Origin of the sequence: Pectobacterium betavasculorum (assembly GCF_000749845.1) — a bacterium.
GTDB classification, from domain to species: domain Bacteria; phylum Pseudomonadota; class Gammaproteobacteria; order Enterobacterales; family Enterobacteriaceae; genus Pectobacterium; species Pectobacterium betavasculorum.
The window spans coordinates 1,614,800-1,672,470 of sequence record NZ_JQHM01000001.1; the positions used below are offsets into that span (position 1 = coordinate 1,614,800).

Annotated in this window: 55 protein-coding genes, 2 tRNA genes and 4 pseudogenes (2 of these 61 running past the window's edge); 20 read left to right on the plus strand and 41 right to left on the minus strand. The window is 46.4% G+C overall.

Translation table 11 applies throughout. The features are described 5' to 3' along the window. From fliH to fliR, 11 genes are all read left to right on the plus strand, one after another. Positions 1-658, plus strand: the 3' portion of a protein-coding gene (gene fliH, locus KP22_RS07400; RefSeq protein ID WP_039298732.1) for a flagellar assembly protein FliH. The gene continues 65 nt to the left of window position 1, outside the view; the window shows 658 of its 723 coding nt (coding positions 66-723); the start codon falls outside the window, past its left edge; its stop codon occupies positions 656-658. Continuing rightward, positions 658-2,028: a flagellar protein export ATPase FliI gene (fliI, locus tag KP22_RS07405; RefSeq protein ID WP_039323319.1), complete on the plus strand. Its 1,371-nt coding sequence runs from the start codon at positions 658-660 to the stop codon at positions 2,026-2,028. Before fliH ends, fliI begins: the two co-directional genes overlap by 1 nt. Before the next feature lie 8 nt (positions 2,029-2,036). Continuing rightward, positions 2,037-2,483, plus strand: a complete 447-nt coding sequence (gene fliJ / locus KP22_RS07410) for a flagellar export protein FliJ (RefSeq protein ID WP_039298727.1) — start codon at positions 2,037-2,039, stop codon at positions 2,481-2,483. Further along, the gene (locus KP22_RS07415; RefSeq protein ID WP_039323321.1) at positions 2,480-3,763 is read left to right on the plus strand and encodes a flagellar hook-length control protein FliK; all 1,284 of its coding nucleotides are present in this window, start codon (positions 2,480-2,482) and stop codon (positions 3,761-3,763) included. The genes fliJ and KP22_RS07415 overlap by 4 nt, the downstream gene beginning before the upstream one ends. Before the next feature lie 154 nt (positions 3,764-3,917). Further along, positions 3,918-4,394 (plus strand): flagellar basal body-associated protein FliL, encoded by a 477-nt coding sequence (gene fliL / locus KP22_RS07420; protein WP_039323323.1) that lies wholly within the window; start codon positions 3,918-3,920, stop codon positions 4,392-4,394. A gap of 5 nt (positions 4,395-4,399) precedes the next feature. Beyond that, entirely contained in the window at positions 4,400-5,413 is a 1,014-nt protein-coding gene (gene fliM / locus KP22_RS07425; protein ID WP_039298721.1) for a flagellar motor switch protein FliM, read from the plus strand. Then, positions 5,406-5,819 (plus strand): flagellar motor switch protein FliN, encoded by a 414-nt coding sequence (gene fliN, locus KP22_RS07430; RefSeq protein ID WP_039298718.1) that lies wholly within the window; start codon positions 5,406-5,408, stop codon positions 5,817-5,819. The genes fliM and fliN overlap by 8 nt, the downstream gene beginning before the upstream one ends. Then, positions 5,819-6,241 carry a flagellar biosynthetic protein FliO gene (gene fliO, locus KP22_RS07435; protein WP_039298715.1) on the plus strand — a complete coding sequence of 141 codons (423 nt, stop codon included), beginning with the start codon at positions 5,819-5,821 and terminating at the stop codon, positions 6,239-6,241. Before fliN ends, fliO begins: the two co-directional genes overlap by 1 nt. Positions 6,242-6,318: 77 nt before the next feature. Then, the gene (fliP, locus tag KP22_RS07440) at positions 6,319-7,014 is read left to right on the plus strand and encodes a flagellar type III secretion system pore protein FliP (protein ID WP_193554760.1); all 696 of its coding nucleotides are present in this window, start codon (positions 6,319-6,321) and stop codon (positions 7,012-7,014) included. A gap of 20 nt (positions 7,015-7,034) precedes the next feature. Further along, a complete protein-coding gene (fliQ, locus tag KP22_RS07445; protein WP_039298709.1) occupies positions 7,035-7,304 on the plus strand; it encodes a flagellar biosynthesis protein FliQ in 270 nt (89 codons plus the stop codon). Between the two features lie 2 nt (positions 7,305-7,306). Beyond that, complete coding sequence (gene fliR / locus KP22_RS07450; protein ID WP_039298707.1) at positions 7,307-8,092, plus strand: flagellar biosynthetic protein FliR; 786 nt, start codon at positions 7,307-7,309, stop codon at positions 8,090-8,092. Between the two features lie 131 nt (positions 8,093-8,223). Here the strand turns inward: fliR and KP22_RS07455 are convergent, their stop codons facing one another. From KP22_RS07455 to flgB, 14 genes are all read right to left on the minus strand, one after another. Beyond that, complete coding sequence (locus KP22_RS07455) at positions 8,224-8,469, minus strand: YmjA family protein (RefSeq protein WP_039298706.1); 246 nt, start codon at positions 8,467-8,469, stop codon at positions 8,224-8,226. 302 nt (positions 8,470-8,771) lie between these two features. Then, on the minus strand, positions 8,772-9,254 hold the full coding sequence (locus KP22_RS07460; RefSeq protein WP_039298703.1) for a cold-shock protein: 483 nt from the start codon (positions 9,252-9,254) through the stop codon (positions 8,772-8,774). 312 nt (positions 9,255-9,566) lie between these two features. Then, positions 9,567-10,106, minus strand: coding sequence for a DUF2058 domain-containing protein (locus KP22_RS07465; RefSeq protein WP_039323326.1), 540 nt, complete (start codon positions 10,104-10,106; stop codon positions 9,567-9,569). 293 nt (positions 10,107-10,399) lie between these two features. Further along, on the minus strand, positions 10,400-11,353 hold the full coding sequence (flgL, locus tag KP22_RS07470) for a flagellar hook-associated protein FlgL (protein WP_039323328.1): 954 nt from the start codon (positions 11,351-11,353) through the stop codon (positions 10,400-10,402). Positions 11,354-11,384: 31 nt separating this feature from the next. Continuing rightward, on the minus strand, positions 11,385-13,091 hold the full coding sequence (gene flgK / locus KP22_RS07475) for a flagellar hook-associated protein FlgK (RefSeq protein WP_039323329.1): 1,707 nt from the start codon (positions 13,089-13,091) through the stop codon (positions 11,385-11,387). A 126-nt stretch (positions 13,092-13,217) separates the two neighbouring features. Then, entirely contained in the window at positions 13,218-14,180 is a 963-nt protein-coding gene (gene flgJ / locus KP22_RS07480; protein ID WP_039323330.1) for a flagellar assembly peptidoglycan hydrolase FlgJ, read from the minus strand. Continuing rightward, entirely contained in the window at positions 14,180-15,289 is a 1,110-nt protein-coding gene (locus KP22_RS07485; protein ID WP_039298692.1) for a flagellar basal body P-ring protein FlgI, read from the minus strand. Before KP22_RS07485 ends, flgJ begins: the two co-directional genes overlap by 1 nt. A 16-nt stretch (positions 15,290-15,305) precedes the next feature. Then, a complete protein-coding gene (locus KP22_RS07490; RefSeq protein ID WP_039298690.1) occupies positions 15,306-16,019 on the minus strand; it encodes a flagellar basal body L-ring protein FlgH in 714 nt (237 codons plus the stop codon). Positions 16,020-16,199: 180 nt separating this feature from the next. After that, positions 16,200-16,982, minus strand: coding sequence for a flagellar basal-body rod protein FlgG (flgG, locus tag KP22_RS07495; protein ID WP_011093286.1), 783 nt, complete (start codon positions 16,980-16,982; stop codon positions 16,200-16,202). A gap of 27 nt (positions 16,983-17,009) precedes the next feature. Beyond that, complete coding sequence (locus KP22_RS07500; protein ID WP_011093285.1) at positions 17,010-17,765, minus strand: flagellar basal body rod protein FlgF; 756 nt, start codon at positions 17,763-17,765, stop codon at positions 17,010-17,012. 21 nt (positions 17,766-17,786) lie between these two features. Next, positions 17,787-18,980, minus strand: coding sequence for a flagellar hook protein FlgE (flgE, locus tag KP22_RS07505; RefSeq protein ID WP_039298688.1), 1,194 nt, complete (start codon positions 18,978-18,980; stop codon positions 17,787-17,789). Positions 18,981-19,055: 75 nt separating this feature from the next. Further along, positions 19,056-19,730 carry a flagellar hook assembly protein FlgD gene (flgD, locus tag KP22_RS07510; protein WP_039298686.1) on the minus strand — a complete coding sequence of 225 codons (675 nt, stop codon included), beginning with the start codon at positions 19,728-19,730 and terminating at the stop codon, positions 19,056-19,058. 15 nt (positions 19,731-19,745) lie between these two features. After that, complete coding sequence (gene flgC / locus KP22_RS07515) at positions 19,746-20,150, minus strand: flagellar basal body rod protein FlgC (RefSeq protein ID WP_015840801.1); 405 nt, start codon at positions 20,148-20,150, stop codon at positions 19,746-19,748. A gap of 28 nt (positions 20,151-20,178) precedes the next feature. After that, positions 20,179-20,595 (minus strand): flagellar basal body rod protein FlgB, encoded by a 417-nt coding sequence (flgB, locus tag KP22_RS07520; protein WP_039298683.1) that lies wholly within the window; start codon positions 20,593-20,595, stop codon positions 20,179-20,181. A gap of 164 nt (positions 20,596-20,759) precedes the next feature. On the opposite strand from flgB, the gene flgA reads away from it, so the two are divergent. From flgA to KP22_RS07535, 3 genes are all read left to right on the plus strand, one after another. Continuing rightward, complete coding sequence (gene flgA, locus KP22_RS07525; RefSeq protein WP_039298681.1) at positions 20,760-21,428, plus strand: flagellar basal body P-ring formation chaperone FlgA; 669 nt, start codon at positions 20,760-20,762, stop codon at positions 21,426-21,428. 141 nt (positions 21,429-21,569) lie between these two features. Further along, entirely contained in the window at positions 21,570-21,866 is a 297-nt protein-coding gene (gene flgM, locus KP22_RS07530) for a flagellar biosynthesis anti-sigma factor FlgM (protein WP_039298679.1), read from the plus strand. A gap of 5 nt (positions 21,867-21,871) precedes the next feature. Next, a complete protein-coding gene (locus KP22_RS07535; RefSeq protein ID WP_039323331.1) occupies positions 21,872-22,309 on the plus strand; it encodes a flagella synthesis protein FlgN in 438 nt (145 codons plus the stop codon). 55 nt (positions 22,310-22,364) lie between these two features. Here KP22_RS07535 and KP22_RS07540 read toward each other — a convergent pair whose 3' ends face one another. The 16 genes and pseudogenes from KP22_RS07540 to KP22_RS22995 form a co-directional block, all read right to left on the minus strand. Next, positions 22,365-22,784: a flagellar protein FlhE gene (locus KP22_RS07540; protein ID WP_039323333.1), complete on the minus strand. Its 420-nt coding sequence runs from the start codon at positions 22,782-22,784 to the stop codon at positions 22,365-22,367. Beyond that, entirely contained in the window at positions 22,781-24,865 is a 2,085-nt protein-coding gene (gene flhA / locus KP22_RS07545) for a flagellar biosynthesis protein FlhA (protein WP_039323334.1), read from the minus strand. The genes KP22_RS07540 and flhA overlap by 4 nt, the downstream gene beginning before the upstream one ends. After that, complete coding sequence (gene flhB / locus KP22_RS07550) at positions 24,858-26,009, minus strand: flagellar biosynthesis protein FlhB (protein ID WP_039298667.1); 1,152 nt, start codon at positions 26,007-26,009, stop codon at positions 24,858-24,860. Before flhB ends, flhA begins: the two co-directional genes overlap by 8 nt. Before the next feature lie 241 nt (positions 26,010-26,250). After that, the gene (gene cheZ, locus KP22_RS07555; RefSeq protein ID WP_039298664.1) at positions 26,251-26,895 is read right to left on the minus strand and encodes a protein phosphatase CheZ; all 645 of its coding nucleotides are present in this window, start codon (positions 26,893-26,895) and stop codon (positions 26,251-26,253) included. Between the two features lie 9 nt (positions 26,896-26,904). Further along, entirely contained in the window at positions 26,905-27,294 is a 390-nt protein-coding gene (cheY, locus tag KP22_RS07560; protein WP_039298662.1) for a chemotaxis response regulator CheY, read from the minus strand. 38 nt (positions 27,295-27,332) lie between these two features. Beyond that, positions 27,333-28,385: a protein-glutamate methylesterase/protein-glutamine glutaminase gene (locus KP22_RS07565; protein ID WP_039298659.1), complete on the minus strand. Its 1,053-nt coding sequence runs from the start codon at positions 28,383-28,385 to the stop codon at positions 27,333-27,335. Then, positions 28,385-29,257 (minus strand): protein-glutamate O-methyltransferase CheR, encoded by an 873-nt coding sequence (gene cheR / locus KP22_RS07570; protein WP_011093271.1) that lies wholly within the window; start codon positions 29,255-29,257, stop codon positions 28,385-28,387. The genes KP22_RS07565 and cheR overlap by 1 nt, the downstream gene beginning before the upstream one ends. A 523-nt stretch (positions 29,258-29,780) precedes the next feature. Continuing rightward, complete coding sequence (locus tag KP22_RS07575) at positions 29,781-31,466, minus strand: methyl-accepting chemotaxis protein (protein WP_039298655.1); 1,686 nt, start codon at positions 31,464-31,466, stop codon at positions 29,781-29,783. A 135-nt stretch (positions 31,467-31,601) separates the two neighbouring features. Beyond that, a complete protein-coding gene (cheW, locus tag KP22_RS07580) occupies positions 31,602-32,099 on the minus strand; it encodes a chemotaxis protein CheW (RefSeq protein ID WP_039298652.1) in 498 nt (165 codons plus the stop codon). A gap of 31 nt (positions 32,100-32,130) precedes the next feature. Continuing rightward, positions 32,131-34,134 carry a chemotaxis protein CheA gene (cheA, locus tag KP22_RS07585; RefSeq protein ID WP_209428689.1) on the minus strand — a complete coding sequence of 668 codons (2,004 nt, stop codon included), beginning with the start codon at positions 34,132-34,134 and terminating at the stop codon, positions 32,131-32,133. Between the two features lie 39 nt (positions 34,135-34,173). Continuing rightward, complete coding sequence (gene motB / locus KP22_RS07590) at positions 34,174-35,229, minus strand: flagellar motor protein MotB (RefSeq protein ID WP_039298648.1); 1,056 nt, start codon at positions 35,227-35,229, stop codon at positions 34,174-34,176. Beyond that, on the minus strand, positions 35,226-36,113 hold the full coding sequence (gene motA, locus KP22_RS07595; protein ID WP_039323337.1) for a flagellar motor stator protein MotA: 888 nt from the start codon (positions 36,111-36,113) through the stop codon (positions 35,226-35,228). The genes motB and motA overlap by 4 nt, the downstream gene beginning before the upstream one ends. Positions 36,114-36,246: 133 nt before the next feature. Beyond that, entirely contained in the window at positions 36,247-36,825 is a 579-nt protein-coding gene (gene flhC / locus KP22_RS07600) for a flagellar transcriptional regulator FlhC (protein ID WP_039298642.1), read from the minus strand. A 3-nt stretch (positions 36,826-36,828) separates the two neighbouring features. After that, positions 36,829-37,179: a flagellar transcriptional regulator FlhD gene (flhD, locus tag KP22_RS07605; protein ID WP_039298641.1), complete on the minus strand. Its 351-nt coding sequence runs from the start codon at positions 37,177-37,179 to the stop codon at positions 36,829-36,831. An 854-nt stretch (positions 37,180-38,033) separates the two neighbouring features. Beyond that, positions 38,034-38,185, minus strand: a pseudogene (locus KP22_RS22710) (EamA/RhaT family transporter); the annotation flags it as partial. Positions 38,186-38,302: 117 nt separating this feature from the next. Beyond that, a pseudogene (locus KP22_RS22995) lies at positions 38,303-38,828 on the minus strand (DMT family transporter); the annotation flags it as partial. A gap of 344 nt (positions 38,829-39,172) precedes the next feature. On the opposite strand from KP22_RS22995, the gene KP22_RS07615 reads away from it, so the two are divergent. Next, positions 39,173-40,894: a methyl-accepting chemotaxis protein gene (locus KP22_RS07615; protein ID WP_039323340.1), complete on the plus strand. Its 1,722-nt coding sequence runs from the start codon at positions 39,173-39,175 to the stop codon at positions 40,892-40,894. A 68-nt stretch (positions 40,895-40,962) separates the two neighbouring features. Here the strand turns inward: KP22_RS07615 and dsrB are convergent, their stop codons facing one another. After that, positions 40,963-41,166 (minus strand): protein DsrB, encoded by a 204-nt coding sequence (dsrB, locus tag KP22_RS07620; protein WP_039323342.1) that lies wholly within the window; start codon positions 41,164-41,166, stop codon positions 40,963-40,965. Between the two features lie 209 nt (positions 41,167-41,375). Here dsrB and KP22_RS07625 point away from each other — a divergent pair, with 209 nt between their 5' ends. The 4 genes from KP22_RS07625 (at position 41,376) to KP22_RS07635 (ending at position 46,013) form a co-directional block, all read left to right on the plus strand. Continuing rightward, the gene (locus tag KP22_RS07625) at positions 41,376-42,788 is read left to right on the plus strand and encodes a diguanylate cyclase (protein WP_039298631.1); all 1,413 of its coding nucleotides are present in this window, start codon (positions 41,376-41,378) and stop codon (positions 42,786-42,788) included. A 276-nt stretch (positions 42,789-43,064) separates the two neighbouring features. Further along, positions 43,065-43,283, plus strand: a complete 219-nt coding sequence (locus tag KP22_RS21580) for a KTSC domain-containing protein (RefSeq protein ID WP_072012546.1) — start codon at positions 43,065-43,067, stop codon at positions 43,281-43,283. Positions 43,284-43,963: 680 nt separating this feature from the next. Further along, on the plus strand, positions 43,964-45,418 hold the full coding sequence (locus KP22_RS22875; protein WP_039323343.1) for a flagellin N-terminal helical domain-containing protein: 1,455 nt from the start codon (positions 43,964-43,966) through the stop codon (positions 45,416-45,418). Between the two features lie 49 nt (positions 45,419-45,467). Continuing rightward, complete coding sequence (locus tag KP22_RS07635) at positions 45,468-46,013, plus strand: helix-turn-helix transcriptional regulator (protein ID WP_039323344.1); 546 nt, start codon at positions 45,468-45,470, stop codon at positions 46,011-46,013. Between the two features lie 167 nt (positions 46,014-46,180). On the opposite strand, the gene KP22_RS07640 is transcribed toward KP22_RS07635, so the two are convergent. After that, positions 46,181-49,273: a type I restriction endonuclease subunit R gene (locus KP22_RS07640; RefSeq protein WP_039323345.1), complete on the minus strand. Its 3,093-nt coding sequence runs from the start codon at positions 49,271-49,273 to the stop codon at positions 46,181-46,183. 51 nt (positions 49,274-49,324) lie between these two features. Here KP22_RS07640 and KP22_RS22725 point away from each other — a divergent pair, with 51 nt between their 5' ends. After that, on the plus strand, positions 49,325-50,038 hold the full coding sequence (locus KP22_RS22725) for a restriction endonuclease subunit S domain-containing protein (protein WP_244880004.1): 714 nt from the start codon (positions 49,325-49,327) through the stop codon (positions 50,036-50,038). A gap of 56 nt (positions 50,039-50,094) precedes the next feature. On the opposite strand, the pseudogene KP22_RS23000 reads toward KP22_RS22725, so the two are convergent. The 9 genes and pseudogenes from KP22_RS23000 to KP22_RS07685 form a co-directional block, all read right to left on the minus strand. Then, a pseudogene (locus KP22_RS23000) lies at positions 50,095-50,499 on the minus strand (restriction endonuclease subunit S); the annotation flags it as partial. Positions 50,500-50,506: 7 nt separating this feature from the next. Next, entirely contained in the window at positions 50,507-51,502 is a 996-nt protein-coding gene (gene xerA / locus KP22_RS07650) for a site-specific tyrosine recombinase/integron integrase (protein WP_244880005.1), read from the minus strand. 59 nt (positions 51,503-51,561) lie between these two features. Then, positions 51,562-52,773: a restriction endonuclease subunit S gene (locus KP22_RS21590; protein ID WP_072012548.1), complete on the minus strand. Its 1,212-nt coding sequence runs from the start codon at positions 52,771-52,773 to the stop codon at positions 51,562-51,564. Further along, positions 52,763-54,271, minus strand: a complete 1,509-nt coding sequence (locus KP22_RS07660; protein WP_039323350.1) for a type I restriction-modification system subunit M — start codon at positions 54,269-54,271, stop codon at positions 52,763-52,765. The genes KP22_RS21590 and KP22_RS07660 overlap by 11 nt, the downstream gene beginning before the upstream one ends. A 357-nt stretch (positions 54,272-54,628) precedes the next feature. Further along, complete coding sequence (locus tag KP22_RS07665) at positions 54,629-55,888, minus strand: tyrosine-type recombinase/integrase (RefSeq protein WP_039323353.1); 1,260 nt, start codon at positions 55,886-55,888, stop codon at positions 54,629-54,631. 203 nt (positions 55,889-56,091) lie between these two features. Then, positions 56,092-56,178, minus strand: a tRNA-Leu gene (locus KP22_RS07670). Between the two features lie 8 nt (positions 56,179-56,186). Beyond that, positions 56,187-56,260 (minus strand) — tRNA-Cys (locus KP22_RS07675). Between the two features lie 521 nt (positions 56,261-56,781). After that, positions 56,782-57,219, minus strand: a pseudogene (locus tag KP22_RS22730) (IS4 family transposase); the annotation flags it as partial. A 330-nt stretch (positions 57,220-57,549) separates the two neighbouring features. Next, positions 57,550-57,671, minus strand: the 3' end of a protein-coding gene (locus tag KP22_RS07685) for a methyltransferase (RefSeq protein ID WP_039305406.1). Its footprint extends 946 nt past the window's final position; the window shows 122 of its 1,068 coding nt (coding positions 947-1,068); the start codon falls outside the window, past its right edge; it ends in the stop codon at positions 57,550-57,552.

Below are 57,671 nucleotides of genomic sequence, written 5' to 3' on the forward strand. Positions count from 1 at the left end.
TTCAAAGCCAATGCCTCCATATCAGGTAAACGATGAACCTGAAGTACCTGATATGGCGCGTTTCAATGAAGAGAGCGTTGCCCCTACCTTAGAGGATGAGCTCACGTCTCTGCGTGAAAACACGATGCAACAGGCGCGAGAAACAGGTTTTTCCCAAGGCCATCAGCAAGGCTATGACGCAGGTTATCAGGAAGGTTTAGCCAAAGGACAGCAGCAGGGTTTGCAAGATTCCTTGCAGCAGCAGCAGCCGATCATTGAACAGATGCAGCAAATGGTCACCGAATTTCAGCAATCGCTGGATACACTCGATAGTGTAATCCCAGCTCGCCTGATGCAGTTAGCTTTGACCGCCGCCAAGCAGATTCTCGGGCAACCTCCGGTATGTGACGGTAACGCTCTGCTTGGCGAGATACAGCAATTGATCCAGCAAGAACCTATGTTTTCAGGTAAGACGCAATTGCGTGTTCACCCTTCCGATCTGGAACGCGTTGAACAATATTTGGGCCCGACACTCAGTTTACATGGCTGGAGATTGCTCGCTGATAGCCAGCTCCATCCTGGTGGTTGCAAAGTCAGCGCGGAAGAAGGCGATCTGGATGCAAGCCTGGCAACACGCTGGCATGAGCTTTGCCGCTTAGCCGCCCCGGGAGAATTATGATGACTTCACGCCTCGGACGCTGGCTCTCTTCTCTCGATTCATTTGAGAAGCGTATTGACGACACGCCTTCAGTGCGTCGTTACGGCCGCTTAACCCGGGCGACAGGTTTAGTATTGGAAGCAACAGGGTTGCACATGCCGCTGGGTGCAACCTGCCTCATCGAACGGCAGAATGGCTCTCGAGTTGAAGAAATTGAAAGCGAAGTGGTGGGTTTCAACGGGCAAAAACTCTTTCTCATGCCGCTGGAAGAAGTTGAAGGTATTACCCCCGGAGCACGTGTCTACGCCCGCGTCGGCCAAGACAGCAGCAGTCAGGGAAAACAATTACCATTAGGTCCAGAATTGCTTGGCCGCGTATTGGATGGTAGTGCCAAACCGCTGGATGGTTTACCCGCACCCGATACAGGCTATCGCGCACCACTGATTACGCCACCGTTTAACCCATTGCAGAGAACGCCAATCGAAAATGTTCTGGATGTAGGGGTTCGGGCTATCAATGCCTTGCTTACCGTGGGGCGAGGTCAGCGCATGGGATTATTTGCTGGTTCCGGGGTAGGTAAAAGTGTGCTGTTGGGCATGATGGCACGCTATACTCAGGCTGATGTCATTGTTGTTGGCCTTATTGGTGAACGTGGCCGAGAAGTGAAAGACTTTATCGAGAATATCTTAGGCACGGAAGGACGAGCGCGTTCTGTCGTCATTGCCGCCCCGGCTGATGTTTCTCCGTTATTAAGGCTACAGGGAGCAGCGTATGCCACGCGTATTGCTGAGGATTTTCGCGATCGCGGTCATCACGTTCTGTTAATCATGGACTCACTCACCCGCTATGCCATGGCACAGCGTGAAATAGCACTAGCCATTGGCGAACCGCCAGCAACCAAAGGTTACCCGCCTTCTGTCTTCGCCAAGTTACCCGCACTGGTAGAACGTGCAGGAAATGGCATTCATGGCGGTGGTTCAGTCACCGCCTTCTATACTGTTCTGACAGAAGGTGACGATCAACAGGATCCTATCGCCGACTCCGCTCGAGCCATCCTTGACGGACATATCGTGTTGTCTCGTCAACTCGCCGAGTCTGGCCATTATCCGGCAATAGATATTGAAGCATCGATTAGTCGTGCGATGACAGCGCTGATCGATGAAGGCCACTATGCTTCTGTAAGGCAGTTTAAACAGTTACTATCCAGTTACCAACGTAACCGTGACTTAGTCAGTGTTGGTGCCTACGCCGCAGGCAGTGATCCTATGCTTGATAAAGCGATTCGGCTCTATCCGTATCTGGAGGCCTTCTTGCAGCAGGGGATGTTTGAACAAAGCAACTATGAAGAAGCCTGCCAGACGTTGCACACTATTTTCCCTCGTAATGAGTAGGAGAGCAGATGAAAACCCAGTCACCGCTGGTTACACTACGCGAACTGGCGCAGAAGGATGTTGAGAAAGCCGCAGGGCAACTGGGTCAGGTACGTCAAGCCCATCAACAGGCAGAACAGCAACTCAATATGCTGTTAAACTATCAGGATGACTATCGTCAAAAATTGAACTCGACGATGTCCTCTGGTATGGCGAATAATAGCTGGCAAAATTATCAGCAATTCATCCGAACGCTGGACAGTGCAATTGAGCAACACAGACACCAGCTCTCGCAATGGACATCACGTTTAGATTTAGCAATGAAGACCTGGCAAGAAAAGCAGCAGCGATTGAATGCATTTGAGAAACTTCAGGATCGCGAACTGACAAAACAGCTTGCTAAAGAAAATAAAATAGAACAAAAACAAATGGATGAATTTGCCCAACGGGCCTCACAGAGGAAAGCAGAATCATGAATCTGTCCGCGTTACCTATAGCTACCACTGCCAGTGATGCAAGCAGTTCTTCTGCTTCTCTACTGACTCAAGGTGAGCTGCCAAAAGATTTTGTTGATCTGTTGAGCAAACGTATATCGCAAGTAGCCGATGATGCTTCGGGTAAAAAAACGTTCGATAAAGTAGAGAAAGACGCTCTACTAAATGCGTTAGGAAAAGATAATGCTTCGCTCAGTCGTGATGTTTTAAATTCCCTGCTTTCTTCATTCAGTTCTCTGACCGGAGCAACCATTACAGCAGGTAAGCAAAACCCAGAAATTGCAGAACAGGCGAAGTTAAAAGGTCTGGATAAAAAAGATAGCGACAATACTGCAAATGATGCAATTGCAATGCAGACGCTACTTGCCATGCTGCAAACAACACAGCGACCAACTCAAACTGCCGCCGATGGCGCCACTGTTAACCCGGGTTTAAATATTCCGGGACTCATTGACGTTAAACGCCAGAATGAGTCTCCTGCATCTGTAGGTGAAAGCGCCAAAGGCACGCTTGCCAAGTTACTCGATACATCTGTGATACCAGGAAAAGATACTGATATTTCACGAGATCTGCATCGTGCAACCAAACAAACCTCATCGGCAACGTCCGACTCTGCAGATGATGCTGCAAAATTTGCGCTGACTACGCCGCATTCTCTTACAGACGATCGCAATGCGTCTGAATCGATTTCTACGTTAGGAAACGGTGCAAGTGCGTCTCAAACTACCCCGCCAGTTGCGCAGGCTATGCATATTCAGCCAGCATCGGTGGGAACAACCAGTCCAGCGCCTCAGGCAGCAAGCGCTCAATTGAATGCACCTTTCGGTTCACCGCAGTGGCAGGACGCATTAGGCCAGCAGATCATTATGTTCAGCCGTAACGGCCAGCAGACCGCAGAGTTACGTTTGAACCCACAAGAATTGGGCGCACTGCACATCAGTTTAAAAATTGATGATAATCAGGCACAAATTCATCTGGCTTCAGCAAACAGCCAGGTTCGTTCAGCGCTGGAAGCTGCTCTGCCCCACCTTCGTAATGCAATGGCAGAAAGCGGAATTAACCTTGGCCAGAGCAGTGTTGGTAGTGATTCCTCTGCATGGCAGCAGCAAATGGCTGGTAATAACAATGATGGAAACAGCCGTGGCCCGTCTTATCAGCAACAATTTGGTCAGTCATCAGAAAGCACAAGTGAACTATTAGACGTACCAGAACAGTTAAGATCAATGGCATCATCGGTCAATGGCGTTGATATCTTTGCCTGAACATGAAGTAAACGATTAAGTTAGCACGATTTTCCCTGCCTATTCTCTGTATTGAACATTGCAATAGGCAGGATAATCATCGACATTACGCATTATTTATTATTGGTTTCATCCAGCAATAAATATCGATAAGTAACGGGAACTATCTTTGGCTATGTCTGATATGCAAGTTCGACCAGGACGTAAACGGTCTCTTTGGCTAATATTACTGATTATCGTTGCTCTCGCTGCGACTGGTGCTGCGGGCGCCGCCTGGTGGCTACTAAATCAGAAAAATGCGGCAACCGCTGAGCAGGAAGCACCGCCGCCAGAGCCTGTTTTCATGCCACTGGATACCTTTACCGTTAATCTCGTCAATGCAGATAATGACCCTGACCGCGTGTTATATGTTGGATTCACGTTGCGTTTGCCTGATGATGCAACCCGCACACGCTTTACTAATTACCTGCCAGAAGTTCGCAGCAGACTGTTATTGTTGCTTTCTCGTCAAGACGCGATTGAGCTTGCCAGTGAGCAAGGTAAACAGAAATTGATAGAGCAAATTAAGCAAGTGCTAAGCCCACCATTAGTTCCTGGTCAACCTAACCAGGTCGTTACTGATGTTCTGTTCACGGCCTTTATACTGCGGTAACCATTATGGGCGATAGTATTCTTTCACAAGCAGAAATTGATGCACTATTAAATGGCGACAGCGGCGATAGCGGCGCTGACACCAATACAACATCAAAAACGGATGGGGGTGTTAAACCCTATGATCCGAATACTCAACGACGCGTCATACGTGAGCGCTTACAGGCATTAGAAATTATTAATGAACGTTTTGCGCGCCAATTCAGAATGGCGTTGTTTAACCTGTTGCGTCGTAGCCCCGACATTACCGTGGGTGGAATCAAGATCCAGCCTTATCATGAATTTGCCAGGAATCTTCCAGTACCGACAAACCTGAACCTTATTCACTTAAAACCGTTACGTGGCACCGCGCTATTCGTATTTTCGCCAAGTCTGGTATTTATTGCCGTAGATAACCTTTTCGGCGGTGATGGGCGCTTCCCAACGAAAGTTGAAGGTCGCGAATTTACCCACACAGAACAACGTGTGGTTAAGCGTATGTTACGCTTGGCTCTGGAAGCCTACGGTGAAGCCTGGAATGCGATTTACAAGCTTGATATCGAATACGTGCGTTCAGAAATGCAGGTCAAGTTTACCAATATCACAACATCGCCTAATGATATCGTCGTGACGACACCGTTCCATGTTGAGATCGGCTCACTGACTGGCGAATTTAACATCTGTATTCCTTTTTCAATGATCGAGCCGCTGCGCGAACTGCTTGCGAATCCGCCATTAGAAAACTCACGTCAGGAAGATCAGAGCTGGCGCGATACCTTAGCCAAGCAGGTACAGCATTCCGAATTGGAATTAGTTGCAAGCTTTGTTGATATTCCGCTGCGACTATCCAAAATTCTGAAGTTACAGCCCGGCGATGTGTTACCGATCGACAAGCCTGAAAAAATCGTTGCTCATGTAGACGGCGTGCCAGTGCTGACTAGCCAATATGGCACATTGAACGGGCAATATGCCCTACGTGTTGAACATTTGATTAACCCTATATTGAATTCTCTGGATAACGAGGAACAGCCCCATGAGTGACACCAAGAAACCGTCCGACGACAAGGAATCAGTGGACGATCTGTGGGCTGATGCATTTAACGAGCAGCAGGCTGCAGAAAAACCGGCCGCAACGACGGAAGGCATATTTAAGTCGCTAGACGGTCATGATTCGTTGGGAGCCATGCAGGATATCGACCTGATATTGGATATTCCTGTCAAACTCACCGTTGAGCTCGGCCGAACCAAAATGACGATAAAAGAGCTACTGCGCCTAACCCAAGGTTCTGTTGTAGCGCTTGATGGCCTAGCTGGTGAACCGTTGGATATCCTGATCAATGGCTATCTGATCGCTCAAGGTGAGGTCGTCGTCGTTTCTGACAAGTATGGTGTGCGTATTACAGACATCATTACACCATCTGAACGTATGCGCCGCCTGAGTCGTTAATGGCAACAGCCTCGGTCTCGTCCCCAACTTCAGTCGCAAGCCAGCAGTCGACGCTTGTTACTGAAGCACCACTTACCGGCAGCATGTTACTAACACAGGTTGGTAGCGTGCTTGCGGGTATTTTATTATTTATTCTATTGATTGCCTGGCTTGCTCGTAAACTCGGCTTTGCCCCGCAAGCCAAGCAAAACAAGTTGCTAAAAGTGGTATCCAGTTGCCCTGTTGGGCAACGTGAGCGCGTAGTGATTGTAGAAGTTGATAATACCTGGCTGGTGTTAGGTGTTACTGCTCAACAAATCACACCGCTGCATACTCTTCCTGCACAACCAACCAACGACAGTTCTTCCACTGGCGATGCCAAGTCAGTAGACTTCAATCAACTGTTGAAGAAAGTTTTAAAGCGTCCGGAAAAATCGGAATGAGTGTCTTGCCTAGTTATGTTCGTATCACCGCCCTGCTTCACGCGCTGCGCTATAGTTTAGCTATCAGTTTATTGTTCATGGCACCATCAGTATGGGCACAGCTTCCCGGAATTGTGACGCAACCGCTGCCTAACGGTGGACAGAGCTGGACGCTATCAGTACAAACGCTGGTTTTCCTCACGTCGTTAACGTTTCTCCCTGCTGCCTTGCTAATGATGACCAGCTTCACCCGCATCATCATTGTACTGAGTTTGTTACGCAATGCGTTGGGTACACCGACCGCGCCGCCAAACCAGGTATTGCTCGGATTGACGCTTTTTCTGACGTTTTTTGTCATGTCCCCGGTATTAAACCGCGTTTATGACGAAGCCTATCTTCCATTCAGTCAAGATCAAATCAGTATGGAAGTCGCCATTGAGCGTGGCGCAGAACCTGTGCGTGAATTCATGTTACGGCAGACCAGAGAAACCGATCTGGCATTGTTTACCAGGCTGGCTGAAATTCCAGAGATCCAGGGGCCTGAAGCAGTACCTATGCGTGTACTTCTCCCCGCATTTGTGACAAGCGAGCTCAAAACTGCGTTCCAGATTGGTTTCACCGTGTTTATCCCTTTCCTCATCATTGACCTCGTTGTTGCCAGCGTATTGATGGCACTGGGGATGATGATGGTTCCTCCGGCGACAATTTCATTGCCTTTTAAACTCATGCTTTTCGTATTAGTCGATGGCTGGCAGCTGCTACTCGGTTCATTAGCACAAAGTTTTTACAGTTAGACGAATAGAGGAATGCGACTATGACACCAGAATCGGTGATGGCACTTGGCTATGAAGCAATGAAAATCGCATTGGCGCTGGCGGCCCCGCCTCTGATGGCGGCGCTGCTCAGTGGCCTGACAATTAGTCTCTTGCAGGCGGCTACCCAGGTAAACGAAATGACACTGTCATTTATCCCTAAAATCCTAACGGTATTCTTCACCTTAGTCATCGCTGGACCCTGGATGTTAAACCTCATGCTGGACTATATGCGTACGCTCTTCGGCCAGTTACCTAATATTATTGGGTAAGCATGCTAACGTTTAACAGTTGGGACATGGTGAATTGGGTTAGCCAGTTTTTCTGGCCCTTTGTCAGAATTCTAGCCTTGATCAGTACCGCCCCAGTCTTTAACGAAAGATCAATTGCAAATCGGGTGAAAATCGGCCTAGGTGTGCTGATTACCCTACTCGTTGCACCTTATTTGCCGTTAAACACCACGCCTATTTTTTCTGTTGCAGGCGTGTGGCTGCTAATACAACAAATACTTATCGGTGTAACACTAGGATTATCAATGCAGTTGGCATTTGCCGCTATTCGCCATGCGGGAGAGCTGATTGGCTTGCAGATGGGGCTCGCTTTTGCGACCTTTTTTGATCCGACAGGTGGTCCGAATATGCAGGTAATAGCCCGTTTCCTGAATATTCTCGCAATCCTACTATTCCTAACCTTTGATGGGCACCTCTGGCTGATCTCGTTATTAGCAGATAGCTTCTATACCCTACCCATCAGTGCCAATCCTATTAATAGCCATGCTTTTCTCGCTCTTGCGCGTGCCGGTGGGCTAATTTTTATTAACGGATTGATGTTAGCCCTACCCATCATAACCCTATTGCTGACCATCAACCTGGCGTTAGGCATGCTTAACCGCATGGCGCCTCAACTATCAATATTTGTCGTTGGTTTCCCGATTACACTCACTATCGGAATCATGACGCTAGGTTTATTGCTCCCACTTGTTCCACCATTCGCCGAACATTTATTCAGCGAAGTTTTCGATTTACTCGCTGATATTCTCAGCCAGCTAGCGAGTTCTTAACCCTCTATAGGAATTAAAAAATCCCACTGAAGGCAACTTAAGTGGGATTTTTGTTTTTAGCAATTTCTGACGATAAGCTAAGAGCAGAAGACAAACATAACATCCCTAATGCCAAATAGCTTTGGCATTAGCTACTCATTGCCCCATTGATTCAGGAACATGGCGATCTCATCGATACGACGCTCATCAATACCGGCTTCACTGGCCATCTCTTTCTGCGCATTTTCACTGATTTCCTCGTTATTCATTAAGCGGGTGATCAGCAGTTGGAAATAGCGCGCTAGGGATTCTCGTTCGGACTCGACCACCGGTTCTGCTGATTCCGTCGAATACTCATCCACGATGTCATAATATTTAAGTGATACTTCATTGTTCATAAGTAGCTCCTGGGATTAACGCCTATGTCAGCTGTCGCCTGCATCGTATGACTTAGATAATATCATTCTTATTTAGTTTTCTGTCACCCATGCAAGATCAGCGTTGAAAACGCAAAATACCCTAAATGATGTGCCATCAGGCCAACGTAGTGAAAGCATTCGCTGGATTGTGGCGGTGGTTCTGGTTGAGAGCGAAATCAGTGACATAACCGTATGCCACTGAGCATCTCGATCGGTAAGCAATGTCAATATTTTGCTTACGAATAGCGTAGAATTTCGACACAGGTTCAGTCAGAGTTGCTTCAAACCTTAAGCAGTTTCACCGCAGCATCCACGTCTATCTCATCTTCCGAGAAGATTAACGTCGTTCCCTGAAAGGTGGTGATCGCCAGTTTTTTCAGTGAACGCATTTCACCAGGTTTAGTGGCTGATTTCGGCCTGATACTATTCATAAGCGCCCCCACAGACAGCACCGCATTTTCTTTATCAATGCGAGTATCGACAGGCACTTCCTCACGGTAAACCAGGTAAGACTTGATCGATGTGAGCTTAAGGCGCTCACCCGCGATATAGATGTATTTGCTTTCCGGTACGACTTTCACCGCATAAGCTGACAACCCTTTGTTATTCGTGGTGGGTTCAAAAGTCACCGCAGCATCTTTTTTAATCATCTCAGGGTTGACGACCTTAATCACATGAAAATAACGGTTATCACCGTTTTCATCTTTGATAAATCCAAAACCTTTATCTTCAAACCACGTTGTGATTGTTCCGTTCATCACCATGACCACCTACTTAATTGTTTATCTACTCAGTTTTTTCAATGCGCAGTGTAGAACACAATGTCTGTGTAGACTACGTCTTTGGTTTGAGCCTGAGCGATAAAATTCTGGTATGTGAGGAGCCTCTGCCAAGTGAAGGCATAAGCGACGCACCATAAAACACGGGTAGACCCAAAAGCGGCTTCCAACCTGACTGGAAGCAAAGAATTGGCAGCGCTTCTGGATAATATGTCGTTTTTATAAACTGGCTGAATATAAAACCTTAATGAAAAGTCCTGATGGACTTTCCATACATAAGCACTTGTAGAATGATAATTACCACATCAAATCATCGGGCACTTTAAAATCGGCATACGGATCTTCTTCATCTTGCTCTTCCTGACTAAGTGCACTATTTAATACAATGCTGTTCGCATCTCGCTGTGCAATTTTATCGGCTACGATAGCAGGAATAATAGCGTATTCACTCTCTCCACCGTTATCAACAACCAAACGAGCAATGGCGAGACGGCCGCTAATCAGTTGAGCTTGGGTCAGCTTGTCTACAACTATCTTTTTAATTAAATTGCCATCTGTGAAGTTAAAACCAATATCGCCTTTCGGAATATTGATTCTGTTCATTTCGATGAGTTGCTTCACCTGAGCTTTATATTCTTTAGATAAAGCAGCTTGTTTTTGTTGTTCGCTTAGCTGTTTATCACGCTCAAGCTGTGCTTTTTTATTTTCTTCCACAGCCTCTCTTGCCTCACGAGTCTGAACGCGTGATTTTTTAGCCGTTCTTTGGACTTTGGCCATTTTTTTGCTGGTCACTAACCCAGCTTTTAGCATCTGCTCTTGTAAAGTGAGTTTTGTCATGTTCGCCTCTAAACCCGTTAAATAATGTATGGGATTATACCTGCAATTTTTTGAGACTGTACCAGATTGTAGAACCTGATCGCTATGTGGCTTGAGCTTGGCGGGGCGATCAAAGGCTGGTGTAGATTCAGTGTGATGTAGAAGGGGTTGCCAGAGGCAATTTTGGTTGGGGGGAATAAAAAATGGCATGTCATCCATTCAGAATAATGAAGAGAGTGACATGCCTAAAAAATACGCCCGGTTTAAGCGTATTCAAACCATAAAGTAGAATAGAAGAGTATCGTCTATTACTACTATTTCATCTGGAACAATGACATTCCCTGCATATTCTGGAAAGCCGTATAAGACGCTTGCAAAGAAGATTGCTGCATGACGTAAGACGATATCGCTTCATACCAATCGGTATCTTGCAGCTGTGACAACGTTGTTTTATTGGCAACATCGCGATCTTTACCAATTGCATCAAGATTATCAATTTCATTGAGTTGAATACCTAATTCTGCACGGGCAGCAGAAATATTATTCAACGAATTTTTCAAACCACGATTTGCTGTATCTAACGCCGCCGTTGCATCGGCTTTTGTTGCATCGTCAGCATCAGCAATAGGGGTTTCAAGCGCCTTAATAGCAATATCCAACGTCTCAAATAAATCCGCCTGGATGCTACCATCCGGTTCTTTTTGAGCATCACCGGTTATCCCATTGAATACCGCGGAGCCAATATGGCTGACCGTCATATCTCGGGCCGCATCTACACGCTGTGAAATAGCCTGACTTCCACCCACATATTCAATACCAGCGGCCCCCTCAGCAAAAGGAGCTTTGTCGGTTTCATAACCAGCAAAAATATAATTGCCGTTACCGTCAGTGCTGTTAGCCATATTGAGCAACTCAGCTTTCATGCCACGCAGAGACGTCGCCACCGATTTACGATCGTCATCACTAAGAACACCACCACCTTTGATTACTTCAGTCAATGCAGTGGTAATCGTAGTAACGCTCTTATCTAAAATAGACTCTTCCAGCGACATACTTTGCTTAGCAAATGTGCGTGCTAACGTGTATTGACCATTCTCTGACTGAGCTTGGCCAAGCATAACCACATTTGCTGCCGCTATCGGATCATCCGATGGATTGACAACTCGCTTTCCGGTTGACAACTGCTCACCCGTTTTTTGCCACGTTGCCTGACCATTAATAATGCCTTGCATATTTTGCTGGTACATCATGCTAGTACTTAAACGCATGGTATCAATTCCTCTCTATTAATGGTCAAACTTAGCCACGGGCTGCTAATAAAGCGTCAAATATGGATTGTGCGGTTTTGATGACCTGAGCATTTGCCATGTAGTATTGTTGATAACGCATCAGGTCGCCGTATTCTTCATCCAGGTTTACACCGGATACCGACTGCTGTTCCGCCGTCAACTGATTCACAACGTTTTGCTGCGATGTGTTATTTATCTTCAGCGTGCTGGTCTGGTTGCCAATGGTACCCACAAGGCTAGCGTATGCTCCAGAAACACTAGCCTTTCCGCCCACAATTTTCTCGTTTTGTAGAGCAAGCAATGCTTTCGCATTCGTATTATCACTTACACCGCCAAAGACAGGATTACCGCTTGCATCCAGGACAGGGCTGCCACTTTCATCAAGCTTAACGGATGCAGCAGCAATCTTACTAGGATCGGAAATAGCCACAGACATATCGATAATGACGTCATTAACAGGCTTAAGCAGGAAACTGTCGTTCGCTTCAGGTGTTCCTGTAATGGTCATTTTGACGCCATCAAAACTCAGACTGCTTTCAGGAGGAGTCCCGGCTGTCGTCACTGCCGCCGTAAATGTTGAATTGTCAGACAGGCGGGTTACTTGCCAATTAGTGCCATCGTATTTAACTGCATAATTAGTTGCCTGCACATCTTTAGTATCAGTATAAGATGGGGTCAAGACTGCATTGCCGCCATTCTTGCTATCATTCAGCACAACCGCTTTACCAAAAGAAAAGAAATCTCCACCTTTAACACCATCGCGATCATAACCTTCCTGATGTTGAGTATTAAATGCATCAGAGAACGCCAGCGCTAACTGCCCTAGCTGGTTACGCGCCTCATCAAGAGTCTCTGAACGGAAAGAGAGCAAACCGCCTAATGACCCGCCAGTTAACGAACTCTCATTCAGCGTGACAATATCGTTTGTCTGATCTTTATATCCTATGGTCAGACGAGATGGATCGCTGCTCGAACCAATCGCAACCAACTGATTGCTGGTGCCAGCCTGAACCAGATTGGTACCATTTTTCAATGCGACGTTGTAAACAATTCCATCCTGAACGGTAACATCAACACCAACTAGCTTGTTAAGTTGATCGACCAAAAGATCGCGCTGATCGAGCAAATCATTGGGCATCGTGCCGCTATTTGCGCCCATCAGCTTCGTGATTTCGTTGTTTAAAGAGGCAATCTGATCGGTATACGTATTAATTTGGCCTGCGGTGCTTTGAATCTGTGTATTCAGGCCGCTATCCATGTCACGCAGGTATTTATCCGTGACTTTGAATTGGTTTACCAGCCCTTCAGCTTTACCCAATACGGTTTGACGAGTCGACGAATCACCCGCGTTACTGGTTAGGTTTTGCAGGTTAGAAAAGAAATCCTGTAGCGTTGATGAAAGGCTCGTTGTGCTACTGGCCAGCAGATTATCAATCTTAGAAATTTGCTCGTAGTAAGTAGAAACAGAACTGCTCGTCGTTTGCGCAGAACGCAACTGATTAGTGATGAACTCGTTGTACTGACGATTGACGCTAACAACATTGACGCCGTTACCTATATATCCAGCCGATGTGCCGCTGCTAATTGCTTGCTCAATTATCGTATTTTGCCGACTATACCCGGTAACAGCCTGATTACTAATGTTGTTACTCACGGTACTCAGCGCAACCTGTGCACCTTTTAAGCCACTCATCGCGGTATTAATTAAATTGGACATAAGGTGTTGTTCCTTTTACACAGGCTCTTTTCGCCCTGCACGATTAACTAAATGCTGAAAGCAGCAAATACGCTACATAAGTTAATTACTTTATCGGTTAGGAAGCGCAAATCTTGAATAAAAAAATCAAAATAGCCGACTCAAATCGTGCGTATAGGCTTTCGCCACTTTCTCACCTGAATTCTTCATTTGCTGGATCATACTAACCAGTTTCTGCGCGTATTGCGGATCCGTTGCATAGCCTGCTTTTTGTAACGCATGAGCCGCTTGTTCAGCCGTTCCGGCGCTCATCACCGCAGAATAGCGCGGGTTATTGGTCAACAATTTCACATAGTCGCCAATCGCCTCAATATAGGAGTCGTAGACTCTGAAGCTGGCTTTCACCTTTTTGGCCACGCCTTGCTCATACTCTGTCGTGGTTATCTCAGTTGTCGGCCCATTCCAACGGCTACCGGCTTTAATGCCGAATAGATTATGGCTTGGTCGCCCATCTTCGGTAGGAATTTCACGCTGTCCCCAGCCAGATTCAAGCGCCGCCTGGGCGATGATAAGGTGATGAGGTATGCCGCTATGCTGGCTGGCAATCTGTGCAGGCAAGGAAATCTGGGACACAAAATTACTATTGGATAACGGCAGGGCTGACCCCGTACTGGGTAATTTGGGCAACGCTTTGCGTACCATCTGCTCCACTGCCGCCGTTGGCATGCTTTTAAGCACATCACCATCGAACGTTAATGGAACCGAGGGAACGGGAGCTTTGGCTGCCGCAGCATCTGGAGATTGTCGGGTTAGTTGCTCAACCATGACATCCGCGAGCCCAAGTCCCTTGCCCTTAGTGGAAATCTCTTGCGCAATTTGCTGATCATACATTGAGGTATACAGACGCGTCTGATCGCTATTGAAGAGCCCATCCTGTGGAATCGCAGAACGCATACTTTTCATCATCAATTGTACAAACACGCCTTCCATTTGTTGCGCAACCGCTCTGATGCCCTCTTTGCTTTGAGGATTACCTGAAACTTCACGCTTCAACGTATTCAGAGACTGCGCATCATAGGCCGCATTATTCAGCGTCTGCATATCACTCATCAGATAATTTCCAGTTTAGCGCGTAAGCAGCCAGCGCTTTGCATCGCCTGTAGAATGGACATCAGCTCCATTGGCGTAGCACCAAGGGAATTCAGTGCACGCACGACGTTGTTCAGATTGGCGCTGGAATTGACTCGCTGCAAAGCACCACCCGCTTGCTGAACCGAAATCTCTGTTTGCGGAGTCACAACCGTCTGACCGCCACCAAATGGTGTATTAGGCTGACTAACGTTGGCCTGCTGATTAATCGTCACAGAAAGATTGCCCTGAGCGATAGCACAGCTATCCAGTGTGACATCACGATTCATCACGACAGAACCGGTGCGGGAGTTAATCACCACTTTGGCGTCCTGAATACCAACGTTAACTTCAATATTCTGGACATCGGCCAAAAAGCGAACCTGAGAACTGTTACCATGCGGAGCAAGTACCTGAATGGTACGAGCATCCAGCGGAGTCGCTGTACCGCCGTACCCAGAGCGATTGATCGCATCGCTGACTTTCTGCGCCATCGAGAAGTCGTCATTCTTCAATTGCAGCATGATCGTATTCGACGCACCAAACGTGCTGGGTAACTCTCGCTCAATAACCGCACCGTTGCTGATTCGTCCACCAGCTAGCTGGTTAACCTGAACACTGCTTCCCCCTGCGGCGGCACCCGCACCGCCAACCAAAACGTTCCCCTGAGCCAGGGCATAAACCTGATTGTCTACTCCTTTCAATGGGGTCATTAATAGCGTTCCGCCCCGCAGGCTCTTCGCATTACCGAGTGAAGACACAACGACATCAATATTCTGGCCCGATCTGCCAAAGGGCGGAAGTTCCGCCGTTACCATCACCGCCGCCACATTCTTCAACTGCATGTTGGTTCCGGCAGGGACAGTAATCCCTAATTGGGAAAGCATGTTAGTTAAGCTTTGCGTGGTAAACGGGGTCTGCATGGTCTGGTCACCGGAGCCATCCAGACCAACCACTAAGCCGTAACCAATTAACGCATTACCACGTACGCCCTGGATATTAACCAGATCGCGAATTCTCTCTGCCGACACAGGGGCAATATTCAGCGTCAGTAACGTCAGCAGTACAGTGAAAAATGATGCAATCCGCATGGCAGGCCTCTTAAGCTTAGAACGGAGAAACATTGAGGAAGAACCGCTGTAACCAGCCCATGTTTTGCGCTTCATTAATATAACCATTACCGACATATTCAATGCGCGCATCCGCTACCTGGGTTGATGGCACCGAGTTATTACCACTGATGGTTCTCGGATTTACCACTCCAGAGAAACGGATAAACTCAGTTCCCTGATTAATTGCAATTTGTTTTTCGCCAACGACGTTCAGGTTGCCATTAGCCAACACTTGACCAACCGTGACCGTAATCGTGCCACTAAACGTGTTGTTAGCGTTAGCACCACCCTGACCAGTAAATTCGTTTGTTCCAGTCGCGTTCAGAGCGGCTCGGTTATTGCCTAGAGGGCCTTCCAAATAACGCGGCGTTGCCGCCAGGCCAAACGTGGAGGATCCATCACGACTGGCATTGGCAGACGAGCTTTTGCTGGCGCTGACGTTTTCCTGTAACACTATTGTCAGCGTATCACCGACATTGCGCGGACGGCGATCTTCGAACATCGGCTGATAGCCATAATTCATCGGCTGCACGGTTTGGAAAATAGAACCATTGGGACCCGCTAATACTGGCGCTCCGGGCTGGGCAGTCGTAGGCCCAGTGACAACTTTATCATGCGGAATATAGGCGCAACCGTTAAGTGCTAACATCGCGAACAATGCCAACAAACAGGGTCGGCGGAGTGGTTTGATAACCGACTTTGCATTCATTATCACTGCGGATATCGCCTTAAATTAATCTATTTCACATATTCACGAGGCAAATCAAACCATACTTGTTCCACTCATCTGATGGTTATGGTCATCATTACCCCGTTAAACACTGTCTATGTTGCCAACATCAGGCCACCAGAGCACCAGCTCTCCCCCCTGATATTAGCGGGTACCCCATTACAGTTGGGTCAATTTCTGCAACATTTGGTCAGAAGAAGAAATGGCTTTACTGTTGATTTCATAGGCACGCTGAGTCTGAATCATCGATACCAATTCTTCAGCCACATTGACGTTGGAGGTTTCGACATACTTCTGATAAAGCAGACCTGCGCCATTCAAACCTGGGTTCGTTTCATTCGGCGCACCAGAGCTCGCGGTTTCCAGATACAGGTTTTCACCCATGCTCTCAAGGCCGCTATCATTAATAAAGGTCGTCAGCGTCAACTGACCAATCTGGTTTGTTGCTGCCTGTCCCTGCACTTTAACACTGACAATACCATCACGACCGATATTCAGCTCCGTCGCATTCGCGGGAACGGTAATGGCAGGCTGGACCTGATAACCGCTGGACGTCACTAACTGGCCATTACCATCAAGCTGAAAAGCACCGTCACGCGTGTAAGCTGTTGTTCCATCAGGTAACTGAACCTGAAAGAACCCCTGACCTTTAATGGCCACATCCTTCGAGTTACCCGTCTCGGAAAAGGTTCCTTGAGTATGAATACGCTCCGTTGACACCGGACGAACCCCGGTACCTAACTGTAAACCGGACGGTAGCATGGTTTGCTCTGAAGACTGAGCACCGGGCTGACGAATGGTTTGATACATCAAGTCTTCAAATACCGCACGCTGACGCTTGAAACCATTGGTGCTGACGTTCGCCAAGTTATTGGAAATAACGTCCATATTGGTTTGCTGAGCATTCAAGCCGGTTTTTGCAATCCACAAAGAACGGATCATTTATTCACTCCTGTGCGCACTCGGCGCTTAACCCATTGCTAATATCTGATTAGCGCGTTGTGCATTATCGTCGACACTGCTAATGACTTTCATCTGCATTTCAAAGCGACGAGCATTGGCAATCATATCGACCATAGTATCGACCGTGTTCACGTTACTGCCTTCGATCACACCCGGCATAATTCGCACGGTGGGATCGTTTTGCAGAACATTGCCACGTTGCTGTTGAGCCTGTTGCGTCAAGCGAAACAATCCATCATCAGAACGTTCAACTTCTTGTCCGGTAGCTTTGACAAGCTTTAAACGCCCCAACTGGGCAATCGTATTTGGTGGATCTCCAGCATTAAGCGCAGAAATCGTACCATCAGCAGAAATACTGATCTGGGCCTGTGGAGGAATGTCAATCGGTCCACCGTCGCCCATAACTACACGCCCCTGAATAGTCAATTGCCCATCAGCGTTGATCTCCATATTACCATTACGGGTGTACGCTTCACCGCCATTAGCCGTTTGCACTGCTAACCAACTCTCTTTCGGTAAAGCGACATCCATTGCACGGCCAGTATAATTCATCACGCCTTCGGTCATATCAGCGCCAGGCGTAGAAGCGACAACCAGCGTTCGAGTGGGCAAAGTCAACCCATTCACTGGTACAGCGCGCAATGCAGACAGCTGTGCCCGAAAACCCGGCGTTGAAGCATTAGCCAAGTTGTTCGCAGTAATCGCCTGCTTTTCCAATGACTGACTCGCGCCACCCATTGCCGTATAAATCGCGTGATCCATGCAACATCCCCGTTAGGATAATTAACGCAGGCTAACCAGCGTTTGCAGAATGGAATCCTGCGTTTTAATGGTTTGCGCGTTTGACTGGTAGTTACGCTGCGCAACAATCATACTGACCAGCTCTTTACTCAGGTCAACGTTCGAACTTTCGGTGGATTTGCCGATCAGTTTCCCCAAACTTCCGGTACCCGCCAAACCGATAACCGCTTGACCGGAACTACCGGTTTCGGACCAGGCGTTATCCCCTTCAGGCGATAACCCTTCAGGGTTAGCAAAACCAGCCAATAAAATCTGCCCCAGCGGTTGTTTCTGACCGTTGCTATAGCTACCTTCGATAGTACCATCGTCATTGATAGCAAACCCCGTCAGCGATCCTGGTGCGAAACCATTCTGAGTTGGGCTTTTATAGCTATAATCAGCGTTTTGCTGCACGCTACCGCCAAAATTGAGTGTGAAGGTATTCGTCGCAGCACCGTTAGTACCAACGAGGTTGACAGTGAACGGCGTGTGACCCGTCAACGCACCATTAGGAGCAAAGCTTAATGTTCCTGCATTTTGATAATTAGCTGGGTTGATGGAGTCATCCTTGGCATAGGTTTGCCAAGTATTATCCGCAGTTTTAACGAAATACAGCGTGAAGTTATGCACGTTACCTTGGCTATCATATGTCGTTAATGCCGTTTTGCTGTTATACGTTCCTTCACTACCCGTATTATCCCACGCAGTGATCGAGTCGGATGACTTCAAGTTGGCAGTAAGAGCGGCAGTGGTGGTAGCACTCGCCAGCATATCACCATCGGGAATCGTCAAGGGTACAGGATCGGCACCCGTCTGAACCGCTGGTGGCGTCCCTCCAACCGGATAGCCCGTCAATTGCATGCCTTGCGCATTGACGATATTACGTCCGTTCAGCATAAATTGACCATTACGGCTGTAATAGGTAGAGCCGTTGGTATCTTGCAGACGATAAAAACCACCGCCGCTAATTGCAACATCCAGATCGCGTGAGGATGAGGTTACGGTACCACTACCGAAATCCTGCAACACCGATGCTACCTTCACACCCATACCGACTTTAGAACCCGCGAACATATCAGCAAATGTGACGGTCCCGGATTTAAAACCTACTGTCGCTGAGTTAGCGATGTTATTACCGATAACATCCAGGTTATTAGATGCCGCGTTTAAACCACTGACCGCCTGAGAAAAACCCATGCCGTTCTCCAGATGAATTGATTAAGTTCTATTCCAGATTGTAAATTTCACTGGAATACTATGAAATTTATACTGTTACAGAATTTGCCTGACATCGTCCATCGTAGCTTTGCCGCGCAGTCCTAAATCCAGCAAGGCACCGCTATCACTGCGAACAACACTATTTACAACTGCATAGCTCAATGGCTGAACGACCTGCTGTGCCCCTCCCGTGCTGGCAGCAACAGTGAAGGTATAAGCTCCATCAGGCGCAACCGAGCCATCAGAAAGTTTGCTATCCCAGTTGAATGAATGAACGCCAGCAGAAAGCGTGCCCAGGTCGATTGTACGAACGGCTTTACCTGTCGCATCATTAACGGTGACAGTAACGACTTCTGCTGCTTTCTCCAGTTCCACACCAAAGGGAGTACTGGTTTCTTTGCCAACAAGGATATCTTTTCCAGGGATCATGACACTGTGGCCAATTAGCGTTGTTGCCTGCATAGATTGGTTGTTGCTGATCTGACCGGAGATAGAACCCAATGTGGTATTCAACTTCTCAATACCACTGACTGTATTAAGCTGAGCAAGCTGGCTTACCAGTTGATCATTACTCATCGGATTCGTCGGATCCTGATTCTTCAACTGCGCAACCAGAAGTGTCAGAAATTGATTCTGTAAGTCGGCACTGCTGTTCTTTTCTACCGCCGTTGTAGACGAGAGACTCTGCGTACTACTCGCCGAGGAGGTATCATTAATAGTTACAGACATTATTTCGTCTCCCGATTATTGCCCGATCGTAAGCGTCTTCAGCATCATCGATTTTGTCGTATTCAAGACTTCGACGTTTGCCTGATAACTGCGTGATGCTGAAATGGTGTTCACCATCTCAGCCACTGGGTCAACATTCGGCATGCGAACGTATCCCTGACCATCTGCCAGCGGGTTGCCCGGTTCGTAAACCAGACGAGCAGGTGATGGGTCTTCAATAACATTGGCAACGCGTACGCCACCCGTTGATTGCCCTGGCGCTGCATTCACTTCGAATACAACCTGCTTGGCGCGATAAGGTTCGCCGTCAGGGCCCGTCACGCTGTCTGCGTTAGCCAGATTGCTGGCGCTCACATTCAGACGCTGAGATTGCGCAGAAAGCGCTGAGCCTGAAATTTCGAATATATTTAATAACGACATGAATCTTTACCTTCCCATCGCGCTACGATCATGAACCTGACTGAAGAACCGACATCATGCCTTTAATCTGTCCGCCCAGAACGGTCAGGTTGGTTTGATATTTCAGGCTATTATCGGCAAAATTAGTACGTTCACGATCCATATCGACCGTATTGCCATCCAACGCAGGCTGATCGGGTACGCGATATAACAAATCAAGCTCCGGCGGCTGAAAATTCTGTGCCGGTATATGCCGTACAGATGTTGTTTTCAGCGCGATACCTGTACCGTTCACCCGCCCTTGCTCCATCGTTTTACTGAGCTGGCTGGCAAAATCGATGTCCCTGGCCTGATAGCCTGGCGTATCCGCATTAGCAATATTCGCGGCCAGAATCTCCTGCCGCTGGGCACGCAAGTTCAACGCTTCCTGCTGAAACCGCAACGAGGCGTCTAATTTATCAAGCATGCTCCCTCCGCAAGTTAAAATTTGGAGTGAGTAGGATAATTCTCATGATGGCTATGCCATCGAACGAATAGACACCAAATGCAGCGCTATTTATTGCCTTAACCTCACGCTGACATCGTTACACTGATGCCCGATATAATCAGAATCAGGAGAGCCGAACCGGAATGAAAACAATATATTATTACCTATGCCTGGCGGCGACCGGTTTTTTCATTCTTTGTCCCTCTGTCAATGCGAACGACCTTCCAGCGCAGATCAATCAATTTTTTGCTTCACGCTTTCAAGGAAGCACGAATACCGTTAACGTTGTGGTAAAATCGCCGGAATCACAGTGGCCACAGTGCGAAGCGCCCCAAATCACATTGCCCGGAAATACAAAAATGTGGGGCAATGTCAGTCTGTCCGTACGTTGTGGACAGCAGCGTCGCTTTATTCAAACCGAGGTTCAGGTAACAGGGAACTATGTCACCAGTTCACGACCTGTAAATCGCGGGACAACCCTGACAGAAAAAGATATTAGTTTGACAAAAGGCAGGCTCGATTTATTGCCTTTGCGCCCTATACTGACGTTGCAAAGCGCACAAGGTGCAGTCCTTTTACGCGATCTCACTCCCGGGCAGGTGATTACCGCGTCAATGATTAGACGAGCCTGGGTCGTAAAGGCAGGCCAGTCGGTACAAATCATCGCCCAAGGGGAAGGCTTTACGATTAATGGCGAAGGAAAAGCCATGAATAACGCGGCAGCGGGACAAGCCGTCAGAGTCAGAACGGCAAATGGACAAATAGTCAGCGGAATCACAAACGAAGATGGGATTATTCTGATCTCACAGTAATTAATTAAAGATTTGCTCATGTTTGCCGATGATAATTACAGAGTCATTACTGACGACGTTTTAAAATTGGACACCAATGTGATTGGTATTTATCAACACATTGATGATTAACCATTTATCCTCAAATCAGAGGGATGTATTATGAGTATTGATCGCACACAGTCACTGAAGCCGGTCAGTCAAGTTCAGCAACGCGAATCTGGCGATGTCGCTAAAACCAAGCCTAAGCAGGCTGAAGCTCAGTCTGAAGTCAGCGCAACTCAGGTGAAACTGAGCGATGCGCAGGCAAAGTTGATGCAGCCGGGTACGCAGGACATAGACATGAACCGCGTTGAAACCCTGAAACAGGCAATTCGTGATGGCTCACTTAAAATTGATGCCGGAAAAATTGCGGATGCGTTGCTTAAAGAAACGCAGGAATTTTTAGCAGGTAATTAATAGTTATGGAAAATCTGCAATCGACGCTGAATCAACTGCTGAGTAATCTGCGTGAGCTTGATGTCGTGATGTCAGAAGAGCAAACGCTACTTTGTGCTGGTCATATTAACAGCATTGCTCTGCAACAGATGACTGAGAAGAAGACTTCCTTGCTGGCAACGATGCAGCATTTGGAAGCGCGACGCCATGAGGCTGAATCGGTTCTTAAGCTGCAAGCACCTTACGACGGTATTGAACAACTTTCTGTTTATTGGCAGCAAGTGCAAGAGTTAACCAGACGCCTAAATAATCAGAATAAACATAATGGTCTTCTGCTTAGTCGGCATATTGCATATACGAACGAAGCCATCAATATACTGAAGCCTCGTCATGGTCAGGGACTGTATGGTCCAGATGGTCAGTCGAAAGGTGTCACAGTAGGCGGTAGAAAAATTACGTTCTAAAAGTCTCTGCATCGGAGTAGAGACTTTTAATTAATTAAAAACAATAATTTAAAAACTACTTATAGTTTACAGCAATATCGATCGTGCGCACGTTGAACGTATGATTAATCCGTCCATTCCCTTTGATGTAGTATACAAAGCGAAATTCGTTATTTGCTGCTAACCCATCGAATGCCTGAGTTTGTCCATCCCCACTCCCATCGAGGTCAACACAGCGCTGCGGCAACTGTGAGCATAGTTTTACAACAAGCCCTACAGGTATTGCTGAATCAATAACGTGTCGCCAATATATTGTCGTAATAGTTTCATCCGACTTAACGGCTATATTAGGAACAAACGCTGACGTCGTTATCATTTCACCGCGGTTATCAAGTTTTATTCCCGTCATACTTCCGTTCCAACTACCTGGCGTCGCGTTGGCACAAAGCGGAAGTGCCAGCGCTGTTGCTACCAGAGAGGGTATTACCATCCTCATTTATTGGCTTCCCCAATAACCGATGTCATACGAATCTGACGATGATCGCTGATTTCCAGATTAGAAAGTACGGCCATGTTTGGCAGGCTACGATGCAAGAATCGAGCGAGCAAAGCGCGTAAAGCATGGTTCACCAGCAGAACTGGCGGAGCCCCCAACATTTCCTGCCGCTGTAGCGCTTGTTTCGCCTGTTCAAGCAGGCGATCGGCAAGCCCCGGTTCAAGACCACCACCGCCTTGAAGCGCCTGTAGAAGAAGGCGTTCCAACGATCCTTCCAGGCCGATAACCTGAAGTTCGCTATCTCCTGGAAACCACTGCTGAGTGATGGCCCGTCCCAGTGCAACTCTAACCACCGTGGTAAGTTCATAAGGGTCTGGCTGCACTGGCGCATGTTCAGCCAATGTCTCCATGATAGTGCGCATATCCCTAATCGAAACCCTCTCGCTGAGCAGGTTTTGCAAAACCTTATGCAAGGTCGTTAGCGTTACCACACCAGGAATGAAATCTTCTGTCAGTTTCGGCATTTCCTGCGCAACGCGTTCCATTAATTGCTGAGCTTCTTGACGACCAAACAGCTCGCTGGCGTGTAATGCAATTAAGTGGTTCAAGTGTGTTGCGACCACTGTACTTGCTTCTACTACCGTAAATCCCTGAGCTTGAGCTTGATCTTTCAGTGCATTATCAATCCAGACTGCTGGCAACCCAAACGCAGGATCCTGCGTGATATCTCCAGACAAAGAGCCAACCGCATTACCCGGATTGATCGCCATCCAACGCCCGGGGTGAGCTTCACCGCTGCCCACTTCAACACCTTTCATCAATATGCGATAACTGGCGGGCTGAAGCTCCAAATTATCCCGGATATGAACGACTGGAGGTAAGTATCCCATTTCCTGAGCAAACTTTTTCCTGATACTACGAATCCTGCCCAGGAGCTCGCCATCTTGCTGCGCATCAACCATTGGGATCAATCGATAGCCAACTTCCATACCCAGCGGATCTTCAAGCTGTACATCAGACCAACTGGCTTCAATAACCTGATGCTTCTCCATTGATGCCGGTATAGGTTGCATCGCGGGCTCTTTCGTTTGTTCCCCACGCATCCACCAGGCAAGCCCTAGTAGGGATGCAGTGAATAACAGGAAGACAAAGTTGGGCATTCCCGGAACCAACCCAATAAGTCCAATCACCGCTGCACTCAGCACCATAACCCGCGGATTATTGAATAGCTGGGTGACCATCTGCTGGCCAACGTCCTGATCGGTACTCACGCGAGTGACAATAACACCCGCCGCGGTAGAGATAATCAGAGCAGGTATCTGAGCAACCAAACCATCACCGATAGTAAGCAGCGTATAGCTTTCTGCAGCCTGCCCTACCGGCATGTTGTGCTGAACAACACCGACGATCAATCCGCCAACAATGTTAATGACCATGATAATCAACCCAGCGACGGCGTCTCCACGCACGAACTTACTAGCACCATCCATTGAGCCATAGAAATCTGACTCCTGAGTTACCTCAGCACGGCGCTTTTTCGCCTCTTCCTCACCAATTATCCCAGCATTAAGATCGGCATCGATAGCCATCTGTTTACCTGGCATACCATCCAACACAAAGCGGGCACCGACCTCAGCGATACGTCCTGCACCTTTGGTGATAACCATAAAGTTGATTAAGACGAGAATAATAAAGACCACAATACCAATGGCAAAATTCCCACCGACCAGAAAGTGCCCAAATGCTTCAACGACCTTCCCAGCTGCGGCAGTACCCGTGTGCCCTTCCAACAAAATAATACGGGTAGATGCAACGTTAAGTGACAAACGCAATAACGTAGAAAACAGTAGGATCGTAGGGAACGCGGCGAATTCCAGCGTCCGTTGCGTAAACATCGCAACCAGCAATACCATGATTGATAGTGCGATGTTAAAGGTAAATAGCAGATCCAGAATGAATGGTGGTAGCGGCAATACCATCATGGAAAGTATCAGCAGGATCAGTATTGGCCCAGCTAATATTTGCCATTGGGTACCTTTCATATTACCCGGTAAACGAAGCAAAGAGGCCAAATTAGCCATCAGTAGTATTCTCTTTAGCAAAATCCAGTGCATCCGGCACTGGTAGATGTTTCGGTTTTCTAGGAATTAATCCACCTTCGCGCTTCCAGCGTTTCAGTTGATAAACCCAGGCTAAGACTTCTGCAACAGCAGCATACAATGAGGCGGGAATATGCTGGCCGACCTCTGAATGACGAAATAGTGCTCGCGCCAATGGTGGTGCTTCCAAAATAGGAACACGGTGTTCTGTTCCCAATTCACGAATACGCAAAGCAACCTCTCCAGCCCCTTTAGCCAACACTTTCGGCGCATTCATTTTTTTATCATCATAGCGTAATGCTATTGCATAGTGCGTCGGGTTAGTGACTATCACATCAGCCTTAGGCACATCAGCCATCATCCTACGCTGGGCCATTGCCCTTTGCTGCTGACGAATGCGACCTTTCACATGAGGGTCGCCCTCGCTTTGTTTATGCTCATCACGAATTTCTTGCTTCGTCATCCGTAATTTTTTGATGTGGCTCCAGACTTGCCAAAACACATCAAAAGCGACCATAGGAATAAGGCCCATAATGATGAGAAAGCCACACATTACAGCCAATTCCAATGCATCACCTAACGCCGCAATCGGTGCTTCGGATACCAAATGCAAGATTTTCGGCCAGTTGTGAATCAAGAACAAGGTACTAATGATCCCAACCATGACTGATTTCAATATCGCCTTGAAAAGCTCCGCCAATGATTGGGAAGAAAATAACCGTTTCAGCCCAGAAATAGGATCTAATTTTTTGAAGTCAACTTTTAATGACTTGGTACTAAATAATACCCCACCCAGCAGCATCGGTGCAGACAGCGCAACCAATACAGTCCCAAGCATAATCGGTACCAGCGCCGATGCAGCCTGACGCAGTAATGAACCAACATGGCGTAGCATTTGTGTATCATCGCCAATCGTCGCGTAATCAAAATTTAACGACTGCGAGAGAATCCTGGCCAATCGGCCAGCCATGGCATCGCCGCCCATCCACAAAATAGCCAATCCTACGACCATCATCAGAACAGAAGTCAGCTCTCGAGATCGAGGTATCTGGCCCTCTTCTCGCGCCTTCTCCTCCTTTTGAGGAGTGGGGGCTTCTGTTTTTTCTAGATCGCTATCTTCAGCCACGTTGGCGTTCCTGTTACAACTTTCGGGATAGGAATTTGCTGCCTAGCATGACAAATACGAGAAAGTTTTATGGCTGGAACAACGAGAAAAACCAACGCTTCTTTAACGAATAGTAAGAATGAAAGGGAGGAAGAAATCGAGTTTAGCTATTTATGGCCATAAATATGACCATAAATAACTGAGGCGATGGTGCTCGTAACCTTTGCAAAGAAGAAAATGAGTCTTTTCGAAGCAAGGTTTATCAGAATCCGAGGCTATCCAGAAGATCGTCAACCTGATCTTGATTGGCGACAATGCCTGCAGCACCTTTGTCCAACTGTGGCCCATTCAGAAGACCATCATTTTCTCGCTTCGGTGCATCTGGTTTTTCCGGAATATTTTCCAGCAACACCATCAGCAGTTGTTTTTCAATCTCCTGAACAACATCCATCATACGCTTGATTACCTGACCGGTAAGGTCCTGGAAATCCTGCGCCATCATAATTTCCAACAGTTGAGCATTGGTAAACGAGGTATGCTGTGGTACATCTTCAAGATAGCTACGCGTATCCGTCACTAATTCGCGCGCATCAGCCAGCTCGATAGGGTTTTCAAACCATTCATCCCAACGAACTTTTAGAGATTTGGCATCAGCTTCTAGTTGGTTCTGGCGTGGTTGCGCAGCCTCTACGCAGTTCAGAGCTCGCTCTGCCGCTTGCGCAGTCATCTGGACAACATAGTCAAGACGATCGCGGGCATCAGGGATAGCCTCTGCTGCTTCTGCTATCGCATTATCCAGACCCAGCTCTTTCAGACTATCGCGCAGCATACGAGTCAATTGGCCGATACGCGAAATGATCTCGGTTGCTGAAGCTGTGTCGTTCACGGACGGCATATGTGGCGTCATAAGATCCCCTTACATACCCAGTTTTTCGAAAATCTTATTCAGCTTTTCTTCAAGGGTGGCTGCAGTAAATGGTTTAACTACATAGCCGCTAGCACCCGCTTGTGCAGCAGCGATAATGTTCTCTTTCTTCGCTTCTGCCGTAACCATCAGCACAGGAAGGCTGGAAAGCGAGCCGTCAGCACGAATAGTCTGCAACAGCTCCAGTCCATCCATGTTGGGCATATTCCAGTCAGAAATGACGAAATCAAAAGCACTAGCGCGAAGCTTGTTCAGTGCATCAGCGCCATCCTCTGCCTCTTCTACGTTATTAAAGCCCAGTTCCTTCAGCAGGTTACGGACAATTCGGCGCATTGTCGAAAAATCATCCACTACCAAAAACCTGAGTTCTTTATCGGCCATACCTACTCCTAAAATATTTATTGCTCACCGAGAGCTGCTTATATACGTAATGCCTGTCCGGCAGAGATTTGTGCCAACATACGCTGGCTCACCTGGTGCAAATCCACCACTTCATCGACGCCACCCATCGCAATCGCTTCGCGTGGCATCCCAAAAACTACACAACTTGCTTCGTTTTGGGCCAGAGTATAAGCACCTGCCTGATGGAGTTCCAACATACCAGCGGCCCCATCATTCCCCATTCCTGTAAGGATAACCCCTACAGCATTTCGCCCTGCGTATTGGGCAACCGAACGGAATAACACATCCACTGATGGACGATGCCGATTGACTGGCGGTCCATCATTCAAACGAACTTGATAGTTTGCCCCACTACGAGCTAACTCAAGATGGCGAGCCCCCGGAGCAATATAGGCATGCCCAGGAAGAACACGCTCTCCATCCTCCGCTTCTTTCACCGTAATCTGACATAGCTTGTTCAAACGCTCGGCGAAAGACTTCGTAAAGCCCGGTGGCATATGCTGTGTAATCAATAACGCAGGGCTGGTCGGCGGCAGGGGTTGTAATACATGTCGTATCGCTTCCGTTCCCCCTGTCGATGCGCCAATCGCAATCAATTTTTCACTACTGAGTAGTGGCGTGTGCTGAATAATTTTTGTCGGCTCTGACGCTGTACTACGTTGCGGCAAGCGCGCTTTCGCTGCCGTGCGAATTTTTTCCGCAATCAGCTCGCTGTATGCCAACATTCCCTCACGGATACCTAACTGCGGCTTGGTAACAAAATCAATCGCACCAAGCTCGAGTGCGCGAAGCGTTATCTCCGAACCTTTGCCAGTCAGTGATGACACCATGACAACAGGCATCGGACGCAGGCGCATAAGCTTTTCAAGAAAATCCAACCCATCCATACGCGGCATTTCGACATCAAGCGTCAATACCTGAGGATTGAATTTTTTAATCAAATCACGAGCAACTAATGGATCTGGCGCAGTTGCGACAACCTCCATATCAGGGTGGCTATTAATTATTTCAGTCATGATTTGGCGCATGAGGGCAGAATCATCAACGCATAATACTCTTATCTTGCTCATTATCTTTCCTTAGCCAGCCCATATACAGTTTGCCCACGCAAATAGAATTCGCGGCTGATCTGGCTGAAATTCTCAGAATGCCCGGCAAATAACAACCCACCCGGTTTAAGCATCGGGACGAATCGACGGAGAATACGCTCTTGAGTTTCTTTATCGAAATAAATCATCACATTGCGACAAAAAATAGCATCGAATGGTGCAGGGACGGACCAATCAGGTGCGAGCAGATTTAGTTGTTGGAAGTGCACCATTGACGCAAGCTCAGGGCGGACGCGAACCAAACCGCTATGCGGCCCGGTACCACGTAAAAAAAACCGCTGTAGTTGCTGTGGAGAAAGAGAGCGCAACTCTTCCTGACGATAGATACCCGCCGTTGCCTTTTCTAATACTTGAGTATCAATATCACTAGCCCATACCTGGCATCCACTCGCTTTATTACCTAAAACCTCAGCAAGTGTCATCGCCAATGAATAAGGTTCTTCCCCTGTAGACGCCGCCGTACTCCAGATGGTATAGCCATTAGGGCGTTTTTTGGCATGCTCAGCCAATATAGGGAAATGATGAGCTTCGCGGAAAAAGGCCGTCAGGTTAGTGGTTAATGCATTAACAAAGGCTTGCCATTCTGCGCTGTTAGGATCTGACTCCAGTAGTGCTAAATACTGGCCAAAGTCATTGATCCCCAATAAACGAAGACGTCTTACCAAACGGTTATAAACCATTTCGCGTTTGTGATCGGCAAGGACAATACCCGCACGCTGATATATTAATTGGCTGATTCGACGGAAATGTGTGTCCGACAATGGCAACCTGTCAACCATCTGCGTCAGAATAGAAGCAGATTCAGGGCGATTTTGCGATGGTGTACTTTTCATATCAAATCGCTCTAATCTTGTTTTTTGCTATGGTGTTTTTCAATCTAAACTTTCCTTTACAGCTAACGCAGGTTTTTATTGTCATTCGTCAATTATTCATCGCATAGCGATTAAAACTGACACTGTATTGGTAATACCCCCCGCAGTTCTGAAAGCTGAACCGCTCAGCGTGCCTGTTCTACCAAAGCCACATGCTGTTGGGTGGCGTTGTCCCTTTCATCACAGCTGTGCTACCTGCTTGCTTTGCTTTTTGGCCTTAGAATTTTAGCCTAATACCAAAACCAACCACACCCATAACACAAGTTACAGATTGAACAATACCATGGATTACCATACCGCAAAGTACCAGACGCTATCTCATTGTAATCCCAAGTGCACACCGATAAATTACTCGCATATTCATCTTTTAAAATTATGGCGAGTGAAAAATCACCCAGCCACCTAGATGTAAGCGGCTGGGGATCTATTCAGTAGCAGCGTTACTGCATCTTGGACTTATTTATAGCCGATACCACGGTTTTTATCAGAAGGTTTCCCAATTGTCAGTTGATGAACCTTCTTTCACTTTCTTACCGCCAGTCGCTGATGGAGCCAGCAACACCGGTTTCTGACCCGTAGTTGCCTGTGTCGTTCTTCTGAACGAATTTGCATCTTCAGACAAGCGGAATACAGCAACAGCCTGATTCAACACTTTCACCTGGTCTTCTAATGCAACTGCGGCTGCAGCAGACTCTTCAACCAGGGAGGCGTTTTGTTGCGTGACCCGATCCATCTCAGTTACAGCCTGACCAACTTGATCGATGCCTTTACTTTGCTCATCAGAAGCAGAGGCAATTTCACCCATAATATCGGTTACACGAGTAACAGCACTGACGATCTCTCCCATCGTTTCGCCAGCACTTTCAACCAAGACAGAGCCTTCATCGACCCGGCTGACAGAATCTTCAATCAGACTTTTAATTTCTTTTGCCGCCTGAGCACTACGCTGCGCCAAATTACGAACTTCCCCAGCAACAACCGCAAATCCGCGGCCCTGCTCCCCTGCTCTGGCTGCTTCAACCGCCGCATTCAGAGCAAGAATGTTGGTTTGGAAAGCAATACCATCAATTACACTAGTAATATCGGCAATTTTTTGCGAACTTCCAGCAATATTGTGCATGGTTTTGACGACATTATCGACGACCTTGCCGCCCTTCTGCGCTGTCTCTGACGCACTAAGAGCCAATTGACTGGCCTGGCGAGCATTTTCCGCATTCTGCTTAACAGTCGCAGTCAGCTGTTCCATACTTGCCGCTGTTTCTTCTAACGAAGCAGCTTGTTGCTCAGTACGTGAGGAAAGATCGTTATTTCCAGCACTAATTTCTGTTGCACCAGTATAAATAGCATCAGCACCTTGTCTAACCGCACTGACGGTTGAAACAAACTCACTTTGCATATGGCGAATACTGTTAGCCAGGATCCCCATTTCATTGCTGCTATGGAAATTGGTTGTTTTTGTCAAATCGCCTTTTGCAATATGGCGAATGTGTTCAACAATACTATTTAGCGGTCTAATTAATAATTGCTGAATACCAAACCAGGAGAACAGAGCCAAGGCAAAAACAAGAATAATGATAGAACCAAGAATCCAAAGCGCCGAATCATAAGCTGCATCATTCTTTGCTATACCAGCCTGATAAAGTTTATCGTTTTCTGCTTTATAAACGTAATACGCTTTTTCAAAGTTGTCTTGGAAACTTTGCGTCGGTTGTTCAACAAACTTCTTAAATTCCCCTGCGTTCAAAAACTGAATGAGTTCCGTCAACGCAGCATTCAGAGCGACATAGTTTTCTTTTACACCACGAGAAATGCTGTCATCCTGACGCGGATCCTGAGGTATTTTCTCATATCGCATAAAATAATCATTTGCCACCGCGATCTGCTTTTCAGCAGAGGTGAGAAGCTCTTTAGCACCAACACCCGCTCCCGAACCGCTTGCATCAAGGGCAAAGCGTGTACCCGCACGGTTAAGTGTATTACGAGTCTGCAATAAATATGACCATGTTGAATCCAGCTCGGAACGCTTCTGGTTAATAACCTGCGTTGAACTAAAGATATCCTTATCATTTTTTAATGCACTAAAGAATAAACCACCAGAAATAAGCTGAAGTGCTCCAAACAACACAAGTACAAGCATCAAACCTGTAACAACTTTTATACGGTTAAACATATAACGCCTTTTGAGTAGACCAACCACCGATGATATCGGCATTATCCTAGATATCTTTACGAATTTTTGAACTGACAAGGATATGGCTAAGGAAGGTTTTCGGGGCCACTTTCGTAGCCCCTGAAGGCCAATGGATTAAACTTTCAATACGCTATCGACCAGTGCCATTTCTTCGCTACTCAACAGTTTCTCGATATCAACCAGAATCAGCATTCTCTCGCCCAGAGACCCCAGACCAGTCAGATACTCTGTAGACAGCGTTACAGCAAACTCAGGTGCTGGTCGAATTTGATCCGCGGTCAATGACAGCACATCAGACACGCCATCCACGACAATGCCCACAACACGTTGGCCAAGGTTCAAAACAATAACAACGGTGTTATCATCATATTCAACATCTTGCTTGGCGAATTTAACGCGCAAGTCAACAATCGGCACAATGACACCGCGTAAGTTGGTTACACCTTTAATGAAGGAAGGTGTGTTGGCGATACGCGTTACCTGGTCATAACCGCGAATCTCTTGTACTTTTAAAATATCAACGCCGTACTCTTCGTCACCCAGCGTAAAAATCAGGAATTCCTGTCCTACTGTTTCGCCAGTCAATTTCGTGACGCTTGCAAGTCCAGTCATGTTTTCCACCTTTTATTAACGATCTGTTTTATTAAGCAGCAGTTTCAACCACACGCTTTTCACGATTAAGCGCTTGTAACGCAGAAACATCCACAATCAGCGCAACACTACCATCACCTAAGATGGTTGCGGCTGAAACGCCTGGTACCTTGCGATAATTACTTTCCAGGTTTTTGACGACAACCTGATGCTGCCCAATCAACTGATCGACCAACAAGGCATAACGTCGACCTGCACTTTGAAGAATAACAACAATACCCTGAGTAGCATCCGTTTTAGCACCATCCACATCAAAGATGTGGAAGAGTTCAACGAGAGGCAAATACTCACCGCGAACCTGCAATACCCGCTCTCCGCCAGCTAACGGATACAAATCTTCCGACTGCGGCTGCAAGGATTCCATCACGGCGTTAAGCGGCAGAATAAAGACTTCTTTGTTAACCTTAACGGACATTCCGTCGAGAATAGCTAACGTCAATGGCAACAGAATTCTGATTGTCGTGCCTTTTCCCGCCTGGAAGTGGATTTCAACATGGCCACCCATTTCCTGAATATTCCGCTTCACCACGTCCATGCCAACACCACGGCCAGAAACATCCGTGACTTTCTCAGCGGTGGAGAAACCGGGAGCAAAGATCAACATGCCGACTTCTTCATCAGACATAGAGTCGTTCACTGCCATCCCTTGAGACAAGGCCTTAGCCAGAATTCTCTCGCGGTTAAGCCCTGCACCATCGTCGATAACTTCAATACAGATGTTACCACCCTGATGTTCAGCAGAAAGTGTTAGGTTACCCACCGCCGTCTTACCAGCCGCAACGCGTTTATCTGGAGATTCGATACCATGATCGAGGCTATTACGCACTAGGTGCGTTAGAGGATCGATAATGCGCTCGATCAAACTCTTATCCAGTTCAGTCGAGCTTCCCATCAGCGTTAGCTCAACCTGCTTATCCAATTTGGCAGCCAAGTCACGCACCAAACGAGGGAAACGGCTGAATACATATTCCATTGGCATCATACGAATGGACATAACCGACTCTTGAAGGTCACGAGCGTTACGTTCCAATTGACCCATACTGTTGAGCAGATCACCATGAGCGACAGGATCGAGTTCACTTGAGCGTTGTGCCAGCATAGATTGCGTAATCACTAACTCACCAACGAGGTTGATAAGTTGATCGACCTTCTCAACCGCTACGCGAATACTGGTATCACCGGTTTTTGCTTTATTTTTTCCATTTTCCGGTGCAGATTGCGGTTTTGTAGCAACTGGCGCAGACGGTGCCACTGGCGCTACCGTTATCGGTTCTTCAACCGCGGCCAATGTTTCCACAACGTCAGCAACAGCAGGTTGGCTGGCGACGGCAGACTTAAAGCTGATTTGTTCAGGTTCTAGAACAAAACACAGCACCGCACTAATATCGTCTTCGCTTTCAGACGTGACCAATGTCACTTCTACGCTAGTGTCAGTCTGGTGAGGGTCTTTAACAGTTCCCAGATTGCCAAGCTCTTCTAGCATCTGAGGTATTTCCTGAGATTTCAAGCCGGTTAATGCGATACGCATTTCACCTTTACCTGCACCGGTAGATGCCGGACTGGTAGAGGGCTGTGATGAAACCGAGGTGTCATGCTGGGTTGCGTCGCCATCAGCTTTAGACTCCAGAGCAAGCTGGCGCAGAGCCTGACAGATGTACTCAAAGCTTTCAGCATTGGGTTCCTGTGCGGTTTTATAAGCGTCCAACTGATCCTGCATAATGTCTTTTGTTTCCAGAAACAGGTTGATGATATCAGTGCTAAGACGCATTTCGCCGCGCCTTGCCCCATCGAGTAAGTTTTCTAAAAGGTGCGTAGTTTCCTGCAATACTTTAAAACCGAACGTGCCAGCCCCACCTTTTATAGAGTGAGCAGCACGGAAAATTGCATTCAATTGCTCGGTATCGGGCTCTGATGGATCCAACAACAATAAGTGTTGTTCCATATCTGCCAGTAATTCATCTGCTTCATCAAAGAACGTTTGATAGAAAGCACTCATGTCCATGCTCACGTGGTCACCTCTGCTGTGAATCGCGGCTTATTGAGAAGGCGTCGCCTGGCTATCGGGCGCAGCAGGCAACACTGTGGTTGGCTGCTGACGCTCTGGAACAGGAACTCCATTAGTTGGTTGTGGCGCTGCATCACCACTTCCACTCGTATTGTTGTTATCACTATTTTCGGCAGCCGGAGTGGTAGGTTTAGACTTATCCAACTCCAAATTTTGTAAATTTTCCACCTTGTCTATATTTACAGCAGAGCTTTCTGCATTTTCTTCTTCAATATCCTTTTGAGCCTGCCTGCTCAATACCAGCAAACTGATACGTCGGTTAATCGCATCATTCCCGCCAGAGGCCTGTTTAAGGTTCATTGTCGCAGCCATGCCCACAACGCGCAAAACCTTTCCATCAGATAATCCCCCAAAAATGAGTTCTCGACGTGATGCATTGGCACGATCTGCGGACAATTCCCAGTTACTATAACCACGTTCCCCTGTCGTATACTGAACATCATCGGTATGGCCTGAGATGCTCAGCTTATTGGGGAAATCATTAAGAATAGGAGCTATTGCACGCAGAATATCCCGCATGTAAGGTTCAACCTGCGCGCTGCCGGTTTTAAACATTGGGCGGTTTTGACTATCGATGATTTGGATGCGTAATCCTTCTTCAATCATTTCGATTAACAAGTGCGGACGGAGTGCACGTAATCGAGGATCGGCTTCAATCAGCTGATCTAAGCGTTCACGCAAACGATTAAGTCGAACCTCATCCAGCTTCTTTTCCACGTTATCCGTTTTGATGGCCTTTTTCACTTCACCATCTTGCTGGGTGGGATCATTTCCCCCACCGGGAATTGGGCTGGAACTGTCGCTTGATTTAGAACCTGACGTTAACGCAACCTTTAGCGGAGTACGAAAATACTCCGCGATTTGCGCCAACTGCATTGGTGTAGAAATTGCGATAAGCCACATAACCAAAAACAATGCCATCATTGCTGTCATAAAGTCAGCGTAGGCTATCTTCCAGGAACCACCGTGGTGGCCTCCATGTCCAGACTTACGCTTTTTGCGAATAATGGGATGCTGGTGTTTCATGCGTTACTGTCCGACGCTTGCTGTGTCGGTGATTTCACACGACGAATGTGTTCTTCCAATTCGGTAAAGGAAGGACGTTCCGTTGAGTACAGCGTTTTACGCCCAAATTCAACGGCAATTTGCGGAGCATAGCCATTAAGGCTGGACAATAAAGTGACTTTAATACATTGCAAAACTTTGATTTTCTCTGCATTTTTCTGACGCAGTAAGGCAGCCAGTGGAGAGACAAAACCATAAGCCAGTAGAATACCGAGGAAGGTACCCACCATGGCGTGAGCAATCATCATCCCCAACTCAGCGGCAGGCCGGTCAACATAGGCCAGTGAGTGAACAACCCCCATAACAGCAGCTACGATACCAAATGCGGGGAGACCGTCACCCATCATCGTCAAGCTAGATGCGGGTACTTCGCTTTCATGTTCAATTGTTTCGATCTCTTCATCCATAAGCGTTTCAATCTCAAACGCATTCATATTACCGCTGACCATCAGCCGCAAATAGTCGGTGATAAATTCAACCACATTGTTATCAGCGAGGATATTAGGATAGCTTGAGAAGATTTCACTTTCGCGAGGATTATCAATATCAAACTCTAGGGAAAGCATGCCTTGCTGGCGAGATTTGGCCATCACCCGAAAGAGCAAAGCCATGAGATCCATATACAATGCTTTGTTGTACTTAGAACCTTTAACCAAAAGAGGTAACGCACGTATTGTTGCTTTTATCGCCTTTCCGTTGTTACCAACAATGAAAGCACCTATCGCAGCACCACCGATAATCAGCAGCTCCGAAGGTTGATAAAGCGCACCCAAGGCCCCACCGACCATGAGATAACCGCCGAGTATCGAGGCCACAATTACGATATAACCCAATATAACCAGCACAAGAAATCCTTATAATGAAAAAGGTGGGCGGAAAGCGAGATAAAACAGCAGAGCCGTAGCTAGTACGTTCTTTGAGGAAGAACCTATCACTGCTTTCACAACCAACAGTGATAGATCACAAATCGCTACAGGCTCAGACTGCGTGTTTTACCTGTTCATCCAGCAGTTGAGGTATTATATCGGCAAGATTTTGCGAAAGTTTACGCCTTTTTACCGCTCTGGAAGGGGGTTGGCACAAACTACAAACAAAACTGTTTTTAGGTTGATGAGCGTGAGTAATGAACATCCCTTTACAGCAATGACATGACGACAGTTGCAGCATACCGCTGTCAACAAAGCGGACTAATGTCCAAGCCCGCGTCAATGCCAACAGTGGAGAATCGCTCTGTGGCGCACACTGTTCCAGATACAATCGATAAGATTTAATAACGGCTTCAACACCGCTGCACTGCCCATTCTTGATTAAAAAGCTGTAAGCGTTATAGAACATTGATGAATGAATATTCTGTTCCCAGGTCATAAACCAATCCGTTGAAAAAGGTAACATTCCCTTTGGTGGCGGACTTCCTCTAAGTTCTTTGTAAAGTTTAATCAAACGTCCGCGACTTAACTGAGTTTCACTTTCCAGCATCTGTAAACGAGCACCGAGCGAAATGAGCTCCATCGCCAATTGGATGTCTTTCGCTTCCTGAACAATACTTTTCTCCGCCATTACTTATGCCCTTTTCTTAGGCAGGTTTTCTTCTTTCGAAGCTAACTGTTGTAATAAGCTACTCGACAACAAAATCCCGGTATGAATTTGCTGTAAATCATCCACACGTGATTCTTGAGTCAACACTTTGATTGTATTGTGATCGTTGAAGCGGAAATGGCATATCAGTTGGTTAGTTTCTGCCAATTTAACCATCTGCGGCAAAGTCAGTTGCATCAAGATATCTGCCATCTCGTCATTGATTCCCAGACGAAACATCGCAGAAGCTTTTTCATCATTAATTAAGCGTTGCGCTAGTAACAAATAAGACAGATTAATGTCATAAATGTGTTTGAGTAATTCAGAGGTACCCATATTTCCCATCCCGACAGGCTATGTTTAAAACATAAGTTAGGTGATAGACCATATCGCCCAGTTCGAAAATCACTCTCCATTGATGGCATAAAAAACTATCGGTGCCAGATACTGCGAGTTACTTTACTACTTTATCAATTATTATTCGGGCAATCGTTACTTGCCAACTCTACGCACCACGCTGCGAATCCGTTCATCCGTCGCTTTCTACCCCTGCTTAGAAGACCCTCTCAAACCCAAGCATAGGATTAATCCTAAAACAGCGCAACTGTACCGCCTAATCCGTAGCACATACAACGCGACTGAAGAGTGATTTTGGCCATTATGTGACACAGATCACATAAATGAAAGTATTATGAACCAACCCGTGTCTGGTCAGATCACTTTCATGCTTATTCCTGCTTCAGAAAAGCACACTAAATCTTGCAAAAAAGAGCATTGGAAATAATGAAAATGAAATAATTTGGCTGCTATATAAATGATAGATATACAAACATTCACTACACCCAAAAGACATACCGCTATGTAAGTTTATACGTTACACTAAAAACTTACACTTTTTACCAAAAAGCTCTTAACCGCATGTTCTGAAACAAAATTTATCCATCTCTTTCCATCCCACTGTTGCAACGATAACAAAGTATATAGATCTAGCGACGAAAGAACGAAAACAAACTAATGCATTGATATTAAAGAATTAATTTACTATAAATATGAATTGCGATGGCTAACAGAATGAAGCCATACTAAACAACCATATGATTTTAACGATCTCAAACACCATGCAAAATGGGTACATCTTCAGGATAAGATGTGGATTGTGTATAGAGTCATTTAACCGATCGCGTCTTCGTGAGGTAGCCTAACATCAACACAGCCTTCCAATCAGGTATAATAAATGCCCACCAGTACAATATCCTGATATTGTTAAAATGATACCAGCAATACTGAGTTGATAAGCGGTCATGACGGTTGGGTCCATCGTTTGTGATATTCGCTTACCATACTATATTCGTCATACTTCAAGTTACATGTGCGTTGGCTATGTTCACTCACCCGAATCACTTACTTGAGTAAACTCATCGGGACTCCTTCTTTTGCCGCCTGCCTGAAACTAGAATTATTTAGAGTATATAGTCGATACAGAAAAAATAAACGCTGTAATAACGACGAACCCATCACCTAATGATGAAAAACCGGCGTTCACTCCATCACTTTTTATATTAATGGCATCACACCAGAAAAACCTAATATACAGCCAATTATCTTATTAATATTGAATTTATTATTTTTGATATAAATAATGAGCAAGCAGCACGCTGAAAAAGTACTGGTTGCATTCATGATCGAGCCTTTAACGCCCATGGTATAAGCCAGACCGATATAGAAAAAACATACTGCAATGACGTCTGGAATATTCCCTGGATGCTCAACTGGATTAACAGCCCACGCTGGAACGCCCTATAGACCGCCCGCTTAACGCGGCAAGCACTAACAGTAGGAATCCAGCAAATGCCAAGCGATAGCCCGCGAAGACAAATTTTCCAGGAATATCATTATCCGCAATGTGAAAAAGCGCATAGCCATTTTTAATGGCTGGATAAGCGCTTCCCCATAGTAAACAGCATAATGTAGCGATAAAAAACCACTTTTTTATCTGAAAAAATGCGTGCACTTTTCCAAGAAAACCACCTTCGACGATTGATTTCTCATAATAACGTTGAATGCCAGACAAATAAATTGAGGGAGCCTAATCCTTTATTTTTTATTATCAATCTGTATGATTTCTCATCGCGTAATTATCTTTTATTTTTAAAGAGTTAAAAACGTGATCGGGATCTCATCGAATTTGATTAAGGTTTTTCAATATATGCCGATTATCTTTTACATTGGTTGTTTAGCTAATGGATTGTCATTAATGTAGATACCAAAGCCTAATCGCTAATGTCGCCGTTAATGGCATGGTAAATCATAATTTCCTGAGAATGAGCGAATGGATATGAAAATAACGTCAAGGTCTGAGCAGCGCGTCGAGGCTGGCATGCTGAGCAATTTACGGCTAGTTCCCTTATTCATCATTATTCTGGGTGGTATCATGCTGTTATTTGCAGCATCTATCGGCACATCCAGCTACTTTTTACAAAGCAGCAATCAGTCATTAGATGACGTCACAAAAGAAATCGATACCCGAATGGGGATTTCAAACAGTTCCAACCACCTTCGCACCGCGCGTTTGTTGTTAATCCAGGCGGCAGCGGCTGCACGTATTGGTGACTCTCAGGTCTTCAATGATAATCTGAAGCAAGCTGAACAACGTCTGGAACAGTCAAAAAAAGCGTTCCTTGTCTATGAGGAGCGTCCGGTTAAAACACCTCAGGATATGGAGTTAGACGCCGATTTACGTAAATCCTATGATGCTTACGTCAATCAAGGTCTTATGCTGATGCTTACTGCGGCGAAGCAAGGGCTGTTTGAAGAAGTCATCACTCTCGAATCGGAAGAAACTCGGGTTTTAGATTTGACCTATAACAAATTTTTACTGGAAGCCATCTCTTACCGCACACAAAGAGCAAAAGAATTAAACGAAACGGCGCATAAAAATGCACTGCTTGGCTATTCGTTGATGGGCGGCAGCTTTGCGCTGGCCACCATTTTAACGCTGCTGACATTCTTCCTTCTCAGAGGGATCCTCATCAAACCCATGAATCAGTTGGTCATGAGAATCCAGCGCATTGCGCAGGGCGATCTGACTCAAATGTCAGATCGTTATGGCAACAATGAAATCGGTACCCTCGCCAACAATGTTCAACAAATGCAGTCTTCCCTGGTCACAACGGTCACTACCGTTCGAGAAAGTGCGGATTCTATTTATCAAGGTTCAACGGAGATCTCATCCGGTAACACCGATCTCTCCTCGCGCACAGAACAGCAAGCTTCAGCGCTTGAACAAACCGCGGCAAGCATGGAGCAATTAACCGCGACCGTGAAGCAAAACTCAGAAAATGCGCACCACGCAAGTCAACTCGCAGCGAATGCCTCAGGAAAAGCCAAACAGGGCGGAGAAATCGTTGCAAACGTTGTTAACACGATGAACAGCATTTCAGGTAGCTCAAAGAAAATATCTGAGATTACCAGCGTCATTAACAGCATTGCTTTTCAAACTAACATTCTCGCACTTAATGCCGCGGTTGAAGCAGCCAGAGCAGGAGAGCAAGGTCGTGGTTTTGCCGTTGTCGCCAGTGAGGTTCGTAGCCTCGCCCAGCGTAGTGCACAAGCAGCAAAAGAGATCGAAACACTGATTTCAGAATCAGTCAACCTGGTCAACAGTGGTTCTGTTCTGGTTGATAATGCCGGTCAAACAATGAAAGAGATTGTCGATGCCGTTACAAACGTCACCGACATCATGGGGGAAATTGCCTCTGCTTCTGACGAACAAAGCCGTGGTATTACTCAGGTCGGTCAGGCAATATCTGAAATGGACAGTGTGACTCAGCAGAATGCTTCACTCGTTCAGGAAGCCAGCGCGGCGGCCGCATCGCTGGAAGAACAAGCCGCATTGCTTACCCGCGCAGTCGCGACTTTCAAGTTATCCAGCCATTTATCAAGTGGTGATTCAGCCCCTTCCCGGCTGAACGCACTAGCTGCCAAGGGCCGTTCATCACTCGCCCTCCCCCGCCAAGCCAATACGGAAAACAGTAACTGGGAAACGTTCTAATACTGGATACCAAAATCACTGCGGGCGTTATTTACTCGGATAATGCCTGCATACTGATATGTTTCCCTTTACGCTTTTTCCGCCAACATCTTTAGCTCAACAAACGTACCATCTTTACTGTCAACTTCATTGAAAAACCAGACACCAGCAGGGTAATCCTTTAATGCTACTAAATACATGATTCCTTCCTGAAACGTTTCCACAGCCAGAATCGTCCCTTCCCGGCGCGTCTTCCCATCGGTTTTAACAGTAACCAAATCATTAACTTTCATAAATTTATCTCAAAATAGCTTCTAACATCAAAAAAACAGCATTATCATCTACAACTACGGTAATAATAGTACCGGTGGAGAATGATTAATTTTCTTTATTTTTAACAACGCCATGTTGACCCTCTCTGTCATTAACTATCGATTATTCAGGCAAAAATTGATCGTTTCTATCCTAGTACATCCGACATATTCGCAAAAGAGATTAAAAGTTGAACGAACTACTGAACGTTAACAAACAGAGAGATAACGGTGAGTCGAGCTACAATCAAGTCATAACATCAGAATGGACACAATTGATAGCCACAACCTCACAACAATCTTTTAATCTACTGCGCACCCTCGCCGCTCAGAAAGCATCCGACTTTGCTAATGAGTTCTACACCTACATGCTTAAAGATCAAGAAGCCTCACTCTTTCTTTCCAGCCAACAAGTCCATGATCGGCTCCACGGTTCGATGAGCAAATGGATAACAGCCATTTTAACGAATACCGGGGACCATCTAGCAGATCTGATTAACCATCAAAAAAAAATTGGTCAGATTCATGCACGTATTGGTATTCCCGTCGATCTGGTTGAACGCGGTGCTCGGCGTCTCAAATGGCACCTCTATGAAAATATCGCACAGGTGGCAAATGATAAAGCGCTATGCTTTGATGCCATACGGTTCGCTTCTATTTCCATGGATATCGCCATAGAGATAATGAGTAAAACGTATTCACAATCACACAATCAAGCAGCTAAGAACGAAGAATCCTATCGGCTATTTTCTATTCTGGAAAATGCCAGTATGGAGAGAGAACGGCAGAATGCATCGCTGCTAAATTGGGAAAATGCCTTTATTTTTAGTGTGGCTACCGGTACGCCGCTTTCCAGCATTCAGGATTTGAGTGACTCGGATTTTGGCCTGTGGTTTAACCATAAGGGGAAATCCAGCTTTAGTAATATTCAGGGAATACGTACTATCGCGACAATCATGGCTGAAACCGATGAGTATATTCGCAGCTATAGTAACACCGCACTACTGACACAGCAGGATTACGCACCGCTACTTAAAGCAGTCAGAAGTAAAATCTATAAAATAAATGTGCTGTTAGGATCGCTATTTGATGAGGTACAAAAACTGGAGAGTGGTAAAGATACGTTAACCCTCCTGTTAAACCGCCGCTTCCTGCCGACCATTCTTCGACATGAAATATCGCTGGCAATGCATTCAAATACGCCTCTCAGTATCGCCATGATTGATATTGACCACTTTAAATCCGTCAATGACACCTATGGCCATACTGCTGGTGATAAAATCCTGAAAAGGATTGCAGAAATTCTGTATGAGAATACACGAAACAGCGACTATGTGTTCCGTTATGGCGGAGAAGAATTCATGATCGTGCTCATTGAGACGCCCAGAGTTGCCGCCTACACCATCATCGAACGGCTGAGAAAGAAAGTCCAGGATCTCGCTATTCATCTTCAAAGCGGTGAAAACGTCAGGATGACTATCAGCGCAGGCATCGCCGTGTACAGTGGCCATCCGGATTATGAATGCCTGATAAAGGCAGCAGACGATGCGCTCTATCAGGCCAAGGCCAATGGCAGAAACCGGATCGAATACGCGCCAGAATAACCATTCTGTCTTATTGCAAACCTGCATTTCAGCCTACATTGGAAAAAGAATAGCACTCTATTCATCATCGCAGGTTTGCATCATATCCCTCACTAAGCAGATGAATTCCCGTCCATTGAACAAATTGACAGCATGAAAACAATAAACCAACGATTTTACTAACCAATCCGCCAGAAATTTGATACATATTCAATAAATAGGCATGATCGTCGACAATGCTTCATGCAGTAAACCTTTTATAATTTGATCTTATTTTACTCTGGGGAGGAGCGAGCATTGCAGCGACAGCAGGTTTCATCGTCAAGAATTGATTCGATTGGGTATGACCCAAAGACGCACATCCTTGAGATAGCATTCCATAACAAAGATGTCTATCAATATGTTGGTGTACCAGAATCTATCTATAAAAAGTTTATTTCTGATGCTGTTGTTTCTAAAGGTCGTTTCTTTGATGGCGTAATAAAAGATAAGTTTTTATGTCGAAAAAACAAATAGATATTAATTTAACAACAACCATTCTACTGCTTGTCGCCGTCTCTTAACGGCGATTAAAAACGTGACTTTGCAACGTGTCAATTTGCCATTTCACCCGCCAGTTCGTCTTCCACGCTCTTAATTCATCATTCTGTAGAGCATATCTTCACGATAGAAGGTAAGCCTGTCGTAAGAATGGGAGATAGTTGTGCCCACGGTGGTAAAATCGTGCAAGGATGGCCAACGGTGACATCAGATTAATTTCTTAAGTCTGTAAGTGAATAGTCCTGTGCCATTTCTCTTCGCATAACCTATGTGCCACAGGCCGTTTCTGTTAGCTGCCCGAATGCTCAGCCACACATTCCCCACCAAAATCTCCGTTGAGAATATATCTTCTTAGCCTGCTTTGCTTACTGGACAGACCATCAACCCGTTTAATTTTCATGCCGTTACGTGAACGCCTACTTAAAGCACTTTTGATCGGTAACGCCGATCGATACGATCGCATCGATCTATAAAAACGATTATCTTTTGAACGCCATCGTCGATAAGCTATTGCCGAGAATAACCATAACGTAATGTTTTATCTGCTCTTTATTCCCATACTCGGGAAGGACTGACTATTGCCTGTTATCCGGTAAATCAATAATCAGTAGATAAAAATCATTCCATTGTTTTTGCCAAATCAGGACTGGTGTGCAATGACGCCGATTACCTCTCTTCATTTAACGATACGGAATCAACAGGATAAATCGGCCACCCGATTGAGCCAGGCGATTGAACGGCTTTCATCGGGTCTGCGCATCAATGGCGCAAAGGATGATGCCGCCGGTCAGGCTATTGCCAACCGGATGACTGCCAATCTGAATGCCAACAGCGTCATCACCAACGGCATGAAAGACGGTCTCAGTCTGATGCAAACGGCTGAAAGCGGGCTGGATGCCATCAATAACCTGATACAACGCGGCAGGCAGCTCGCGGTGCAGGCGGCAAACGAAACGTTGTCCGATACCGACCAGACCAGCCTGAACGGTGAATACCAGCAGATTAGGGAAGAAATCGACCGCATCGCTTCCTCGACACAAATCTTTGGTCGCTATCCGCTGGCACCCACTGAGCCGAGCCCTCAGCCAGCCAAATTGGGCAACACGTTGCCGCTGGCAGAGAAATTTCCCGATGCCAATACCCAGTATCAATTCCCTTCTGGGGTGGTTTCACTGGCTTACATTCCTGCTGGCGCAAAAAATATCACTATTATCATCGACTCATTAGGTGCCGATGACGATATCCAACTCTTTGCGCGGGACGGTAAACATCTGGCCGGTACGCCCGCTGAAGGCGCAGATGCCGATATCGTCTGGTCAGCAAACGGCGTAACGGATGAAAACACCATGAATACCGCCGTGATTACGCAAGACAACGGCTTTTTACCCAATGCCACCTACTCGGCAGATTTGTTGCTGCAAGCCGGGGAATATAATATCAACACAGGGGCACAGACCACTTATCAGGGCATGACCATCACTTACAGTGGCGATGGTGACCGCTTTGAAGATGCCAGCACCGGGGGATTTAACGATGGGAATGTGGGTGCAGCAAACCAACTGGAAAAGATTCATATTGATGAGGTAACGGAAGATCTGATTGTCATTGTGGCTGGCAGCGGTGTGTTTTACAGCAACGCAAGCTGGGATGAACTTCCCACACCGACAGAGCCTGCACCGCCACTGCCGCCCTCCGTACCAATCAGCAAAGAAACGACGTTTGTTGTCGGAGCAAGTTTTGGCGATGCATTGCAAACGGTCACCATTAATCCAACGCCCGCAGACAGCCAATCGCTAGGGCTTTCCTCTGTCACGCTAAGTACACCAAAGCAGGCCAGTGCGGCATTAGCCACATTCGATAACGCACTGAAAACCCTGGACGGTTACCGCAGTGAATACGGCAGCCAGATGAACCGCTTCGAATCCGTCACTACCGTGTTGTCACAGGAGAAAATTGCCACCGCTGCCGCTCGCTCACGCATATTGGATGCGGATTACGCCATTGAGGTTTCCGCGATGACAAAAGCCCAGATCCTACAGCAGGCATCGATGGCCGTCTTGTCGCAAGCCAATCAGCAGTCGGGAAACGTATTAAAGCTGTTACAGGGATGATGCGTCGTCAGATATCACTTTGCTATTTTTCTACTGAATCACTATCGCCATGAGCATTGAAATATTCAGCCGCTGCCCTTTCACCACGGCGGCATTTACCTGTCTGGGAAATAGGGATAGCGGCAATGTACCCATCACTGTTGTTGATATTGAACACGGTATCGACATGGTGCTATTGACTCACATCATTACCGCCAAACACCGAACATTCGTCATTATTCTCAACAACCGCAAACATAAACCGGTGATGGTGGCTAAAAAGGTATTGCTGTTATCAAAACATGCATCGATGAACACGATTAAAAAAGTGATTTCTGCTCTGTCATCGTTCAGGGAAATAAAAGGCAAGACGATATTGTTATCACCAAATGAGAAAATATTCTTCGGCTATTGGCTGGACGGAATAGCAATAAAAATCATCGCAAAGAAAATGACGATAACCCATAAAACCGCCAACAACATGAAAAATAATATCTACAGAAAATATGGCATAAAGGATCTGCTCACCTTTTTACTCATCGCCAGAATCTCACATATGCAAAGTATCGCTGATGCCGAACATCACAGGGTTATCTACGTTGATAAGGTGGCATGAGAGATCAGCAAGGTGCTTTGCTCTCACTAATTTTGCAAGTCGAACATAATGTTACTCATTGGTTGTTATCTTATCCACCTAACAGAAGTTCTTTGGCTCGACTTAAATTAAGCTCATTTTACTCTCACGAATGAATCAGCCAAAGAGCCAAAGACATGAAAAGTTGCTCAATTATCCGCCCACGTCTCACACTGGCCAATAACGGTAGCTACGGCATCCTCTACACCTTCCGGCGGATATTTGTATTTTTTCAGCAGCTTTTTGACCATACGACGCATACCAGCACGTGCGGATTCTTTCTTCTGCCAGTCGATAGTACGATTTTTACGCAGCATCTCCGTGAGTTCGTGCGTCATCGCTACTAATTCTTTGTTTTGGTAGAAGTCTTTCACAGCTTGAGGACGGGTCAGCGCAAGATAGAATGCAAATTCTTCACCAGTCAATCCCAGCGCATCGCCTTCCGCCTGAGCGGACGCCATATCCTTCGCCATTTTCATCAGTTCAGCGATGACTTCTTCGTTGGAGAGCATACCGTTGAGGTACGCTTTCATGGCGCGAGAAAGCATTTCCGAGAACTTTTCACTCTGAACGAGATTAGTGCGGCGATAGAGCGTTACCTGCTCAGCGAGCAGTTTTTTCAGCATCTCAACGGCAAGATTGCGCTCCTTCATCCTGGCGATCTCATCGAGAAATTTTGGATCGAACAACGAAAACCCAGTGTCTACATCGGAAAACAGATTGATAACCCCATCACTTTGGATACTTGCTTTTAGTAGTTCGTTAACGCGGGCATTAATTTCTTTCAGGGACAGCGGTTTACCCTCGCCGGTGAGGCGAGTAAGCAGCGTACGTACCGCCTCAAAGTAGGCGGCTTCGAATCGCTGCTCGGCACTTATTAGCGAACGACAAAGAGATAACGCCTGACGAAGCAGCATGGATTCTTTGATGAACAGATCCTTTTTGCTCGGCGCTTCGCCATAGGCGGGTTTCGGTTCTGCGGCCATTGAATACCGAAAATCCATGTCTTCGTGATTTGGGGTAACTTTCGGCTTATCAATAGCTGAAATAAAATTCACGCCGCCAGTGATAGTTTTGGCGCGAACGAGATCGCTATCAGTAGACAGAAACGCCGAATAGTCAAAACCGTGGAACAGGCTGCGGCAGACTTCCAATTTTTCGATAAATTTCGGCAGCGCGGTCTTGGCGACATCGGTATCACCGTAGTTGTTCTTATCGCGGTTGGTGTAGGCGTTCATCGCCTGTTTTAACGCCGAAGCAATGCCGACATAATCAACAACCAGCCCGCCTTCTTTATCTTTGTAAACCCGATTGACGCGGGCGATGGCCTGCATGAGATTGTGCCCCGACATCGGTTTGTAAACATACATGGTAGCGAGCGATGGTACATCAAATCCTGTAAGCCACATATCCACCACGATGGCGATTTTCAGCGGGTCATCGTTATTCTTGAATCGGCTGGCCATCGCGTCGCGGTGGCGTTTATTGCCGATAACGCCGCGCCACTCTTCCGGATCTTTATTGCTTTCGGTCATCACCACGCCAACTTTTTCGGCCCATTCAGGGCGTAGCTCAAGCAGCTTGCGGTAGATGCTCATTGCGATGGAGCGCGAATAACCAACTATCATCGCTTTGCCGGTCAGCTCGTGCTGACGGTTTTCCTCATAGTGTTGGATGATGTCTTCACACAACGCAGTGATAGTCTGTTCCGCCCCGAGGATAGACTCCATTCTGCCGAGTTCCTTTTTACTCTTTTCGATAGCATAGTCTTCTGCGTTTTGAGCCATAATGTCGTATTCCGCGTCAATAAGCCGCAGAATGTCTTCGTCCAACTTCAGGTGAATAACACGACTCTCATAGTAGACGGGTCGGGTCGCACCGTCTTCCACTGCCTGTGTCATATCGTAGATATCGATATAGTTGCCGAACACCTCAATGGTGGAGCGATCTTTATTGGATATCGGCGTTCCAGTGAAACCGATGTAGGTGGCGTTGGGTAAGCTATCGCGAATAATGCGTGCCGTACCGAGGATCACACGACCTGTTTTCGCGTCCACTTTTTCTTCTAAACCATACTGCCCACGATGAGCTTCGTCTGCCATCACAATGATATTGCGACGCTCGGAAAGCGCTTCAGAGGCCTCCTCAAATTTCTGCATGGTCGTGAAAATGATGCCGTTTGCCAGTCTTCCTGCAAGCAGTTCCTTTAAATGAGAACGGCTTTCGGCTTGCTGGGGCGTTTGGCGTAGGAACAATGCGCACTTGGCAAACTGTCCGAATAACTGATCGTCAAGGTCGTTGCGATCTGTCAGCACTACCAGGGTCGGAGAATTTAGCGTGCTTTGTAGTAGATGGGCGTAAAATACCATCGACAGCGATTTTCCGCTGCCCTGGGTGTGCCAGAACACGCCGCCTTTGCCATCTGTTGCAGTAGCCCTGCTGGTGGAGGCGACCGCTTTTCTCACAGCAAAATATTGGTGGTACGCTCCGAGGATTTTTTCGTCGCCGGAAAAGCAAATAAAATGCTTGATGATGTCGAGCAGCCGCGTTTTGTCGAACATTCCCTCAATGAACGTATCGAACTGGGCGTACTGCGTATTTTCGTAGCTGCCATCCTTGGTTTTCCACTCCATAAAGCGATCTTCGCCTGCCGTAATGGTTCCGGCTTTCGAGACGGCCAAGTCGCTCATAGCGAGAAAAGCGTTGTATATGAACAGAGACGGTATCTCATGCATATAGTTGCGCAGTTGCAGAAATGCCTCAGAAGCGTCCGTTTCCTCACGGGAAGGTGATTTCAACTCAAAAACGACAACAGGCAAACCATTTAAGAATACGATCACATCAGGGCGTTTCTCGCTATTTTCGCAGATTGTCCACTGGTTGGAGACGGTGAATGAATTCCGCTCCACATCCCCATAATCCACAAGATGAACCAACACCGCCCGCAGCTCGTCTTTATCGTAATAGTTGACCGATATACCATTTTGCAGGTAGCCCATAAATTGCACATTCTTCTGCTGGAATGTGCCACCATCAATGTTTCGCAGCTTGTAAACCGCCTCGGCAAGCGCCTCTTCCGGCAGTCTGGGGTTCACCCGTCTGAGAGCAGGGAGAAGTTCGTCCATATTAAGCGGATTGGCATACTCCCGAGTCAGATCCGGCGCATAAACATGGTTATAGCCCAACGTATCGCGGAACAACTCAAGACAAGCGTTTTCGTAATGGGCTTCGGTATAGGCCATTTTGATTACCTTTTTACAAATTTATAACGCAATTTTTGCGTTTAATTCTCGTTGTTCGTTTTTGAACGACAAAATTGGTTAATTCCACAACGCCGCTGGGCGGTAAATCATCATTTAGAGCAGATGGCGCAAGCCATGTTTAAGTCGTGGTTTGTGGACTTCGAACCGTTCGGCGGAGAGATGCCTAATGGTTGGCAAGTTATTAAATTTTCATCATTTATAAAGCCAAGAGTCGAAAAAATCATTAATGATAACAATACCCCTATGTTATCAATTACCAATGACGGAGTAGTGCTTCGAGACACTAAATTCAATAAAAATCTGGTATCAGCAACAACGAAAGTGAAACTTACCAAACACTCTGATTTAGTTTTTGGTAACAGTCGGCATACTCTCAACTGGGGGGTTGTCCGCATCCCTGAAGGTGGCGTCAGTTCTGCATATAACGTTTTTTCTGTTGCGGAGAGTATTTCCACAAATTACCTCGAATCATTCATAAAATCGAAAATTGGATATTTCAATAACATCATTCGTGCAACAACGCGGGACAACCAAGGCATTGATATAGCTGCTTTAATGCAAAAGTCTATCTATTTGCCATCATCGAATACTCTTAGTGAGTATTACATAATAGAAAACCCATTGATGGAGAAGGTAATCGCAAATAATAAGGAGTCTTCCCGCCTTGCTGAGATACGCGACACACTTTTACCCCGACTAATGTCCGGAGAACTATCCGTTGCCGATCTCGGCGACGCTAAATGATGATTTATCGCTGTGTTGTTGGCGATTTTGTCGTCCAATAATTTTAGCGTGCGTCCTATTTCGATTTGCTCAGAAAACGGTGGCACAGATACTTCAAGTGAATGTATATGATTTCGATTAAGCGTAGGGACAGCACTCCCTCCGGAAAAATTGCCTAAATCTAGCGTTTTCAGCAAGTAATACACAAACACAGGATCAGAGTTTTTAAATTCTTTAACATAGAGAGTCGTATTATGTGACCAACTTTGGTCATATACGATAAAAGGGTTACCAGTATTGCCACTTCGTCCTACCGTGACTGAAGGAGCTTCTGTCGTGTATTCGTTGTGATACCCAATTATCCCGTTAGAGCCAACAACAGGATATTCACCGCATATCATTTTGGTTTTTGGTAGATCGTGCCCCCTTTGAAATGTCAGGACATCTCCGAGTAAACAAGCTTTCCAACCGTTTATAGACATAATTTTCTTATCCAATAAATTTCCTATGCGAATTTTTGACGTTTGTCTGATTAACCATTGCGTAATGCATCGTCGTATCAATCTTTACATGACCAAGCAACCGCTGTACTTGCTCAATGGGCATGCCTTTGTCAATGGCGCGGGTAGCAAGGGTGCGCCGGAACTTGTGCGGGTGAACCTTGTGCATATCCGCCCGTTTGCCGATTTCCCGCAGCCGAGTCTCCACACCGCCGATAAGGAGCCGCTCGCGGGGCAGGGTTAACGACACGAATAGTGCAGGATTGTTATCTTTACGCGCATCAAGGTAGTTCAACAGGTGGATTTTGGTACGGGCGTCAAAGTAGACCACTCGCTCGTTGCCGCCCTTGCCGAAAACCACACATTCCCGCTCATGGAAACCAATATCCTCGCGGTTTAACTGTACCAGTTCGCCAACACGCATACCCGTTGAGGCAAGTAGATCGATCATAGCCAGATCGCGGATTTCCTCGCAGGCATCACGGAGCAGCTCCAGGCTCTCGTCAGAAAAGGTTTCTTTAATGATTTTCTCCGTTCTGATCTTGTGGATGCGCCGCACGGGGCTTTTAAGGATATAGTCTTCATCCTCTAACCAGCCGAAAAAACTACTAAAAATGCGGCGCATATTGTCAACCGTCACTTTGCTGGAGTTTCGTGCTTTCTGGTAGTTCGCCAGATAGTTGCGAAGATCGTCTGTGACGATCTCACGGACTGGTTTTTTTACTGCTTTGAGCATAGTACTAACGGTAGCATCATAATATTTCAGCGATTTTTCCGAACAACCTTCGATACGTTTTGCAGAGATAAACACATTAAGCAGCCCATCATTTCCAACGGTTTCCTGATCGTCGGGGATCCGACTTGCCGTGATGTCAACATTATGCATGTGGTATGTCAGCACCCGGCGTAGTCCGTCTAATTGTCGCTGTGTCAGTATCGCTGCCATATTTGCCTGAATTTCCGTTATTAACTTGTCCTTCATCATCTCACCTACCGCTGGATCAAAACATGAGTTTATGCGCAGACAGTAGGATCGATAAATCATCATTTAGCGTCGCCGAGATCGGCAACGGATAGTTCTCCGGACATTAGTCGGGGTAGTAAAGTATCACGCGTCTCTGCAAGACAGGCATTCTCTGCCTCAAGCAGTTCCTGCTTATTGAATATGGGAGTGCATTCGTCTTGAAAGCGACGAAGAGAATCCTCATCAGGAATAACAGCGGGAATGCTTTTCATTGTAGTTCCAGAAACTTCCTTGAAAGTCGACCCCGAAGCTACATTCTCGATAGTTTGAATATTATTAATCAAGAAGTAATAAATGAATGCAGTGCCTACGTTTTTTTTTGGAACAATAGATTTAAAACCCTGATTGGTAGAGAGTTCCCCACTCGCAATAGCGATATAGCCAATTGGCGCCCTGGAACTGAAAAGGACAGTTCCTCGTGGCATAAGCTGTGCGCTACTGTTGCGAAGGCCAAGTTCAGAGATGTCGTTTGCTCCATGGGCAATAAACTTGTTTTTGTTGACAGACAAATCTTTAGGTGTAACCCAGGCTATGCCGTGTTCGGTGTAATATTGAGGTTTCGCCTTAGATGGTGTACTGCCGCCAATGACATAGCCCAAATCGGAAATCGTACCTTTTCTCCATTTACTCGGCATTTTCCCACCGAACGGCTCGAAACCGATAAACCAGGACTTAAACATGGCTTGCGCCATCTGCTCTAAATGATGATTTATCGCCTTATTTACAGAAATTCTATCGTCTAAAGCGATCAAAATATCAGCAATAATATGCTGTTCATCTATGGACGGCAGATTTACCTCAATTCTAGCGAATGTATCCCGTGTGATAGTATCGAATACTGAACCATGGGTATGACTTTTCAGTAATCGGATACTGTCCCTCAGTAAATAGTAAAGATATGTCTGAACGATAATGCCTTTCTTACCTCGTATTCCATAGCAAGACTGATTAAATGCCATTGGGAACGGAACCATCGCGAGTTCTCCCACCGTTCCGCGGGCAGAAATAATGATGTCATCATTATTCAGCATTTTAGTAGAACTATTATCCAGCCCAGCTTTAGTTATGGACTTTTCAGTCGAAAATACATAGCGCTCATCGTTATTAAAATCCTTTACAGAGAGCCAATGAATATCACCGTCCCAGTACTCAGGAATGTTTGTGTTTGGAGTCCCTCCACCTATGAGATCGATAACATCAGCTAATAAATAAGTAACGTATTTAGATCTCATACCCAAGTCCCCCGAGTCTCTTGCGAATCTCATCTTCCAGTTCATGGGAACGCTTGAACAGCACGCTAAGTTCTTCCGTCAATCGCGACATTTTCTCCTCAAAAGGTTCGCCGTCATCTTCCTTAGCCTCAATGCCGACATAGCGGCCCGGCGTGAGAATAAAGTCCTGTTTGGCGATGTCCTCTGTCGTGACCGCCGCGCAGAAACCTTTCACATCTTTCAACGTATTGTTGTCGAACGCCTCAAAGGTAGCGGCAATTTTGGCGATATCCTCGGCGGTCATCTCACGCAGACGACGGTTGACCATCGTTCCCATATTGCGAGCATCGATAAACAGCGTTTTGCCTTTTTGCTTTTTGTTCCGGCTGATAAACCATAAAGATACGGAGATCTGGGTGGTGTAGAACAATTGCGTGGGCATCGCGATAATGCCTTCCACCAGGTCGTTCTCTACGATTTTTCGTCGGATATTACCCTCGCCGCTGCTCTGGGAAGATAGTGAACCGTTGGCAAGCACCATACCAATTTTGCCATTTGGGGCGAGGTGATGAATCATGTGTTGTAACCAAGCGAAGTTGGCGTTCCCATTCGGTGGTAAACCGTATTGCCAGCGTGGATCGTCGTTTAAGCTGCCATCGTTCCAATCCGACAGGTTGAATGGCGGATTAGCAAGAATAAAGTCGGCCTTCAGTGTTTTGTGCAAATCATTGCGAAACGTATCGTCATTGTGAGTACCGATGTTAGCTTCGATACCGCGAATAGCCAGGTTCATCAACGCCATTTTACGTGTAGTCGGGTTAGCATCCTGCCCGTAAACCGAGAGGTTACCGATGTTGCCACTGTGGTTTTTTACGAAGTCGGCAGACTGGACAAACATACCGCCTGAACCGCAACAGGGGTCGTACACGCGACCTTTAAACGGTTGTAAAACTTCAACGAGCGTTCGCACGACACAGGAGGGCGTGAAGAATTCTCCAGCACGCTTACCCTCTTGCTCAGCAAATTTGGCGAGACAATATTCGTAGGTACGTCCCAAAATATCTTTGTCTGTTCCATGTTCAATCATCTGAATATTGGTAAACAGATCGACAACGTTGCCAAGTCGGCGTTTGTCTAGCTCGGCGCGAGCGTAATTTTTAGGCAGAATATCTTTCAGCCGTTTGTTTTCTTTTTCGATTTCCCGCATCGCGTTATCAATAACAATACCGATAGTCTCTTTGCGTGATGCTTCAGCGATAGCACTCCACCTGGCCTGCTGCGGTACGAAAAATACATTTGCTTCGGCGTAGGCATCTTTATCCTCCACATCGTCGTCATCAGCCAGAAGCGCCTGATATCGCTCATCAAACTTGTCCGAAATGTATTTGAGGAAGATAAGTCCTAATACGACATGTTTATATTCCGCCGCGTCCATATTGCCGCGCAGGATGTCCGCCGCCGCCCAAATTTGCTGTTCGAACCCGATTGACGCGGTGTTGTTTCCGTTCGTTATGGCCATGTATTTGCCTCATTATTGTTCTGAAAATCTTCAGGCTTGCACAATGTTGAAAACCGTAAGAAATTATCTGAAAATTTTAAATTGAATGATATGGTTAATAATCACTAAGTTTCAGCAACTACTGACGTTACAGTGTTAATCAATGGGGTAATTCGATTCGGTGAAATGGAAAGCCGTCACTCCAATATCAATTGGATCCCATTGGGGATTAATTTTACAACAACATAAACAACATGTTGTTATTGATTTCATTAAAAATGTCCTCCATGAAAAACGATCGCCACTGTTATGATAGGAAAATAAGCAAACTGTAACTCTTTCCTGACAGAACTACAGCCTGCCCACTTACTACATATATTAATCCACAGTCAACTTCCCAAAATCAAACGGGCTAACTCCTCTCTCCCGGTTCGCATCGAGAAAATCTGCCCACCATTGCAGCATCAGTTTGCGTTCACCCAGATGCTCCGCCTTATGGATATACGCTGCCCGGACGCCGTTACGCTCCTGGTGGCTCATCTGTCGCTCTACCGCATCCCTAGACCACAAGCCCGACTCAATCAGTGAACTACAGGCCATGGTACGAAAGCCGTGACCACATACTTCCGTTTTCGTGTCGTAGCCCATCGTTTGCAGCGCTTTGTTTACCGTCCCCTCGCTGACAGGTTTTCGTGACGAATGATCGCCAATGAAAACCAGCTCACAATGCCCACTCACCTCTCTGATCTTTTTAAGGATCTCCAGTGCCTGACGGCTTAAAGGAACAAGGTGTGGTGTGTGCATTTTTGAACCGCGTTCGGAGAATTTCACTCCTGGAATCGGTTCACGTTCAGGGGGAATCGTCCATAATGCTCGTTCAAAGTCGATTTCCGGCCAGCGAGCAAAACGGAGCTCGCTTGAACGAATGAAAATCAGTAAGGAGAGATTAATAACCCATTTGGTAAACTCACGGCCTTTGTAACCGTCAATCCGGCCAAGAAGTTCAGGCAAGCGTTCAAGGGCTAACGCAGGACGATGTTCAACTTTGCCTGGCATAATTGCCCCTGCCATATCCTGCGCCGGATTATAATCAATCAGGCCGTTTTGTACGGCATAGGTCATGATGGCGGTCACACGTTGTTTTAGACGCTTAGCCACTTCTAAACGTCCTGAACGTTCAACGCTTTTAATTGGTGTCAGCAAGTCGCGTGTTTTCAGATTTGCGATATGAGAGCCACCGATGGCGGGGAAAATATTGTCGCTCAGGCTTTTCAGGATACGTTCGGCATGAGATTCCGACCATTTCTTGTTGTCGGCATGCCAAGCTCGGGCCACAACCTCGAAGGTTTGCTCATCATCTTGTTGCTGAGTTTTGACTGCTTTTTTATGCTCGTTAGGATCAACGCCAGCAGCAATAAGTTTTCGCGCTTCATCGCGTTTCTGACGCGCTTCAGAAAGGGAAACCTCAGGGTAGACACCTAGCGCCAACGTCTTTTCTTTGCCATCCGAACGATAGCGTAAGCGCCAATATTTAGATCCATTGGTATGGACCAAAAGAAACATACCGTTTCCATCGGTAAGTTTATAAGGCTTCTCTTCCGGTTTTGCTGAACGTACCTTGATATCCGTGAGTGCCATAATGCTTTTCCTTCAATAAATGCGTTATTGAGGGTACAAGGATTTACCATACTGAAGTATACCCGCAATTGTACCCGCACAAGCAAGTTGATGTCAGTTGAATTGTGTTGACGTAGGAAGAGTATGGAATGAAGGGGAAGTCAGTAAAACCGTGGGTTTTAGGCAAAAAAATAGACGTCGGTTGACGTCTATTGATTTATCAATGGTGCCCGGGGCGGGACTTGAACCCGCACAGCGCGTACGCCGAGGGATTTTAAATCCCTTGTGTCTACCGATTTCACCACCCGGGCACAAATATTGGAGGCGCGTTCCGGAGTCGAACCGGACTAGACGGATTTGCAATCCGCTACATAACCGCTTTGTTAACGCGCCAAAACATTCAGGTTTTAGTAACCAACATCCGCAAGTGCCGATGCTTTAAATTGGAGCGGGAAACGAGACTAGCACCTGGCCCATAACCCCTTGATTACAAATCACTTTATAGCATATAACTTAACTCAATGGACAGCATTATGGACTAACCCTAAATTGATGGCAACCTCTTTATGCAAATTTTTTCTATGTCAGTCGGCAAAAAACATTTATTGCTCAATATGTAAGCTATTAAATGATCTGTGTCCTGAACGCCTATTTGCATTTATTTATCTTGTGTCCATCATCGAATATATTCATAGACAACCTTCCCAGGTTATCAGCCCATCAGCTACATTCTCTATGGAAGAATGCAGCTTCACAACATCAGAAGATACCGTTCGGAAACAATAATCTTTCAATTACATCATTCATTAATGATTAACAATCAATGGTGCCGTCTGTCATTTTCTGAACAGAGAAGCGTAGCCATCAGTGATGGCAGTTTGGAGTTTATCCTACGAAGGATTAATATTAGTCAGTTATGCAACATGGGCTTTTTTATCAGCTTTTCGATAGTTATAAGGTCTTTCTTTCACCACTATAGGGAAAGCTCTTTCCCTTTTTATTAGCAACTTCACCATCTGCCCTATACTCTCCAGATCACGCGTTAGCTCAGGGATCCGCCTCGGCAATGCCCCTTGAAGCGCCATCAATATTCTCATGATCAGCCCGCTGTATCCTAAGAATTCCAGTTGATTTAGCCAGTAATCTTTCAGTTGGCTTGTCATTTTAACCATCTGATATTTAAAAAATCACACATCAGAAGCACACCAATAACGCCTGTTCCGCAAGTCCCGGCTTTTTGCTTCTCAGTGTCAGTTAGCTCAGAGCATTGCCTGTTTGATTTCACAGTAACCCAACTCTATTTCTCACCGTGGATTGTAAAGCTCGACCATTTCACTTCCCAGATAACGCATGCCATAGATCAATTCCGGGCAGAATAATATCCAGTCGATTGACAATCTGATGAAGCGGTTCTTCACGCTCAAGCGCCAATGCGCTGGAAAACCGGTCGATAAAGCGTGGAAGAGGTTATATAGGTATCTTGATTTTGTGAACCACTGCATCTTCTCTTCACGATTGGGAGACGGCAAGCAGTATGTTCGGGGAACCTGAATTTCGCGCGTTAAGCGGACTGGTATCACAGTAATACATCTCGATATAAAAACGGTATGGGAACCAAATCAAAAGCAGTCAGCTATTCGGCTGACGGCGCGCATACCACCAGACCGAATAACTGTTAACTCTTATTTATAAGCAATAATGATGCCATGCGGCGTCCAGCCGGGCACCTGAATACGCTGCGGATTCTTAAAGCCAACCGCTGCCAGGCAGCGCTCATACTGCTCCCACGCGTAGATCATACCGC

Bases quoted from the DNA above. Each gene is read 5' to 3' on its own strand.
- fliI (WP_039323319.1), top strand. From the start codon at position 658: ATGACTTCACGCCTCGGACGCTGGCTCTCTTCTCTCGATTCATTTGAG.
- fliJ (WP_039298727.1), top strand. From the start codon at position 2,037: ATGAAAACCCAGTCACCGCTGGTTACACTACGCGAACTGGCGCAGAAG.
- KP22_RS07415 (WP_039323321.1), top strand. From the start codon at position 2,480: ATGAATCTGTCCGCGTTACCTATAGCTACCACTGCCAGTGATGCAAGC.
- fliL (WP_039323323.1), top strand. From the start codon at position 3,918: ATGTCTGATATGCAAGTTCGACCAGGACGTAAACGGTCTCTTTGGCTA.
- fliM (WP_039298721.1), top strand. From the start codon at position 4,400: ATGGGCGATAGTATTCTTTCACAAGCAGAAATTGATGCACTATTAAAT.
- fliN (WP_039298718.1), top strand. From the start codon at position 5,406: ATGAGTGACACCAAGAAACCGTCCGACGACAAGGAATCAGTGGACGAT.
- fliO (WP_039298715.1), top strand. From the start codon at position 5,819: ATGGCAACAGCCTCGGTCTCGTCCCCAACTTCAGTCGCAAGCCAGCAG.
- fliP (WP_193554760.1), top strand. From the start codon at position 6,319: ATGGCACCATCAGTATGGGCACAGCTTCCCGGAATTGTGACGCAACCG.
- fliQ (WP_039298709.1), top strand. From the start codon at position 7,035: ATGACACCAGAATCGGTGATGGCACTTGGCTATGAAGCAATGAAAATC.
- fliR (WP_039298707.1), top strand. From the start codon at position 7,307: ATGCTAACGTTTAACAGTTGGGACATGGTGAATTGGGTTAGCCAGTTT.
- KP22_RS07455 (WP_039298706.1), bottom strand. From the start codon at position 8,469: ATGAACAATGAAGTATCACTTAAATATTATGACATCGTGGATGAGTAT.
- KP22_RS07460 (WP_039298703.1), bottom strand. From the start codon at position 9,254: ATGGTGATGAACGGAACAATCACAACGTGGTTTGAAGATAAAGGTTTT.
- KP22_RS07465 (WP_039323326.1), bottom strand. From the start codon at position 10,106: ATGACAAAACTCACTTTACAAGAGCAGATGCTAAAAGCTGGGTTAGTG.
- flgL (WP_039323328.1), bottom strand. From the start codon at position 11,353: ATGCGTTTAAGTACTAGCATGATGTACCAGCAAAATATGCAAGGCATT.
- flgK (WP_039323329.1), bottom strand. From the start codon at position 13,091: ATGTCCAATTTAATTAATACCGCGATGAGTGGCTTAAAAGGTGCACAG.
- flgJ (WP_039323330.1), bottom strand. From the start codon at position 14,180: ATGAGTGATATGCAGACGCTGAATAATGCGGCCTATGATGCGCAGTCT.
- KP22_RS07485 (WP_039298692.1), bottom strand. From the start codon at position 15,289: ATGCGGATTGCATCATTTTTCACTGTACTGCTGACGTTACTGACGCTG.
- KP22_RS07490 (WP_039298690.1), bottom strand. From the start codon at position 16,019: ATGAATGCAAAGTCGGTTATCAAACCACTCCGCCGACCCTGTTTGTTG.
- flgG (WP_011093286.1), bottom strand. From the start codon at position 16,982: ATGATCCGTTCTTTGTGGATTGCAAAAACCGGCTTGAATGCTCAGCAA.
- KP22_RS07500 (WP_011093285.1), bottom strand. From the start codon at position 17,765: ATGGATCACGCGATTTATACGGCAATGGGTGGCGCGAGTCAGTCATTG.
- flgE (WP_039298688.1), bottom strand. From the start codon at position 18,980: ATGGGTTTTTCTCAGGCGGTCAGTGGTTTAAACGCGGCATCTAATAAC.
- flgD (WP_039298686.1), bottom strand. From the start codon at position 19,730: ATGTCTGTAACTATTAATGATACCTCCTCGGCGAGTAGTACGCAGAGT.
- flgC (WP_015840801.1), bottom strand. From the start codon at position 20,150: ATGTCGTTATTAAATATATTCGAAATTTCAGGCTCAGCGCTTTCTGCG.
- flgB (WP_039298683.1), bottom strand. From the start codon at position 20,595: ATGCTTGATAAATTAGACGCCTCGTTGCGGTTTCAGCAGGAAGCGTTG.
- flgA (WP_039298681.1), top strand. From the start codon at position 20,760: ATGAAAACAATATATTATTACCTATGCCTGGCGGCGACCGGTTTTTTC.
- flgM (WP_039298679.1), top strand. From the start codon at position 21,570: ATGAGTATTGATCGCACACAGTCACTGAAGCCGGTCAGTCAAGTTCAG.
- KP22_RS07535 (WP_039323331.1), top strand. From the start codon at position 21,872: ATGGAAAATCTGCAATCGACGCTGAATCAACTGCTGAGTAATCTGCGT.
- KP22_RS07540 (WP_039323333.1), bottom strand. From the start codon at position 22,784: ATGAGGATGGTAATACCCTCTCTGGTAGCAACAGCGCTGGCACTTCCG.
- flhA (WP_039323334.1), bottom strand. From the start codon at position 24,865: ATGGCTAATTTGGCCTCTTTGCTTCGTTTACCGGGTAATATGAAAGGT.
- cheZ (WP_039298664.1), bottom strand. From the start codon at position 26,895: ATGACGCCACATATGCCGTCCGTGAACGACACAGCTTCAGCAACCGAG.
- cheY (WP_039298662.1), bottom strand. From the start codon at position 27,294: ATGGCCGATAAAGAACTCAGGTTTTTGGTAGTGGATGATTTTTCGACA.
- KP22_RS07565 (WP_039298659.1), bottom strand. From the start codon at position 28,385: ATGAGCAAGATAAGAGTATTATGCGTTGATGATTCTGCCCTCATGCGC.
- cheR (WP_011093271.1), bottom strand. From the start codon at position 29,257: ATGAAAAGTACACCATCGCAAAATCGCCCTGAATCTGCTTCTATTCTG.
- KP22_RS07575 (WP_039298655.1), bottom strand. From the start codon at position 31,466: ATGTTTAACCGTATAAAAGTTGTTACAGGTTTGATGCTTGTACTTGTG.
- cheW (WP_039298652.1), bottom strand. From the start codon at position 32,099: ATGACTGGACTTGCAAGCGTCACGAAATTGACTGGCGAAACAGTAGGA.
- cheA (WP_209428689.1), bottom strand. From the start codon at position 34,134: ATGAGTGCTTTCTATCAAACGTTCTTTGATGAAGCAGATGAATTACTG.
- motB (WP_039298648.1), bottom strand. From the start codon at position 35,229: ATGAAACACCAGCATCCCATTATTCGCAAAAAGCGTAAGTCTGGACAT.
- flhC (WP_039298642.1), bottom strand. From the start codon at position 36,825: ATGGCGGAGAAAAGTATTGTTCAGGAAGCGAAAGACATCCAATTGGCG.
- flhD (WP_039298641.1), bottom strand. From the start codon at position 37,179: ATGGGTACCTCTGAATTACTCAAACACATTTATGACATTAATCTGTCT.
- KP22_RS07615 (WP_039323340.1), top strand. From the start codon at position 39,173: ATGGATATGAAAATAACGTCAAGGTCTGAGCAGCGCGTCGAGGCTGGC.
- dsrB (WP_039323342.1), bottom strand. From the start codon at position 41,166: ATGAAAGTTAATGATTTGGTTACTGTTAAAACCGATGGGAAGACGCGC.
- KP22_RS22875 (WP_039323343.1), top strand. From the start codon at position 43,964: ATGACGCCGATTACCTCTCTTCATTTAACGATACGGAATCAACAGGAT.
- KP22_RS07635 (WP_039323344.1), top strand. From the start codon at position 45,468: ATGAGCATTGAAATATTCAGCCGCTGCCCTTTCACCACGGCGGCATTT.
- KP22_RS07640 (WP_039323345.1), bottom strand. From the start codon at position 49,273: ATGGCCTATACCGAAGCCCATTACGAAAACGCTTGTCTTGAGTTGTTC.
- xerA (WP_244880005.1), bottom strand. From the start codon at position 51,502: ATGATGAAGGACAAGTTAATAACGGAAATTCAGGCAAATATGGCAGCG.
- KP22_RS21590 (WP_072012548.1), bottom strand. From the start codon at position 52,773: ATGAGATCTAAATACGTTACTTATTTATTAGCTGATGTTATCGATCTC.
- KP22_RS07660 (WP_039323350.1), bottom strand. From the start codon at position 54,271: ATGGCCATAACGAACGGAAACAACACCGCGTCAATCGGGTTCGAACAG.
- KP22_RS07665 (WP_039323353.1), bottom strand. From the start codon at position 55,888: ATGGCACTCACGGATATCAAGGTACGTTCAGCAAAACCGGAAGAGAAG.